49 protein-coding genes and 1 tRNA gene are annotated in these 57,671 nt (G+C 63.0%); 31 read left to right on the top strand and 19 right to left on the bottom strand.

Annotation, left to right across the window (positions count from 1 at the left end; genetic code table 11):
* Positions 1 to 196: 196 nt before the first annotated feature.
* Positions 197 to 1,564 carry a cytochrome P450 gene (locus DL1_RS05480; RefSeq protein ID WP_038064038.1) on the top strand — a complete coding sequence of 456 codons (1,368 nt, stop codon included), beginning with the start codon at positions 197 to 199 and terminating at the stop codon, positions 1,562 to 1,564.
* A gap of 305 nt (positions 1,565 to 1,869) precedes the next feature.
* On the opposite strand, the gene parC is transcribed toward DL1_RS05480, so the two are convergent.
* On the bottom strand, positions 1,870 to 4,110 hold the full coding sequence (parC, locus tag DL1_RS05485; protein ID WP_177195326.1) for a DNA topoisomerase IV subunit A: 2,241 nt from the start codon (positions 4,108 to 4,110) through the stop codon (positions 1,870 to 1,872).
* Positions 4,111 to 4,279: 169 nt separating this feature from the next.
* On the opposite strand from parC, the gene DL1_RS20770 reads away from it, so the two are divergent.
* The 4 genes from DL1_RS20770 (at position 4,280) to DL1_RS05505 (ending at position 6,655) form a co-directional block, all read left to right on the top strand.
* On the top strand, positions 4,280 to 4,855 hold the full coding sequence (locus tag DL1_RS20770; protein ID WP_051693341.1) for an SH3 domain-containing protein: 576 nt from the start codon (positions 4,280 to 4,282) through the stop codon (positions 4,853 to 4,855).
* A gap of 126 nt (positions 4,856 to 4,981) precedes the next feature.
* Complete coding sequence (locus DL1_RS05495; RefSeq protein ID WP_038063677.1) at positions 4,982 to 5,821, top strand: SDR family NAD(P)-dependent oxidoreductase; 840 nt, start codon at positions 4,982 to 4,984, stop codon at positions 5,819 to 5,821.
* Between the two features lie 58 nt (positions 5,822 to 5,879).
* Entirely contained in the window at positions 5,880 to 6,083 is a 204-nt protein-coding gene (locus DL1_RS05500; protein WP_038063678.1) for a twin transmembrane helix small protein, read from the top strand.
* A complete protein-coding gene (locus DL1_RS05505; RefSeq protein ID WP_038063680.1) occupies positions 6,083 to 6,655 on the top strand; it encodes a cob(I)yrinic acid a,c-diamide adenosyltransferase in 573 nt (190 codons plus the stop codon). The genes DL1_RS05500 and DL1_RS05505 overlap by 1 nt, the downstream gene beginning before the upstream one ends.
* Positions 6,656 to 6,866: 211 nt before the next feature.
* On the opposite strand, the gene DL1_RS05510 is transcribed toward DL1_RS05505, so the two are convergent.
* The 6 genes from DL1_RS05510 to DL1_RS05535 form a co-directional block, all read right to left on the bottom strand.
* Complete coding sequence (locus DL1_RS05510; protein ID WP_038063682.1) at positions 6,867 to 7,910, bottom strand: ABC transporter ATP-binding protein; 1,044 nt, start codon at positions 7,908 to 7,910, stop codon at positions 6,867 to 6,869.
* Between the two features lies 1 nt (position 7,911).
* Positions 7,912 to 9,183 (bottom strand): MGH1-like glycoside hydrolase domain-containing protein, encoded by a 1,272-nt coding sequence (locus DL1_RS05515; protein WP_248642585.1) that lies wholly within the window; start codon positions 9,181 to 9,183, stop codon positions 7,912 to 7,914.
* A 3-nt stretch (positions 9,184 to 9,186) separates the two neighbouring features.
* Positions 9,187 to 10,401 carry a carbohydrate ABC transporter permease gene (locus DL1_RS05520; RefSeq protein WP_038063684.1) on the bottom strand — a complete coding sequence of 405 codons (1,215 nt, stop codon included), beginning with the start codon at positions 10,399 to 10,401 and terminating at the stop codon, positions 9,187 to 9,189.
* Positions 10,398 to 11,633 carry a carbohydrate ABC transporter permease gene (locus tag DL1_RS05525; RefSeq protein WP_038063685.1) on the bottom strand — a complete coding sequence of 412 codons (1,236 nt, stop codon included), beginning with the start codon at positions 11,631 to 11,633 and terminating at the stop codon, positions 10,398 to 10,400. The genes DL1_RS05520 and DL1_RS05525 overlap by 4 nt, the downstream gene beginning before the upstream one ends.
* A gap of 76 nt (positions 11,634 to 11,709) precedes the next feature.
* On the bottom strand, positions 11,710 to 13,071 hold the full coding sequence (locus DL1_RS05530; protein ID WP_051693342.1) for an ABC transporter substrate-binding protein: 1,362 nt from the start codon (positions 13,069 to 13,071) through the stop codon (positions 11,710 to 11,712).
* A 30-nt stretch (positions 13,072 to 13,101) separates the two neighbouring features.
* A complete protein-coding gene (locus DL1_RS05535; protein ID WP_162178734.1) occupies positions 13,102 to 14,130 on the bottom strand; it encodes a LacI family DNA-binding transcriptional regulator in 1,029 nt (342 codons plus the stop codon).
* Between the two features lie 335 nt (positions 14,131 to 14,465).
* Between DL1_RS05535 and DL1_RS20775 the strand changes: the two genes are divergently transcribed.
* From DL1_RS20775 to DL1_RS05560, 4 genes are all read left to right on the top strand, one after another.
* Entirely contained in the window at positions 14,466 to 16,355 is a 1,890-nt protein-coding gene (locus DL1_RS20775; RefSeq protein ID WP_051693344.1) for an HWE histidine kinase domain-containing protein, read from the top strand.
* A 5-nt stretch (positions 16,356 to 16,360) separates the two neighbouring features.
* Positions 16,361 to 16,765 carry a response regulator gene (locus DL1_RS05550; protein ID WP_038063687.1) on the top strand — a complete coding sequence of 135 codons (405 nt, stop codon included), beginning with the start codon at positions 16,361 to 16,363 and terminating at the stop codon, positions 16,763 to 16,765.
* A 313-nt stretch (positions 16,766 to 17,078) separates the two neighbouring features.
* Positions 17,079 to 17,495: a universal stress protein gene (locus tag DL1_RS05555; RefSeq protein ID WP_038063689.1), complete on the top strand. Its 417-nt coding sequence runs from the start codon at positions 17,079 to 17,081 to the stop codon at positions 17,493 to 17,495.
* A gap of 56 nt (positions 17,496 to 17,551) precedes the next feature.
* Entirely contained in the window at positions 17,552 to 19,192 is a 1,641-nt protein-coding gene (locus DL1_RS05560) for a BCCT family transporter (protein WP_038063691.1), read from the top strand.
* 95 nt (positions 19,193 to 19,287) lie between these two features.
* On the opposite strand, the gene DL1_RS05565 is transcribed toward DL1_RS05560, so the two are convergent.
* Complete coding sequence (locus tag DL1_RS05565) at positions 19,288 to 19,812, bottom strand: hypothetical protein (protein ID WP_038063693.1); 525 nt, start codon at positions 19,810 to 19,812, stop codon at positions 19,288 to 19,290.
* Complete coding sequence (locus tag DL1_RS20780; protein ID WP_051693345.1) at positions 19,799 to 20,422, bottom strand: helix-turn-helix transcriptional regulator; 624 nt, start codon at positions 20,420 to 20,422, stop codon at positions 19,799 to 19,801. Before DL1_RS20780 ends, DL1_RS05565 begins: the two co-directional genes overlap by 14 nt.
* Positions 20,423 to 21,209: 787 nt before the next feature.
* Between DL1_RS20780 and DL1_RS05575 the strand changes: the two genes are divergently transcribed.
* From DL1_RS05575 to DL1_RS20785, 14 genes are all read left to right on the top strand, one after another.
* Complete coding sequence (locus DL1_RS05575; protein ID WP_038063695.1) at positions 21,210 to 22,751, top strand: hypothetical protein; 1,542 nt, start codon at positions 21,210 to 21,212, stop codon at positions 22,749 to 22,751.
* A gap of 182 nt (positions 22,752 to 22,933) precedes the next feature.
* The gene (locus DL1_RS05580; protein ID WP_038063697.1) at positions 22,934 to 25,102 is read left to right on the top strand and encodes a hypothetical protein; all 2,169 of its coding nucleotides are present in this window, start codon (positions 22,934 to 22,936) and stop codon (positions 25,100 to 25,102) included.
* 41 nt (positions 25,103 to 25,143) lie between these two features.
* Positions 25,144 to 27,231 (top strand): type I secretion system permease/ATPase, encoded by a 2,088-nt coding sequence (locus tag DL1_RS05585; protein ID WP_425441844.1) that lies wholly within the window; start codon positions 25,144 to 25,146, stop codon positions 27,229 to 27,231.
* Positions 27,228 to 28,568, top strand: a complete 1,341-nt coding sequence (locus DL1_RS05590) for an HlyD family type I secretion periplasmic adaptor subunit (protein ID WP_038063700.1) — start codon at positions 27,228 to 27,230, stop codon at positions 28,566 to 28,568. Before DL1_RS05585 ends, DL1_RS05590 begins: the two co-directional genes overlap by 4 nt.
* A gap of 80 nt (positions 28,569 to 28,648) precedes the next feature.
* A complete protein-coding gene (locus tag DL1_RS05595; RefSeq protein ID WP_038063702.1) occupies positions 28,649 to 30,085 on the top strand; it encodes a hypothetical protein in 1,437 nt (478 codons plus the stop codon).
* A gap of 129 nt (positions 30,086 to 30,214) precedes the next feature.
* Positions 30,215 to 30,502 carry a FeoA family protein gene (locus DL1_RS05600; protein ID WP_245739578.1) on the top strand — a complete coding sequence of 96 codons (288 nt, stop codon included), beginning with the start codon at positions 30,215 to 30,217 and terminating at the stop codon, positions 30,500 to 30,502.
* On the top strand, positions 30,499 to 32,406 hold the full coding sequence (gene feoB, locus DL1_RS05605) for a ferrous iron transporter B (RefSeq protein ID WP_051693346.1): 1,908 nt from the start codon (positions 30,499 to 30,501) through the stop codon (positions 32,404 to 32,406). Before DL1_RS05600 ends, feoB begins: the two co-directional genes overlap by 4 nt.
* 310 nt (positions 32,407 to 32,716) lie before the next feature.
* Positions 32,717 to 33,769 (top strand): phosphate ABC transporter substrate-binding protein PstS, encoded by a 1,053-nt coding sequence (gene pstS, locus DL1_RS05610; protein WP_051693347.1) that lies wholly within the window; start codon positions 32,717 to 32,719, stop codon positions 33,767 to 33,769.
* A gap of 73 nt (positions 33,770 to 33,842) precedes the next feature.
* A complete protein-coding gene (gene pstC, locus DL1_RS05615; RefSeq protein WP_038063704.1) occupies positions 33,843 to 34,805 on the top strand; it encodes a phosphate ABC transporter permease subunit PstC in 963 nt (320 codons plus the stop codon).
* Positions 34,806 to 34,808: 3 nt separating this feature from the next.
* Positions 34,809 to 35,651, top strand: a complete 843-nt coding sequence (gene pstA / locus DL1_RS05620; RefSeq protein WP_038063706.1) for a phosphate ABC transporter permease PstA — start codon at positions 34,809 to 34,811, stop codon at positions 35,649 to 35,651.
* A complete protein-coding gene (pstB, locus tag DL1_RS05625) occupies positions 35,651 to 36,460 on the top strand; it encodes a phosphate ABC transporter ATP-binding protein PstB (RefSeq protein ID WP_051693348.1) in 810 nt (269 codons plus the stop codon). Before pstA ends, pstB begins: the two co-directional genes overlap by 1 nt.
* Positions 36,461 to 36,597: 137 nt before the next feature.
* Positions 36,598 to 37,248 (top strand): HupE/UreJ family protein, encoded by a 651-nt coding sequence (locus tag DL1_RS05630; RefSeq protein ID WP_051693349.1) that lies wholly within the window; start codon positions 36,598 to 36,600, stop codon positions 37,246 to 37,248.
* 70 nt (positions 37,249 to 37,318) lie between these two features.
* Positions 37,319 to 38,041: a hypothetical protein gene (locus DL1_RS05635; RefSeq protein WP_162178735.1), complete on the top strand. Its 723-nt coding sequence runs from the start codon at positions 37,319 to 37,321 to the stop codon at positions 38,039 to 38,041.
* Positions 38,038 to 38,622, top strand: a complete 585-nt coding sequence (locus DL1_RS20785) for a DUF1007 family protein (protein ID WP_051693350.1) — start codon at positions 38,038 to 38,040, stop codon at positions 38,620 to 38,622. The genes DL1_RS05635 and DL1_RS20785 overlap by 4 nt, the downstream gene beginning before the upstream one ends.
* A gap of 62 nt (positions 38,623 to 38,684) precedes the next feature.
* On the opposite strand, the gene DL1_RS05645 is transcribed toward DL1_RS20785, so the two are convergent.
* Complete coding sequence (locus DL1_RS05645) at positions 38,685 to 39,818, bottom strand: CaiB/BaiF CoA transferase family protein (protein WP_038063711.1); 1,134 nt, start codon at positions 39,816 to 39,818, stop codon at positions 38,685 to 38,687.
* Positions 39,815 to 41,035: an acyl-CoA dehydrogenase gene (locus tag DL1_RS05650; RefSeq protein ID WP_038063713.1), complete on the bottom strand. Its 1,221-nt coding sequence runs from the start codon at positions 41,033 to 41,035 to the stop codon at positions 39,815 to 39,817. Before DL1_RS05650 ends, DL1_RS05645 begins: the two co-directional genes overlap by 4 nt.
* A gap of 133 nt (positions 41,036 to 41,168) precedes the next feature.
* Between DL1_RS05650 and DL1_RS05655 the strand changes: the two genes are divergently transcribed.
* Positions 41,169 to 42,062, top strand: coding sequence for a LysR substrate-binding domain-containing protein (locus DL1_RS05655; RefSeq protein WP_038063715.1), 894 nt, complete (start codon positions 41,169 to 41,171; stop codon positions 42,060 to 42,062).
* On the opposite strand, the gene DL1_RS05660 is transcribed toward DL1_RS05655, so the two are convergent.
* Genes DL1_RS05660 through puuE form a run of 3 tightly spaced genes read right to left on the bottom strand, consistent with a single transcriptional unit; the run spans position 42,059 to position 44,832 of the window.
* Positions 42,059 to 42,538, bottom strand: a complete 480-nt coding sequence (locus DL1_RS05660) for an ureidoglycolate lyase (protein WP_038063716.1) — start codon at positions 42,536 to 42,538, stop codon at positions 42,059 to 42,061. The genes DL1_RS05655 and DL1_RS05660 overlap by 4 nt on opposite strands.
* 44 nt (positions 42,539 to 42,582) lie before the next feature.
* On the bottom strand, positions 42,583 to 43,416 hold the full coding sequence (locus DL1_RS05665; protein ID WP_038063718.1) for a bifunctional allantoicase/(S)-ureidoglycine aminohydrolase: 834 nt from the start codon (positions 43,414 to 43,416) through the stop codon (positions 42,583 to 42,585).
* Complete coding sequence (gene puuE, locus DL1_RS05670; protein WP_038063720.1) at positions 43,417 to 44,832, bottom strand: allantoinase PuuE; 1,416 nt, start codon at positions 44,830 to 44,832, stop codon at positions 43,417 to 43,419.
* Between the two features lie 215 nt (positions 44,833 to 45,047).
* Between puuE and DL1_RS20790 the strand changes: the two genes are divergently transcribed.
* Positions 45,048 to 45,464, top strand: coding sequence for a hypothetical protein (locus tag DL1_RS20790; RefSeq protein ID WP_051693351.1), 417 nt, complete (start codon positions 45,048 to 45,050; stop codon positions 45,462 to 45,464).
* Between the two features lie 11 nt (positions 45,465 to 45,475).
* Here DL1_RS20790 and glpK read toward each other — a convergent pair whose 3' ends face one another.
* Both glpK and glpD read right to left on the bottom strand, forming a co-directional pair.
* Complete coding sequence (gene glpK, locus DL1_RS05680; protein WP_038063724.1) at positions 45,476 to 46,963, bottom strand: glycerol kinase GlpK; 1,488 nt, start codon at positions 46,961 to 46,963, stop codon at positions 45,476 to 45,478.
* A 23-nt stretch (positions 46,964 to 46,986) separates the two neighbouring features.
* Complete coding sequence (glpD, locus tag DL1_RS05685; protein ID WP_038063726.1) at positions 46,987 to 48,549, bottom strand: glycerol-3-phosphate dehydrogenase; 1,563 nt, start codon at positions 48,547 to 48,549, stop codon at positions 46,987 to 46,989.
* Between the two features lie 243 nt (positions 48,550 to 48,792).
* On the opposite strand from glpD, the gene DL1_RS05690 reads away from it, so the two are divergent.
* Positions 48,793 to 49,305 (top strand): winged helix DNA-binding protein, encoded by a 513-nt coding sequence (locus tag DL1_RS05690; RefSeq protein WP_038063728.1) that lies wholly within the window; start codon positions 48,793 to 48,795, stop codon positions 49,303 to 49,305.
* A gap of 15 nt (positions 49,306 to 49,320) precedes the next feature.
* On the opposite strand, the gene DL1_RS05695 is transcribed toward DL1_RS05690, so the two are convergent.
* From DL1_RS05695 to DL1_RS05705, 3 genes are all read right to left on the bottom strand, one after another.
* Positions 49,321 to 50,622 (bottom strand): TRAP transporter large permease, encoded by a 1,302-nt coding sequence (locus tag DL1_RS05695; RefSeq protein ID WP_038063730.1) that lies wholly within the window; start codon positions 50,620 to 50,622, stop codon positions 49,321 to 49,323.
* A gap of 5 nt (positions 50,623 to 50,627) precedes the next feature.
* Positions 50,628 to 51,152: a TRAP transporter small permease gene (locus tag DL1_RS05700; RefSeq protein WP_038063734.1), complete on the bottom strand. Its 525-nt coding sequence runs from the start codon at positions 51,150 to 51,152 to the stop codon at positions 50,628 to 50,630.
* Between the two features lie 82 nt (positions 51,153 to 51,234).
* Positions 51,235 to 52,200 (bottom strand): TRAP transporter substrate-binding protein, encoded by a 966-nt coding sequence (locus DL1_RS05705; protein ID WP_038063737.1) that lies wholly within the window; start codon positions 52,198 to 52,200, stop codon positions 51,235 to 51,237.
* A 136-nt stretch (positions 52,201 to 52,336) separates the two neighbouring features.
* Here DL1_RS05705 and DL1_RS05710 point away from each other — a divergent pair, with 136 nt between their 5' ends.
* The 5 genes from DL1_RS05710 (at position 52,337) to DL1_RS05730 (ending at position 57,276) form a co-directional block, all read left to right on the top strand.
* On the top strand, positions 52,337 to 53,107 hold the full coding sequence (locus DL1_RS05710) for a 5-oxoprolinase subunit B family protein (protein WP_051693352.1): 771 nt from the start codon (positions 52,337 to 52,339) through the stop codon (positions 53,105 to 53,107).
* The gene (locus DL1_RS05715; RefSeq protein ID WP_038063739.1) at positions 53,104 to 54,126 is read left to right on the top strand and encodes a 5-oxoprolinase subunit C family protein; all 1,023 of its coding nucleotides are present in this window, start codon (positions 53,104 to 53,106) and stop codon (positions 54,124 to 54,126) included. The genes DL1_RS05710 and DL1_RS05715 overlap by 4 nt, the downstream gene beginning before the upstream one ends.
* Before the next feature lie 3 nt (positions 54,127 to 54,129).
* Positions 54,130 to 54,882 carry a LamB/YcsF family protein gene (locus DL1_RS05720; protein WP_038063740.1) on the top strand — a complete coding sequence of 251 codons (753 nt, stop codon included), beginning with the start codon at positions 54,130 to 54,132 and terminating at the stop codon, positions 54,880 to 54,882.
* Between the two features lie 124 nt (positions 54,883 to 55,006).
* A tRNA-Met gene (locus DL1_RS05725) sits at positions 55,007 to 55,083 on the top strand.
* Between the two features lie 555 nt (positions 55,084 to 55,638).
* Complete coding sequence (locus tag DL1_RS05730) at positions 55,639 to 57,276, top strand: RNA-directed DNA polymerase (protein ID WP_143081647.1); 1,638 nt, start codon at positions 55,639 to 55,641, stop codon at positions 57,274 to 57,276.
* The last annotated feature ends 395 nt before the right edge of the window (positions 57,277 to 57,671 follow it).

Consider the following 57,671-nt stretch of genomic DNA (forward strand, 5'->3'; position numbering starts at 1 on the left):
GTTTGTTACGTTCAAACTTTGCCTTAGCCATCTCGCGGGGCGCCTCTGATTTAGGGGGCCGCTCATGCGGGCCCGAGTCAATATCGCGCGTTAGGTATTGCTCTGGCAAAAAAAAATCAAGCCCGGATCAGAGGAAATCCGCCCGTTTTCGCGGGTTTCATTTGGCAGATGCCTCGCGCGCACCTACCTTTTGAAGATGGATCAGCGCCTCACAGATATATCGCCCCGCCTGCCGGCACGCGCGCCCCTCGCGGGCAAGCCGCTCGGCATCGTCGCAAGCCTGCGCGCGGCACGGCGCAACCTGTTGGAAATCATCCCGGAACTGGCGACCCATGCGCCGATCATCTCGGGCAATACCGGGGCGCGCTGGCATATGGTGATGGATCCGGGCTGCCTGCGCCACATCCTCAAGGATCAAGTCGAGGCCTACCCCAAATCCGTCGTGACAAAGCTGATCCTCGGCCCCGCCGTGGGCGAGGGGATGTTTGTCGCCGAAGGCGCGGAATGGCGCTGGCAGCGCCGCGCCGCAGCCCCGGTCTTTGCCGCGCGCAATATGGAGGCCTTGGCCCCGGTCATGCAATCGGCAGCACAGGCAAGCTCGGCTCGGATCGCACAGGCCGCCGATACCGGGCGCGCCATCGACCTGCATCAGGAAATGGTCACCGCCACCTTCGAGGTGATCTCGGATGTGACCTTTTCGGGCGATGAAGGCTTTGACCGCGCCGCCATCCATGGCGCAATCGACGCCTATATCGCGCGCACAGCCAAGGTCTCGCTGCTGGATTTCTTCGCCCTGCCCGGCTGGGTGCCGCGCCCCCACCGGATCGCCTCGGCCCATGTGGTGCGCGATCTCAAACGCCACGCGGATGCCGCGATCGACGCGCGCGCGCACCCCAAAGACACGCCCGATCTTCTGGACCTGCTCAATGGCGCGACAGACCCCGAGACGGGCCGCACGCTCAGCCGCGCCGAGCTGCGCGACAATCTGCTGACCTTCATCGTCGCGGGCCATGAGACGACCGCCCTCACCCTTGCCTGGGCGCTCTATCTCTGCGCCTTCGACCCCGCCGTCCAAGACGCCGCACGCGCGCAGGCGCAAGCGGTGCTGGGGGAGCGGGAGGCGACGGTTCAAGACCTCGCGCAAATGCCGCTGATCGGGCAGATCGTGAATGAAAGCTTGCGGCTCTACCCACCGGCGGGCTTCCTGTCGCGCACGGCCCAAAAGCCCGACCGGCTGCTTGGACGCGAGATCCGGCGCGGCGACACGGTGATGCTGCCAATCTACGCGCTGCATCGACACCACGCCTTGTGGGACGCCCCCGATGCGTTCCGTCCCGAACGCTTTGCCACGCCCGTCCATGACCGCTTCGCCTTCCTGCCCTTTGGCGCAGGACCACGGATCTGCATCGGCGCGGGATTTGCGCTGCAAGAGGCAGGGATCATCCTCGCCACCCTGCTCGCCCGGTTTCGATTTGCCGCCGTACCGGGCCGCGAGCCGCGGCCTGAAATGACAATCACGACGCGCCCCACGGGCGGCATCTGGTTGACCGTATCCGCAGCCTGATTGCTTTGGAAAAAATGGGGCTCTGCCCCCTCGGCCTGCGGCCTCACCCCCGGGATATTTGGACGAACTCGAAGACATTCAGAGTCGGTTAAGAAAATTCTGGCAAGACAGAAGACGCGGTACAGGCGGGGACGCCGATGACCGCCGAAGTCGAAGACGCCCGGCCCGGGCCCCTCGCTCAAGGGCGGCTCCGGGTCGGGCTCTTCTTCGAATTCGGTCAAATATCCCGGGGGAGGAGGTCGAGCCCCGAAGGGCGCGACCGGAGGGGGCAGCGCCCCCTCTTCATACGCCTGCATCTTGACGGATCAGGTAAAGGTATTGTCACGCGGGAAGCCACGCGGCGCCATCCGGCCCGCAGAGGCACGCTTGCCGATCCACTCGCTCAGATCCAACTCCGTGCGCGTGCGCCCGGCCGGGTCTTTCCAGCTCAAACCATCGGCCAGTGTGAAGGTGGTGGCATCGCTCAGTCCTCCATCCTTGTATTTCTGCAACCGCACGCCCTTGCCGCGCGCCATCTCGGGCAGCTCGTTGAGCGGGAAGACCAGCAATTTGCGGTTTTGCCCGACACAGGCCACGTGATCGCCGCCGATCCTCGCACAGACCGCGGTGCGCGCCGCGCCGCGCAGATTGAGCAGCTGTTTGCCAGACCGGGTCTGGGCGATCATCTCTTCTCCGGGGCAGACAAATCCATCGCCGTCGCTGGAGGCAAGCAGATATTTCTCACCCGCCTTTGGCAGCAACAGATGGGTGACCTCGGCCTCATTGGGCAGATCGACCATCAGCCGCACCGGCTCGCCCATGCCGCGCCCGCCGGGCAGGTTCGCCCCCAGCACGGTATAGGCCCGGCCATTGGCGCCCATGATCACGATGCGGTCGGTGGTTTCGGCATGCATGGCGAACATCGGCCCGTCGCCATCCTTGAACTTCACCTCGGCATCAAGCGCATTATGGCCTTTCATCGCGCGCACCCAGCCCATCTTGGACAGGATCACGGTGATCGGCTCGCGCTCGATCATCGCCTCGATCGGCACCTCTTCGACCTCGCCTGCCTCGGCGAAACTGGTGCGGCGTTTGCCCAGCTCGGTGGCCTTGCCGAATTTCTTGGCGATCTCTTTCAGCTCGGAGCCAATCGCCTTCCATTGCCGCGACTCGGAGGCCAGCAGATCCTCAAGAGCTGAGCGTTCCTCATAAAGCGCATCGCGCTCGCGGCGCAACTCCATCTCTTCGAGCTTGCGCAAGGAGCGCAGGCGCATGTTCAAGATCGCCTCTGCCTGCGCGTCCGACAGCTCGAATTCCTTGATCAGCATCGCCTTGGGCTCATCCTCGTAGCGGATGATCTCGATCACCCGGTCGAGGTTCAGGAAGGCGATGATATAGCCCTCGAGCACTTCGAGACGCGCATCGATCTTGTCCATCCGGTGCTGCGAGCGGCGCAGCAGCACTTCGCGGCGGTGATCGAGGAAGGCGCGCAGCACCTCCTTGAGCGAGCAGACCTTGGGCACGCGCCCGTCGATCAGGACGTTCATATTCATGCTGAACCGCAGCTCAAGATCAGAATTCTTGAACAGCATGCCCATCAGCATCTCGGGATCGATCGTGCGGGATTTGGGCTCCAGCACGATCCGGATATCATCGGCGCTCTCGTCGCGCACATCGGCGAGCGCGGGCACTTTGCGGGTCTGGATCACCTCGGCCAGCCGCTCGATCAGCTTGGATTTCTGCACCTGATAGGGGATCTCGGTGACAACAATCTGCCACTGACCGCGCCCCAGATCCTCGCGCTCCCAGCGCGCCCGCAGCCGGAACGCGCCGCGCCCCGTGCGATAGGCCTCAAGGATGTTCTCTGCGGGCTCCACGATCACGCCGCCGGTCGGAAAATCCGGCCCCGGGATCAGCGCCACGAGATCCTCATCCGACAGGCCGGGCTTGGCGATCATCGCAAGGCAGGCCTGCACCAGCTCATCGAGGTTATGCGGCGGAATATTGGTCGCCATCCCCACCGCAATCCCGCTTGCGCCATTGGCCAGAAGGTTCGGAAAGGCCGCGGGCAGCACGATCGGCTCTTCAAGCGTGCCGTCATAATTGGGCCGGTAATCGACCGCATTCTCGGCCAACCCTTCAAGCAGCGCCTCGGAGGGCGAGGCCAGACGGGCCTCAGTATAGCGCGAGGCGGCCGGGTTATCGCCGTCGATATTGCCGAAATTCCCCTGCCCATTCACCAGCGGGTAGCGCATCGCGAAATCCTGCGCGAGACGCGCCATCGCATCATAGATCGCGGCATCGCCATGCGGGTGATAGTTGCCCATCACATCGCCCGAAATCTTGGCCGATTTCCGAAAGCCGCCGGTCGATGTCAACTTCAGCTCACGCATCGCAAACAAGATCCGCCGATGCACCGGCTTGAGGCCGTCTCGCGCATCGGGCAGCGCCCGGTGCATGATCGTCGAGAGCGCATAGGTCAGGTAGCGCTCGCCGATCGCGCGGCTCAGCGGCTCGGAGGTCATGGACGGGGGAAGAGGGGCCGGGAGGTCATCGTCACTGCTCATGGCCATCTGTGTAAAGACGCGCGGCCTCCCGGTCCAGATGCAAACCGCTTTGAGAAAGTTTTTGCGGAACAAAAACGGCATCAGCGGAATTCCGCTAGTGAACAACAAATATCGAATCGGGTAACCTAACCGTGACCGACGCTGCCAGCGGTCACCGGGGGGAGGGATTATGGCCAAGTTGCTTTTCACCACACTTGCGGGGATCTTTGTCGTCATGATCGTCTTTGGCCGGGACATGCCGGGCCAAAAGGGTGCCGGACAGGCGGTGGCCGAGACCACACAGGCCAGCGCCCGTCAGGCGATCGATCCGCAACCTGCCGCAGCGCGCATACCGGCTGCCAAGAAGGCTGAGACCGCGATCTTGCAACAGGCAAGCTTCGAGAGCCCGCAGAGCTATTCCGCCACTCCAGCGGTGGACAGCCAAACCGCGGCCACGGTCTCGAACACCACCGTGATCAGCTCGGTTTTCAAAACCAGCCGGATGCCCGGCCCGGCGCTCTCGCCCTCCCCCGAATATTCAGCCACCGCAGCCCCCAAAATCGATGGCGGCTCGCTTTGGGAAGTCTCGGCCAATGCACTCAACGTGCGCTCCGGCCCCGCGACGTCGCATCAAGCGGTCGACAGCCTGCATCGCGGCGAGCAGGTACTGCTGGTGGCCGAGCAAGGCGGCTGGGCGCATGTGAAAATCGAAGGCGACGGCATCGACGGCTGGGTCTCCAAGCGTTTTCTGAGCCCTGCGCGCTGACGCAACGGGGGGCAAGCCCCCCGGCGTCACTCCCCCCCCCCGCCCCCGATAACATTGCCTTTTCCCCCGCCTGCCCCTATCCCGGCGTGATGCGCCAAAGCGCGGCGAACGGACAAAGGCAGGCCCATGGCAAAGACGATCCTGATCACCGGATGCTCCTCAGGCATCGGCTATGACGCGGCCCATGGGCTCAAGGCGGCGGGCTGGAACGTGCTCGCCACCTGTCGCAGCCCCGACGATTGCGACCGGTTGCGCGGCGAGGGGCTGATCTCCTTTCCGCTCGATGTCACCGATCCCGCCTCGATCGAAGCCGGGTTTGCCGAGGCGCTCTCGCATGGAAATGGCAGGCTCGATGCGCTCTATAACAACGCAGCCTTCGCCTGCCCGGGGGCGGCCGAGGACATCCCGCCCGGCGCGCTGCGCGAGATCTTCGAAACCAACCTCTTCGGTCTGCATGACCTGACGACCCGCGCGATCAAGGTGATGCGCAAGCAGGGCGAAAATGGCGAGGGGCGCATCTTGCAATGCTCCTCTGTGCTGGGCCTTGTCGGCATGCAGTGGCGGGGCGCCTATGTGGCGACGAAATTCGCCCTCGAGGGGCTGAGCGATGTGCTGCGCATCGAGATGCGCGATACCGGCATCAAGATCATTCTGATCGAGCCCGGCCCGATCACCTCGAAAATCCGGGCCAACTCAATCCCACCCTTCGAAAAATGGGTCAATTGGCAACGCTCCGCCCGCCGCGCGCAATACGAAACCAGCCTGCTCAAGCGGCTTTATGAGCCCCGCGAAAGCCCCGACCGGTTCGAACTGCCCGCCTCGGCGGTCACCAAGGCGATCCTGAAGGCCCTCGAGGCGCCCAACCCCAAGCCACGCTACCCGGTCACCACGCCCACGCATCTGATGGGGATCGCCCGCCGCATCCTGCCCGGCCGCGCGCTCGACTGGATGATTTCCAAAGGCTGAAACCCCTTCGCATTTGCCCCCCGCGCGGCTATGTCTGGGACAAGAGGGAGAGTCACGCATGCGCAACGATCCATTGTTTTACGTCGTGGCCGCTGCCAGCCTGTCGGTGCTGGTGATCCTGATGATCGGGATCGCCGGGTTCGGGCGCGGCAGCGAGTTCAATCGCAAACATGCCAATAAACTGATGCGGCTCAGGATCGCGGCGCAAGCGGTCGCGATCGTGCTGATCCTCGTCTTCGTCTATCTACGCAAGGGGGCCTGATGGTCGTTCTCAATCGCATCTACACACGCACCGGCGATGCCGGGGAAACCGCCCTCTCCAATGGTGTGCGGGTCGCCAAGCACTCGCAGCGCGTCGCCTGCTACGGCACGGTCGACGAGTTGAACGCCGTGGTCGGTCTGGCCCGGCTGCATGCGGATGAAACGGTGCAAGCGGCCCTGTCGCTGATCCAGAACGACCTCTTCGACCTCGGCGCGGATCTCGCGCGCCCCGACATGGAGCGCGACGACGAAGCGGGCTACCCGGTGCTGCGCATGATCGAGAGCCAGACCACCCGGCTTGAGCGCGAAATCGATGCGATGAATGCCCGGCTCGAGCCGCTGCGCAGCTTTATCCTGCCCGGCGGCACGCCGCTGGCAGCCCAGCTTCACCATTGCCGCACCGTCGCCCGCCGCGCCGAGCGCGGCGCGGTGGAACTCTCGACACTCGAGGGGGTGAATGAATGGGCGGTGAAATACCTCAACCGCCTGTCGGACTGGTTCTTCGTCGCCGCCCGCATCGCCAATAATGACGGGCAGGACGACGTGCTCTGGGTCCCCGGCGCGAACCGCTGAGACCGGCGGATCTTGATTTGAGCTAAGGCACGAGGGGGCGCTGCCCCCTCGGCCTGCGGCCTCACCCCCGGGATATTTCGATCAAGAGGAAGCAGCCTCTTTCATCTTGGACAAAATACCTCCGGGGGCTGTCAAAGCCCGAAGGGGTTTGGCAGTGGGGGCAGAGCCCCCGCCTGTTTTGTCTCAGCGCTCAGGCGCGCGCATGTCAGCCTCACACCGCAAGCCCCTGCGCGTCGAAGAACACAGTCCGGCTGGCATCAAAGCTCAGCCCCGCGACATCGCCGGGCACGAGATCGGTATCGCCGGCCACCCGCACATTCACACCGCCCAGCGCGCCGCAATCAAACAGGATGAACGTGTCGGCGCCGAGGAACTCGACCACATCGACCCGGCCATCGCATTGCCCCTGCCCTTCGGGCAAAAGCGCAATATGTTCGGGGCGAATGCCAAGCTGCGTGGCTTGTGGGGCTGCGCAGGCTGCGCCGCGCCCGCCTTCCAACCGATACTGATCCGCCGAAACCGAGCACGGCATCACATTCATCTTCGGCGAGCCGATGAACTGCGCGACGAACAGGTTGGCGGGGCGCTCATATAGCTCGCGCGGCGTGCCGACCTGCGCGACATGGCCATATTCCAGTACCACGATCCGGTCGGCCAGCGTCATCGCCTCAACCTGATCATGGGTCACATAGATCATCGTGCGTTTGAGATCGCGATGCAGCCGCGCGATCTCCAGCCGCATCTCCACGCGCAGCGCGGCATCGAGATTGGAGAGCGGCTCATCGAAAAGAAAGGCCGTCGGGTCGCGCACGATCGAGCGCCCGATCGCAACCCGCTGGCGCTGCCCGCCCGACAGATCCTTCGGGCGGCGTTCGAGATAGCTCTCGAGCTTGAGGATGGCGGCCGCGTCGTCGACCTTGGCCTTCCACTCCGCCGCGGGTGCGCCTGCCATCTTCAGCGAAAAGCCCATATTTTCGGCCACCGACATATGCGGATAAAGCGCGTAGGACTGGAACACCATTGCAAGGCCACGCTTCGAGGGGGGCTGGTCGGTGACCTCTGCCCCGTCGATCTCGATCGCACCGCGCGAGGTATCCTCCAGCCCGCCGATCATCCGCAGGAGCGTGGATTTCCCGCAGCCCGACGGGCCCACGAACACGACGAACTCGCCATCGGCAATCGTCAGATCAATCCCCTTGATGACCTGCACATTGCCAAACCACTTCTCGACAGCTTTCAGCGCAATCGCACCCATCTCATCCCTCCTTGCCAGCCCAGGCGAGCCAAACGGCGGCGGTCCATGTAAAGGCCTTGCCGCCTGCCGCAGCGCCTGTCATCGGATCGAAATACTCAACGAAACCGTAGCGCGCGATCACCTCGCGGGTGCGTTTGCGCACCTCCTCGCCCAGCGCCACGCCGCGCTCGGACGCGCCCTCGCCGATCATCATGTTCATCATCCCCCAAGTCGGGCCGCGCCAGTAGCGCCGGGCATCAAAGCGCGGATCGAAGGGCGCAAGCGAGGGCACACCATAGGGGGCCGCATCGAGCACGCGGCTCAGGTGTTGCGCCATCTCCGGGGCGTCGAGCCCTGCAAACCAGCACAGGAAGGAGGCGTTCGTCAGCGCGTTCGACCAGATGCCATTGGCGCAGTTATAGCTGTCGTAAAAGCCCATGCCGGGGTTCCACAAGGCCTGCGCCCCCGCCTCCAGCTCGGCCAGTTGCTCGGCCATCCCTGCGGTGTCGAGCCCCTGCGCCTCGCCCGCCGCATAAAGATCGCGCAGCGCGCGCAGCAAGATGAAATGCATCGTCGGGTCAGCGACCCGGAACGGGTTGTCCTGCGCGAGGCGCGCATCGTCCCACTCCAAAGCCTTCCCGCGTTGCACCAGCCAGATATAGCGGTCGTAATCGTATTTCGTGGGCCGCATCGAGGCATCGACATGCTGGGTGTCACGGCGCTCGTAATAGCCCACGCCCTGCGGATCGATCGCATCCATCGCATTGTCCCAGTCGGGCGCATTGTCGCGGCCCGACTCCCAAGGGTGAACCACGAAGATCGCGCCCTTCTCGTCGCGCCGCCAACGCAAAAACCACTCCGCCCATTTGCGCATCTTCGGATAGAGCGCGGCAAAGCGCGCGGCCCCAAGCGCGGGATCCGCCGCCAGCAGCCGGGTCGCGAAACTCAGCGCAACGGGGGGCTGGGTGATGCCAGAGGACGGGATCGGGCCGGTGCAGCCCCAGACATCGGGGCCCGGGAAATAGCCCGGATCGGGTTTGTGAAACAGGATATGGGGCACCTGCCCGCTCTCCCACTGGCCGGAGAACAGCGTCTCAATCTCGCGCCATGCCCGCTCCAGATCAAACTGCGCAAATCCGAGGCTCGCGAACGCACTGTCCCAATTCCACTGATAGGGGTAGAGCCCTGCGGTCGGCACGGTATAGCCGCCGCGATCATTGCCCGTCAGGATCGCGCGGGCGGCTGCGTCGCGGTCGGAGAAATCGGCATCGGCAGCCAGTGTTTCGGTCATCATGTCTTATCCTTTCACCGCGCCAGCCGTCAGGCCGCGGGTCATGAAACGTTCAAGCCCGAGGAACAGCGCCATGATCGGCACTGTCGCAATCACCGCGCCCGCCATCAGATGCTGGCGCGGGATCTCAGAGGAGTTGAGCGAGGCGATGCCCCGCGTGAGGGTGAATTTGCTCGGATCGTCGAGCAGCATGAAGGCGAGCAGGAACTCGTTCCAGGCGATCATGAAGACGTAAAGCCCGACCGAGGCCAGCGCGGGCAAGGCCAGCGGCAGGGTGATCTTCCAGATCACCTTGAGCCGCGAGAGACCATCCATCAGCCCGGCCTCTTCGACCTCCACCGGCAAGCCCCGGAAATAGCCCTGCAGCATGTAAAGTGCGACCGGAATCGTCGTGACCGGGTAGATCATCACGATGCCAAAGACCGAATTGCGCAGCCCCACCATCGAATAGGCAATGTAGATCGGCAGCGCGAGCACGATCATCGGCACCATATAGATCAGCAAAATCCCGCGCGAGAACACCTTGCGCCCCGCAAAACGCAGCCGCGCCACCGCATAGGCGCCGGGCACCGAGAACAGCAGCGTCAGCAGCACGGTCAGCACCGAGACATAGAACGAGGTCCACAGGTAGCGCCCGAAATGGAACCGCGTCATCAGCTCGTAATAGCTGTCAAACAGATGCCAGCCCTTCGACAGATCAATCGAGAAATCGAGCGGATTGAGCATCAGCTCCTGTTGCGATTTCATCGAGGTCATCACCATGACGTAGAACGGGATGATCACGATCGCGGTGAAGAAGATATATCCAAACCCGGTGAGAAACCGGATCACCGCCGCCTCGAATTCATGCCGGGTCAGCGCACCGATTTGGATCTCGCGCAGGATCACGTTGAGCGGGAGGGCCACCGCCCCGGCCAGCACGATACTCAACACGATGCGCGCCTCAAGGCCGAAGGCCTGCCCGAATTGCAGCGCGCCAAGCCCCAGCACCATCAGCGCAAGCGCCACCACGACCGCCACCACATCGGTCAGCCAACGCGTGCCGCCCCAGGCGCGGGCCAGTCCCGTGGCGAGCCCCAGCAAAAGCGCGCCGAAAACCGCAGGTCGCGCCGCATGTCCGGTCGCAAATGAGATCGCAACCCCAAGGCTCACCGCCATCACCAGCGCCCAAAGCGCCCCGATGATCGGTCCCGCGAGATAGCCTTTATGCAGGAATTTCATAGCCCTTCCTCCCGGCTCATGGTGCGGAAGAAGAAGATCGAGAAGATCAGCAGACAGCCGAACACCACGACCGCCACCGCCGCCCCGGCTCCGATATTGGAGACCGCAAAGGCCTGCTCATAGACATTGACGGTCAGCGTGCGCGTGCCCGCATTGCCGCCGGTGAGCAGGAAGATGTCGTCGAATTTGTTGAAGGTCCAGATGAAGCGCAGCAGGAACAGCACCGACAGGATGCCCATCAGCTGCGGCATGCTCAGATGCCAAAATTTCTGGAATGGCGAGGCCCCGTCCATATCGGCAGCCTCATACATGTCTGTGTCAATCGACTGCATCCGCGCGAGGATGAACAGGAAGGACAGCGGGAAATAGCGCCAGATCTCAAACACCGTCACCATGATCAGCGCCAGTGGCTTGGCCCCGAAGAAATTGATCGCCCCGTCGCTCACGCCCATCTGCACCAACAGCGCATTGGCAGAACCCGAATAGGGATCGAACAGAGTAATCCACGTGAAGGCCACCGCGATCACCGGGGCGACATAGGGAAAGAGGTAAAGGCCCCGCAAAATCCCCTGACCGCGAAAATCCTTGTTCAGCAGCAGCGCCGCGAACAGCCCCACCAGCAGCGCGCCCAGCGTGCCGAACACCGTGTAGAACAGCGTCACCCCAAACACGCCCCAGAACTCACCGCCGCTGAACAGCTTGCGGAAGTTGTCGAGCGTGAAGGTGGAGTTGGTGAGCACATTGGAGACCTGCCCGCGCGAGACCAGCTTGGCATCCCGCACCGCCCGCTCAAGCGTGCGCCCCTCGCCGCTCACCTGCGCGTCGATGCGGAACCGCTCATTCGTGCGCGGCTTCAGATCGCCGAAATCGCAGCTCAGCCGCTGCCCCGTCAAGGCACAGCCCTGTGGCAGATCCCCGGTCAGCACCACGCCATCGGGCAGCGTCACCGCCAGCCCCGTATCGCGCATCTCCTGCTCGCGCGAGGGATTGATGACACGCAGCTCGACCTGCGGCGGATCGCTCCGGTCATTGAGGCTGATCCGCGTGCGCAGCTCGGCGGGGCGCAAATCGCCAAGGCTCACCGGCTTGACCGAGATCCAGAAGATCGCCAGCAGCGGCACGATCACCACAAGGGCCACGATCGCGATGGTCGGGAAAAGAAGGCCCCAGGCTAGGCGCGCCTCGCGACGGGCGAGCGCTCCGCTGCCTTTGGGCGGCGATATCTCGGTCATGGGAATCTCCAGTTCGCGCCCGAGAGCGGGCGGGATCGGACAGGGCGCACGCGCCCTGCCGCGACTTGGATCTAGATCAGTCGATCTGGCTCAACTCGTCATTCATCTTCTTGACGGCATCCTCGGCAGAAACATTGCCGTCGAGATAATCACGCACGACACGGTTGATGACCTGCGAATTGAGCATCTTGGAGGCGAGTGCGAGCTGTCCGTCATTGACGCCCCAGCGCTGCGCGGTGTCGAGCCCCTTGGTGAGCTCGTCGATCACCGCCGGATCATAGAGATCCTTCAGCGGCGCCTTGCGATCCACGCCCACCGGCAGGGTCGCCCAGAGCTTGGTGAACTTGTTCGGATCGGCATCCGTGCCGCGCCGCGTCGGGAATTTGCCCTCGGGCGCAATCGACAGCGTCTGCCCGTAGCCGTCATTCATCGAGTAATCGACGAATTGCTCGGCCGCATCCGTGTCGGCATCCGTGGTGATCGCGAAATAACGCAGATCGGCCCAGCTTGCGCCCTTGGGGTTCGACGGGCCCGCAAGGTTCGTCACAACGCCCGTATCTTTCGCAAGCGCCGTCGAGGTCGGATCGTCATTGATCATCGGCGGTGACGAGTTGCGCAGCCCTGCCAACTCATCAAGGATAAAGGGCGACCACATGATCATCGCAGCCTTGCCCGCGAAATAAAGCTCGCGCGATTGCTTCCAGTAATTGTCACCGGGCGGCGAGGCATCGGCGAGCTTCTTGTAGAATTCCAGAACCTGAACGGTCTTCTTCTCGTCGAGCGGTTTGAACCCGTCAGTCCCCACCGGCGAGACGCCATTGGCCAAGAATATCTGCTCAAGCACCTGACTCATGTAATTGTCGTCCACCTTGGTGGCGGCCACGAACCCATACATCTTCGGCGGATCGTTGAGCTTGTCGATCGCGGCCTCAATATTGGCGAAATTGGTCGGGGGCGCGAGGCCGTCCTTCTCGAACAGGTCTTTGCGATAGAGGATCATCTGGGTCCAGCCATCGACCGGCACGGCGGCATAATCGCCATCCGTCTCAACCATCTTGAGCGCGCCCGGCGCGAAAGTCTTGGGGTCGAGCTTGTCGACCACATCGGTCGCGGCCAGCGTGTCGACAATGCCCGCCTCGGTCCAGGGCAGCACGTTCTGGAGCGGGGTGTAGATCACATCGGGCAGATCGCCCGCCGCAAAGGCCGCCGTCGCGCGCTGGTTGAGATCGCTCTCAGTGACCGGGATCACCTCGACATCGATGCCGCTCTTGGCCTTGAAGTCATCGGCTAGCTGCTGCTGTTTGGCCAGCCGCTCGGGCTGCTCCTCGGTGGTCCAGAATTTGATGGTCTGAGCCTGTAGGCTCACAGCGCCCAGCATCAGCGCCATCGCGGCCGATCCCAGAAGCTTTGCGGGTGTCTGCATTTGATTAAGTTTCATTTATCTTCCTCCCAGTCGATTCAGAATTTCTTATTCACGCGTGCGCGGTGGCCCGTCCGAGCCCCCCGCCCGCAGCGGCGCCTCTACAAGTTCGGTCAATTCCGCAGGGTCGGTGCCGCGCAGCTGCGCGATCAGCAGCGCGGCAAGCCGCGCGCCCGCATGGTGACTGTCCACCGCAAACGTCGTGAGCGGCGGCGTCACCAAGCGGGCCTCGGGAATGCCGTCATAGCCGATCAGCGACAGGTCGCGCCCGATCTCCAGCCCCCGCTCGCGCGCCACGTCATAGGCCCCGAGCGCGGTGGCATCGGTTGCATAAAGGATCGCGCTTGGCGGATCGGGCAGATCGAGCAGGCGCCGCGCGGCCTCGGCCCCCTCCTCGCGCTCTGCCACCTCCATGATCTCAAGCACGGGGTCATGGGCAAGCCCGGCCTGCGCCAGCCCCTCGCGGTAGCCATCGCGGCGCAGCAGCGCGAAATTGAAACTCGCGGGCGGGCCGACAAAGGCGATCCTGCGATGGCCCATCGCCGCGAGACGTGTGATCGCCGCGCGCATTGCGCCTGCATTATCAATGTCATACCACGAATGCCCAGCATCGGGGCGCCCATGATCCGTCCGTCCAAACATCACGAAGGGCACATGTTTGGCGCTCAGGAAAGCCGCGCGCGGATCGTCGACCTGCGTGCGCGGCAGAATGAACCCGTCAACCTTGTGCTCTTGCAGCAGGCGCGTGACGGTCGCCTCCATCTCACTGCGTGAGGACGAGGAGGAAACGGTCAGCGTCCAGCCCTCCAGCGAGGCTTCCTGCGTGATACCGCCCAGAAAATCGGCCAGAAACGGCCCGTAACGGTCGGGGGCGTCCAGCTCCAGCACCAGCCCAAGCGCCCGCACCCGCCCGGTGCGCACCGCCTGTGCGTAGGGCATTGGCGCATATCCCATCTGCGCTGCCATCTTCGCAACCCGCGCCCGGGTCGTGGGCGCGATGTCGCTATAGCCGTTGAGCGCGCGCGACACGGTGCTTTTGGTCAGCCCGAGCGCCTGCGCGAGATCAGAGATCCGCACCCTGCGGGTCCGGCTCTTATCCCCGTGTGATTTTGTTCTGCGAATCTCCTCCATATGAGAAGCCTAGGTTTCCGAAACTGGTTTCGTAAAGGCGAAACTGGTTTCGAGATGAAAAAATCTGTTCACGACCCTGTGCGAGCCATCTCAGAAAAGCCGGAATATGTGGCGGATGCCCCCTCGCGAAATCGCATGAGCGCTCTTCATCACGAGGGCAGAATTATGATCGCATTTGTGCATAGATGCGCTAGATGAAGCGATAAGAGCCCGCGTCCTTCGTCTTACCGTGACGGAGATCCGGCGCGGGCCGTTCCGACCCAGAAGACAAGAGAGCGCACGTGTTACCCAAAGAAGGCCAAGACGTCTCCCCGCTCGACGACCCCGCCCGGCTGCGAGCCTTGCAGCAAACGGGATTGCTCGACACCCCCGCGCAAGAGGCCTTCGACCGCGCCACCCGGCTTGCAAGCCGGATCGTCGGCGCCCCGGTCTCGCTGATCACTCTCGTCGAACCCACGCGCCAATTCCTGCTGTCGCGCACCGGAGCGGCCGCAGAGGCGCTGGCCGTTCCGGAGACCCCGATCAGCGACTCGTTTTGCCGCCATGTCGTTGAGAATGACGCCGAGCTGATTGTCGAGGACGCGCGGACGGATCCGCGTGTTCAGGGCAACGGGGCGATCGAAGGGCTTGGGGTCATCGCCTATCTGGGCGTGCCGCTGCGCACCGAAGAGGGCGACGTGCTGGGCTCCTTCTGCGTGATCGGACATGAGCCGCGCAAATGGACCGAGATCGAGCTCGAAACGCTCAAGGATCTCGCACTTGGGGTGGAATCCGAGATTCGGCTGCGGCGGCGAACCAATATCGCCACGCAAGAGCGCGAAACCTTCCGCGCGATCCTCGATCAGATGCCCATGGGCATCTTGCTGAGCGAGATCGGCGACGACGCGACGCTCAACATGAACCGGGCCGCACGCGACATGATGGGGCCGCCCGCCCACGCGCCCGATGCCAATTCACGCCACGGGGTCACGATCTGCGATCCGCAGGGCGCAGCCTACCGCCCCGACGATCTGCCGATCAACCGGGCGGCGCGGGACGGCGAGACGGTCTCGTCAGAGGAGATCGTGGTTCACCATCCGCAGCGCGCGCCGCATAACCTGCTGGTCTCTGCGCGCCGGATCGAGACCGAGCCACCGCTCGCCGTGGCGACGCTTCTTGATGTCACGACCCATCGCGCCGCCGAGCGGGCCGCCGCGCTCAGCCATGCCCGGTTGGCGCATTTCCATGACATCACCCGCGATGGCATTCTGGAAATCGACGCCACCGACAGGGTGCGCTACGGCAATGCGGTGATCCGCGCCCGGCTGCGCGATGCCTATGGCGAGGACCGCGCCGAGGCCATGGAAGGCGTGAACCTTGCCCGCGAATGCCCCGAGTTTCTGGGGCCGGAGTTCGAGCCTGTGCTGGCGCAGGCCCGCGCCAGCGGACAGCCGCAGACCACGGATCTGACCGGGCATGACGGGCACACGCTGGAAGCCCGGCTGTTTCCCGATGAAGATGCGGTGCTCGTCTATCTGCGCAATGTCACAGAGGAGCGCGCCGTGGCGCAGGCCCGCGACACGCTGGCCCGCGAGCTCAATCACCGGGTCAAGAACCTGTTTGCGATGATGTCGGGGCTGATCGGGATGACCGCGCGCCACGCCAAGACACCCGCCGCGATGGCCTCGGGGCTTCGCGCGCGGATCAATGCGCTCGCCCGCGCTCATGATCTGGTGAGCCCGACCGCCACGCTTGAGAGTGCCTTTCGCGGCAAAATGGATTTCGCCACCCTGATCCACGCGATTCTGGAGCCCTATGTTGCCGCCGATGATCCGCGACTGAGCCTTGAGGGCCCTACGGTTCTGCTCAACCAGTCGGGCACGACCAATTTCGCGCTGGTCCTGCATGAGCTGGTCACCAATGCCGTGAAATATGGCGCGCTGGGGCATCCGGGCGCGCGTCTGGCGCTGCAGTGGGATGTCACAGAAGGGAAAGACGGGGCGGAGCTGCATTTCACTTGGAAAGAATCCGACTGCCCGCCGCGCGGAGATCAGCCCCGCGGCACCGGTTTTGGCAATAGCTTGATCGACTTAACCATACGCGCGCAGCTCCGGGGGAGCTATGGAACCGAATGGCCCTCTGACGGGTTTATCTCGCACATGACCGCGCCAATGGAGCTAATCAAAGGGTAAATCCCATGCGTATCGAGCCGAGCAGCCACTGGCTCGAGGGCCGCAAGGTCCTCGTGGCCGAAGACGAGATGTTAATCGCCTATGACATCGCCTACACGATAGAAGATTGCGGCGGCGAGGTAATAGGCCCCGTCGCAAACCTGTCGGATGCGCGTGCGTTGATGGCGAGGGATCACATCGACGCCGCCGTTCTGGACATGAACCTGCTGGACGGCAGTTGCGAGCCTTTGGTCTGCGAGCTGCGAAAGCGCAACATCCCCGTGGTGGTCAATACCGCCGAGCGGCTGCCGCTGGCCTTTCAGTCGGAGCTTCCCGAGGTGATCGTGTTTTCCAAACCGACAATGCCCGATTTACTGGTCGAGGCACTGAGCAACGGGTTGCATCTCGATATGCGCAACGCTGCCGAGTAAGCGATGCGCCCCCCCTCCCGCCCCGCCTGAGTTGCGGCACGGGCGGGCGAAAATGATTAGTTTTGGCTCAGGGCCCGGTCCGAAACGGTCGGGCCTTTGTGATGCACGGTTTCTACGGATCACGATCGGGAGCCCTTAAAATCAAGGCTCTGGCAGTTGCAAAGCCCCCACAAACTCCTGTGGAAAAGGTGCTTTGTCTGGCTGATTATGAACGTTTTCAGGTTTCTTTTGCCATCTCGGTTGGACGCGCGGGCGTCGTGCGCTAGTGTCAGAGAGGTAACTGAACTGTGAGACGATGGAGGGGCCTAGAAAAATGTTTAAGGAAATCATGATACCCGTCGATCTGCGCCATACCTCACGGCTCGCCAAGACGACCACGATCGCGGCGGATATGGCGCGCAAATACGGGGCGCGCATGACCTATGTCGGCGTGACCGGCCCCGAGCCTAGCGAGATCGCTCACACGCCTGAAGAATATCGCGAAAAGCTCGCGCAATTCGCAGCCTCCGAGTCCGCGATGCACGGGGTGGAGGGGCGCGCGCATGCGATCTTGGCCAATGATCCCTCAATCGATCTGGATCGCAAGCTGACAGAGGCTGCAACCGAGATCGGCGCGGATCTTGTGATCATGGCCACCCATGTGCCCAACGTCTCCGACTATATCTGGGCCTCGCATGGTGGCCATCTCGCGAACCACTCTAAGATTTCTGTTTTTCTGATCCGCGACTGATCGAACGTAGAAATTCGACACAAACCTCAAGACCAACGAATAAAGGAGGACGGCATATGGCCGAACCCGCAGAGGGACAGGGGATACCGACACCGGATGGTGCGACCCAGATCATCGATACCGATTACGAAATCGGTCAGGACAATCTGGAGGGCAAACTCGGCCCTCTGGGCTTTGACATTCACAACCCGGTCTTCATGGTGTCCGCATTGTCGGTCATGGCTTTCGTGTTCTACGCGCTGGCCCTGCCCGAACAGGCGGGCGCTTTGTTTGGCTGGCTGCGCCCGTGGCTGACATCGACCTTCGACTGGTTCTTCATGTCGGCGGCCAATATCTTCGTGCTCTTCTGCCTGTTCCTGATCGTAAGCCCTTGGGGCAAGGTCCGGCTGGGCGGCAAAGAGGCCACGCCCGATTTCACCTATATCGGCTGGTTCGCGATGCTGTTCGCAGCCGGTATGGGCATCGGCCTGATGTTCTTCGGGGTGCTGGAGCCGGTCTATCACATGGCGGTCGACAGCCCGCTGGGCACGCCCTCGCCTTTTGATGCGAATGGCAATCTGATCCCGGAAAATGTGGCGCGGGCCAAAGAGATGGGCCTTGCCGCGACGATCTACCACTGGGGCCTGCACCCTTGGGCGATCTATGCGGTGGTGGCGCTGGCACTGGCGCTGTTCTCCTATAACAAGGGTCTGCCGCTGACGATGCGTTCGGCCTTTTACCCGCTCTTTGGCGAGCGGATCTGGGGCTGGACCGGCCATGTCATCGACATCCTCGCCGTGTTCGCCACGCTCTTTGGTCTTGCGACCTCGCTGGGCTTCGGCGCGCAGCAGGCCAATGCTGGTCTCAGCCACGTCTTTGGTGTTCCCAACTCCATCACCGTGCAGGTGATCTTGATCACCGTGATTACCGGTGTGGCGCTGTTCTCGGTGCTGCGCGGGTTGGATGGCGGCGTGAAACTGCTCTCCGAGATCAATATGGGGATCGCGTCTCTGCTGCTGCTCTTCGTGCTGATCGCGGGTCCGACGCTGGCGATTGCCACCGATTTCGGCAAGGGTCTCGTGGCCTATGTGAAGGATGTCATCCCGCTCTCCAACCCCATCGGACGTACGGATGACGCCTATCGCGACGGCTGGACCGCGTTCTACTGGGCGTGGTGGATCTCTTGGTCGCCCTTCGTCGGCATGTTCATCGCGCGGGTCTCGCGTGGGCGCACCGTGCGCGAATTCATCACCTGCGTGCTGGTGATCCCCTCGCTCGTCTGCGTGCTCTGGATGGCCGTATTCGGTGGCGTCGCCATCGATCAGGTGCTCTCGAACCCAGCGACTTCTGCGGTCAAGGCGCAGGTGATCGACAACTACAACCCGCCGCTGTCGCTGTTTGCGATGCTCGAAGGGCTGCCGCTGTCCTCGATTACCTCGGTGATCGCCATCGTGCTGGTGATCGTCTTCTTCGTCACCTCGTCCGATAGTGGCTCGCTTGTGATCGACACGATCACGGCAGGCGGCAAGGTCGACGCCCCTGTGCCTCAGCGCGTGTTCTGGGCGACCTTTGAAGGGGCGGTGGCAATCGTTCTGCTGGTCGGCGGCGGGCTCAGCGCGTTGCAGGCGATGGTGATTTCCACCGGCCTGCCCTTCACGCTGGTCTTGCTGGTCATGTGCTGGGCGATCATCAAGGGCTTGCGATCAGAGCCCCGCTAAGCGCGGCTCCGACACCACAAAAGAGAAGCGGCGGATCCCCCAAGGATCCGCCGCTTTGCATTTTGTCGCCTGTTAAACCGATCCGAGCGCGCGCCTCAGGCGGGCAGGTCATACTCCGCCACGATAGCCCAAATTTCCGCATTGATCGCGTGCATCTCAAGAAGCGCCGCGTCCATCTCGGCCAACGTGGCGCTGTCGAGCACGCTCTCCTCGCCGATCCTCAGACTTGTCTTGCGATCCGCAATCCGCATCTGGATCGTGCGCACCGGCCCACCATGCGCATCAAACGCATAGAGGCAATGGTTGAAGTGATTGCGCAGGCCAGAGACTTTCTTCATCCGGCCCGTCACCTTGATCACCCGCGCCCGTGCCTGATCCGGCACCGGGCAGGCTTCACGCTTGGACAGACGCTCCACCAGATCGAGCCGCGCCCGTGTCGTGTTGAGCGTCAGGTGCAAGATCACCGCGGTTTCCTTGTCGGTCCCGGCAAGTCCCGCGATCAAGTGGATCAAAAGGCTCTCTGTATTGGTCCAGGCATAGTTGATACGCCCGATCTGCATCAGGAACGCGTCAAACTCCGGCGGTGGTGCGGCCCCGCGCGGTGGCTCAGTGTCCGCCATGTCGGTGGAACCAGATGGCCGCCTCCGTCCGGTTCGATACGCCAAGCTTACCGATGATCCGGTGGATATGCAGCTTGACGGTATGTTCCGACAGGTTGAGCTGACCCGCGATGATCTTGTTCGGCTGACCCGATGCGAGCATCCCCAGCACCTCGGCTTCGCGCGGCGTAAGTGCCGTGAGTGGCTGCGGATTGTCGATTGCATCCCCACCGGGCATAGTGCTGAACCCGTTGATCGCGGAGAGCATCGGACGACTGCGCGCGAGCGCAGGCGCGATGTAATGCCCCCCCGAGACAACCATACGCACGATCAAAAGCCATGTCGTGAGGTTGAGGTTCATCGGCAGCAGGCTGATCTGACGCGAAATGATATGTGCGCCGTATCGCTCCATCAGAGCCCTGCCAAAGCTCTCGTCCTCATAGGCGATGGCAAGGCGCGCACGGCCAAGCCCTCCCTCTGGGTCTTGAGACAATGCGATCAGCCCTTCTGCATTGGATTCATCACTGACCAAAGTGCAGAGCTGGCCCTTCCCTTCCAGCCTCCCCTCTGGTTCCAACTGCTGTTGCAGCGCATCTAGATCCGACAGGCGCAGACTGGATGTCGGCGCCATTTCGGCATCCACTGTGCGTAAGACGGTTTCGGAAAACTGCTGACCTGACCCCAAGAAACAGATTGCAGTGGCGTCACGACGATATTTTACACCCATTGGTGAGCCTATAAATTCACTCTTACGTAAACCATTCATGGTGGCCCCCTTTTCCAACCAAGAATTACCGACATCGTTCGGCTCCGGACCCTCCCCGAGCCCGATATAACGACCATAACACAATCGCGTGAGGCGTTCGTCGTCCTTTTGGTTTACATAGGCGTAACCGGCCCCCCCAAATACGGACTACACAGTCAAATTCTGTGCAAAATGCGAAGGAATCAGAGCCAGAATCGGGAAGTATTAACAATTCGTTGCCCTTTACCCAAGGGAAACACCAATATCTTGTGGTTCTACCAAGTTTCATGCCGCGATGCAGCAATATGTAGCACCTTGCTAAAAAGCTGCGGTATTCCGCATACCCCTGAGGCCAAAAATCGCGAAAAATGATGCGAATCAACCCGTTATAGGGGCACCCATCGGCGCTATACCGAATTGCTAGCTAGGTCGAAACCGCTCGCTGTCACAGGATGGTGAAGTCGCAGCTGGGGGCTGTGATCCTTTCACATACTGACCCGGGCCATCGAGGCGCGGAGCCTCGCGAACCATCTCAGGTTTGCGAACTGGGGGCGGCTTGCCACCGGGCAGAATGGAAGGTCTCGACTGCCAAAACCCTCAAAAATCCGGTTCGGTCGACCCGTTTGAAAAATGCGTGACGGCTGCCGAACCCCGACTGACAGGGAACAATGCCATGACGAAGAGAAACTCCTTCAATAACTGGGGTGATCCGAGCTCAAACCAGGATCAGGACCAGTCGCAAGACCAGCACGAGCATCAGGGCCAGCACCAAGCTGAAATGCAGGGTCAGGGCCAAGGTCAGATGCAGGGCCAGTATTCGTCCAACACCTCGGATTCCAACTCCGGCTCTGATGCCGGCGCAGGGGCTGGTGCTGGTGCATTGGCCGGGGCTGGTGCGCTTGCTGGCAGCGGTTCGGGCTCCGATGCGTCTTCGAGCTCCAACAGCAACAACCATAATGGCAATGCCAACGGGAACCATAACGGGAATGGGAACGCGAACGGCAACCATAATGGCAACAGCAACGGCAACGCCAATGGCAACCTCAACGGGAACGCCAACTCCAACGGCAACTTGAACGCCAACTCCAACTCCAACAGCACCGACACCACCACGACCACGATGACCAAGACCACGGTCGATGTGTCGGTCGATTTCAACATGGAAGGCTATGAGCCCTCCGATGACGATTTCGCCGATTTCGATCTGGCCAGCGGCGCCTCGATCGGTGACGTGCTGATGGGCAAAGGCGATATCAGCTACAACCCGGGCGACGACATGAACCTGTCGAACATCCTCAAGGATGCGCTCAACGGTGCGGGCAACGATGTCGGCATGGTCAACGCTCAGTCCAACACGCTCACGGACAATGACGAGCTGCACTCGGCCACTGTCTCCAATGACAGCACCTTCAAGGTTGACGCGGTGATCAAGGACAACTCGGCGACCTCGGATGAGGGCATCGAGGCGACCGGCGGCACTGGCGGCGACGGATCGGACGATCCTTCGGCCGATGGCGGCGCGGCTCTGGCCGGCGGCGGCATCTCGCTGGCATCGGGCGCAACCTCGTTCTCGGTGGCAGGCGCAGAAGGTGAAGGCGATGACGGCGGCGACGGCGGCGGCGGCTTCGGCATCGGGCTCGGCTCGGGCGTCGGCGCAGCCGGTGCGGGCGCGAATGACGGCGGCGCAGTTGCAGGGGCCAACGGCTCGGGCACTGACGACGGCGGCCATGGTGGCCATCACTTCAGCAAGCCGTGGAACAACGATGACGACGGCGGCTCGGGCGGTCATGCAGAAGCCTATGATGGCGGCGCAGTGGCTGGTGCGATGGGCATGGGAGCCGGTATGGGCTCTGGCATGGGCATGGGCGGTGCCGGCGGTGACGGTGGCGACGGATACGGTGCGTCCGGTTCGGTTGCCTCGGCAACGGGCGGCTACTCGGAAGCCTATGGTGGCCAAGCCATTGCCGGTGACGGCGGCATGGTCATGGGCGGCAGCGGCGGCGATGCCGGCGGCCTCGGAAGCTGGGGTTCGGGCAATGGTGACGACGGGATCGTGACCGGCCAGTCCTATGCAGATGCCAGCGGCGTGGTCGATACCACCGCGTTCAACCAGTCGATCGTGATGGGTGCCAACGTGCTTGGCAACACCGTCGACACGACCGTGGTCGGTGGCTCGCTCACCTCGACCTATATCGGCGACGACGACGCAAGCTGATCCAAACAACGCGGCGCGCCCGGTCTTCCGGGCGCGTTCGCACCCCGACCTCCGATCGTCACCTGTCCGCGACATTGGAAGCCAAGACCAAGAAAGGGCGGGAACAATTGCGGCAGGGGATGCCATGTCGGGTGTGAAAGCCCCGATGTTGAGCCCCCCAAACCAGCAAGAGGGACCAGAACATGCTCGATCGTCATTCAGAGATTATCGCCCATTTCATCGGTGCCTTTCAGCAGACGACTGAGCAACTCTCGGCGCGCCAGCAATATGACACGTTCCGCGCGATGCAGCTGGGTGAGACCCAGCAAGGGCCCCTGCTCAATGTCACCGTCCATATGTCTTCCGATTACGCGTTGGGTGGGTTTTCCCCGGAACTCTCGCTCAAGCTTGAGGGCTTGCCGCCACGAGAAGCGCCGCAGCTGATCCACGAGATCGCCCTCTCCACACCGCGTGGCATGGCTTTGCCCGTCACAACCCCGCTCCAGCCGCTGTATCTCGCACCGTTTCTCGGCGCGAGCGCCGGGGTGGCCAGCGGTCCGACGCAATATCAGGTGGTGCTCGACGCCCCCTCCTCATTTGCCACATATACGTTCCAATCCAATGTGCTGCACGATGGCGATGTCATCGACATGGTGCCCTTCGAGCTGCCCGAGGCCTTTGAGGGCGGCTTCTCGCAGGCTGCAATCACCGGAAAGCTCGACGCGTTGAGCGATCTGGCCGATAGGCTGAGCCTTGGCGGCGGCGGCATTTCCAACCTGAGCATCGCAGATCAGGTGCAGGTTGTGAGCGACGCCATCGAGGCGCTCGACGGCGCCTCCGGCGCAGACGGGGCCGATGTGGTACTCTATCGCAAAACCAGTTCTGGACCAGATCCACAGCCCGAGGGAAGCAAGAGCGCCGAGGCCACGCCCACCGAGGCCCCTGCCCCGGATGCGTTCTCAGGCGCAGTCGTGATGGATGGCGTGTTCACCGATGCGGTGCCCACGACGCTGGCCGATCGGCTGGAGGCCCGCAATCCGCCCCAAGACGAAGAGCCCGAGCTTCTGCCCGGGCAGGTCCGCGTCGAGGGCGAGAGCGTGGCCGAGAGCAGCGCGGCGGGCCGGGTCGAGACGCCCGCAACGCCCCACACCAATGTCCCCGAAATCACCCAGAGCCTCGAGACCGGCGACAACCTGCTGCTCAATCAGGCGCAGGTCTCGCATAACTGGCTCGATGCGCCGGTGATCGCGGCGGCGGGCAGCGCGCATTCGCTCAGCGTGATCTCGCAGACCAATGTGATCCGCGATCACGACATCGGCGCGGGCGGCAAAACGCTGCATGCCGGGCTGGACGATCCGGCCTCGGCGGGCCACAATATTGCGACCCAGACCACCAGCTCTAATCCGGTCGATTTCCTCGCCCCGCGTCTGGCGGAGGGCGACACGATGATCGGGCTGGTGCGGATCACAGGCGACCTGATGATCGACAACACCACGGTGCAGGTCAATCAGGTCCATGATTCCGATATCGTCAGCTACAGCTTTGGCTGGCATCAGACCGAGATCTCGACCGGCGGCAACACGGCGGTCAATCTTGAGACGCTGCTGCAGTTGGGCGGGCGTTTCGATGTCATTCTCGCGGGCGGCAATCTCATGCAGCTTACGATGATCGAGCAGATCAATGTCCTGCTCGATGACGATCTGTTCTTGGGCGGCGGGGGTGGCGCGCACTCGACTCATGACAATCTGGCCTGGAATGAGGCGCAGATCTCGCGGGTCGGGACCGATACCGCGACCGAGATGTCGGATCACTTCCAATCCGCGCTCAAAGCCCTTGGTGATCTCAGCAAACTGGGCGGCGGGCATGTCCCGAGCAGCGCGGAATTTGCAGCGGCGGCCAAGCTGCTGGGCGATCCGCTGATGAGCGGGCTCGACAGTCTGCGGGTGCTCTATGTCGAGGGCGATCTGATGATCCGCGACACGCTCACCCAGATCAACATCCTGTCGGACAGCGATGTCGTCTCTGTGGCCCTGCCCGGTGACGACGCGATGCCCACGGTCTCGACCGGGGGCAACACGCTGGTCAACGTGGCCGCGCTCACCGTGAACGGCGTTGACAGCGCGGTGATGGCGGGTGCGGGCAGCTATTCCGACGCCGTGCTCTATCAGGCCGGGATGCTCGATATGGAGGGCGACAGTTTCAAGATGGCGGGGGCCACCAGCGCACTCAAAGGCGATCTGGCCTCCGAAGCCGTGGTCTTCTTGACCGATGACGGCCCCTTCGGGCCGGACGCGTTCGACGAGGAGACACATTTCATACCCGATGCGGGGAATTCGGGAACGCTCGACGCTTTGCACAGCGTCCTCGCCTGAGGCGCGGGCACGGCTGAGAGACATTCGAAGGGGAGAGAGACGTGAGCGAGAACGGGGAACACGCCGGTCGGGGACCGGGACGCGCCGATTGCGCGATGAGCAAGCAGGACCACATGCCAGAGGCGCGCAACGGGGCAGAGCACAGCGAGGCCATACCCGGCGGATCAGAGCGGCTGGTGCTCAAATCCGAAATGCGCGCAGACCAAACAGAGACAGGCGGGGCTGACCCTGCCGCAAAGACCGAACCTGCGTTTCCTAAAACGACGCAGGCTAGGAAGGAGGGGGGTGCGGAAAGCCCAGAGGAAGTCGAGCACGTCCCCGCGAATGCGGCTTCCGGCTCCCCACCCGCACCACCCTCCGATCAAACTTTCCACCAGCGCGTCGCACCGCTTGATTACACCCGCACGCTGGGTCAGGTGAAGCGGCGGCTACGCACCAATCTGGTCTTCGTGGCGCTGATGACCTGCGCCACGAATGTGCTGATCCTCGCGGTACCGATCTACCTGTTCCAGATCTCGGACCGGGTGTTCACCTCGCGCTCGATCGATACGCTGGTGATGCTAACCATCGTCATTCTGGGCGCCATCGTGGTGCAGACGATCTGCGACGCGCTGCGCCGTCTGGTGCTGATGCGCTCGGCGGTGGATGTGGCGGCCCGGCTGGGCGCGCCGGTTCTGTCGGCGGCAGCGCAGGCGTCGCTGCATTCCAACGGGCGCGAGTATCAGGTTCTGGGTGATCTGGGCGCGCTGCGCAGCTTTCTCGTCTCGGGCACGCTTCTGTCCTTTCTCGACGTGCCCTTCGTGCCGTTCTTCGTCGTCGCGGTCTTCCTGATCCATCCGCATCTGGGGATGATCGTGATCGCGACCGCGACCCTGCTGGCACTGTTCGCATGGATCAACCAGAAGATCACCTCGGATGGGTTCCGGCGCGCCAATATTGCGCAGAGCAAAGCCAACCTTCATCTGGAATCGATGTCGCGCAACAGCCAGATCATCAACGCAATGGCGATGATCCCCGAGGCCGTCTCGATCTGGGGGCGCGACACCGCCGCCTCGCTCAAGGCGCAGATTCAGGCGCAGGACCGCAATGTCTATACCGCCTCGCTGTCGCGCATGTTCCGGCTGTTCACCCAGATCGGGATGCTGGGCTGGGGGGCGTGGCTCTCGCTCGATGGGCAGATCACCGGCGGCATGGTGATCGCGGCCTCGATCGTGGCGGGGCGTGCCTTGGCACCGATCGAAGGCGCGATCGAGGGCTGGAACAGCTTTCTCATGGCGCGCGGCGCCTATGACCGGGTCGCGAACCTGCTGGCCTCGGCCAAGAGCCGCAATGACAAGCTGCGCCTGCCCAAGCCACAAGGGCGGCTGGATGTGGAGCGCCTGCTCTATGTTCCGCAGGGCACCAAACATGTCGTGCTCAACGCACTGACCTTCTCGCTCTCGCCGGGCGATCAGCTTGCGATCATCGGCAATTCGGGCGCGGGCAAGACCACGCTGGGCAAGATGCTGGTGGGATCGGTCCTGCCGACGTCGGGGGCGATGCGGCTCGATCTGATGGATCTGCGCAACTGGGATCCGCGGCAACTGGGCGAGATCCTTGGCTATCTGCCGCAGGATGTTCAGCTGTTCCCGGGCACCATCAAGGCCAATATTGCGCGGATGCGCGAGAATGCGAGCGACGAGGCGATCCACCGCGCCGCCGAACTGGCCGATGTGCATGAGATGATCGCGACGCTGCCGCAGGGCTATGAGACCGTGGTCTCCTCGGATGGCGCGCCGCTCTCGGGCGGGCAAAAGCAGCGGATTGGTCTGGCGCGCGCGTTCTTTGGCGATCCGAAATTCGTCGTGCTCGATGAGCCCAACTCGAACCTCGACACCCAAGGCGATGCGGCACTTGTCCGCGCGCTCGGCCATGCCAAGCGCAGCGGCATCACCGTCGTTGTGGTCACTCAGAAACCCTCTCTGCTCAGCGCGGTCGACAAGATCATGCTGCTGGCAGATGGCAACATCGCCATGTTCGGCTGGCGCGATCAGGTGCTGGGCGAGCTGGAACGTCGCAAGCAGCGTCAACCGCCGCAAAAGGTACCCCAGCAACCGCGCGGTGCCGCCCTTCAAGGAGCCCCGGCATGAGCAATCGTCAGGATATATCCGATAGCCCGAGCTGGTTTGCAGATGTGCCCCGCTCGATCCGTGGCATGGTCATCATCGGGATGGCGGTCTTTCTCGCAGCATTCGGCGGCTTCGGGGTCTGGGCGTTTTCCGCCCCGCTGGCCGCGGCGATCATGGCGCCGGGCTCCTTCGTGGCGACCGGGCGTAACAAGATGATCCAGCACCTTGAGGGCGGGATCATCAAGGAGATCCACGTCTCCGAGGGCGATTTCGTTCAGGCGGGCCAACCCCTGATGCGTCTCGACGAGACCTCGGCGCTGGCCAATGAGCGCGCGCTGTTCCTGCGCCGCGCCCGGCTTGAAGCCATCGAGGCGCGCATACTGGCCGAATATGACGGCTGGCGGGCGCTGGAATTTCCCGACTGGCTGCGGGAGGCGCGGATTGATCCGGAAGTGGCCGCGATGCTCGATTCCCAGCAATTGTCCTTCAACGTCACCCAGGCTCGGGTGCAAAGCGAGCTGGATCTTCTGGCACGCAACATGGCCGCGATGGAGAGCCGTGCGCGCGGCTACAAGGCGCAGCTCGACTCCATTCGAAGCCAGCGCGAGATGCTGGCCGAAGATCACGCCAGTAAATCGAAGCTGTTTGAAAGCGGGCTGATCCGACGCACCGAGTTCAACGCGATCCGCCGGGCAATGGCCGATGCGGATGGTCAGATCGGGCGGCTTCAGGCCGAGGTCTCGGAAAGCGAAGAGATGCGCGCGAAATACGAGGCGCAAACCACGCAGACCATCGAAACCCATCGGCAAGCCGCGCTCGATGAGCTGGAAACCGTGCAGGCCGAACTGGATTCGGTGCGCGAGCAAGAGCGCAAGGCCAGCTCGATCCTCAAGCGCGTGGTGATCGAAAGCCCGGTATCGGGCACGGTCGTGGCGCTCAACTATTCAGGCGCGGGCGGCGTGGTCGAGGCAGGCAAAGTGATCGCGGAGATCCTGCCCTCCGAGGCACCGCTGATCATCGAGACGATGATTGCGCGCACCGATATCGACGCGGTCAAGATCGGCCAGACCGCCTCGGTACGCCTGACCGCGCTCAACCAGCGCACGACCCCGATCCTGCAGGGCGAGGTGTATTACATCTCAGCCGATGCGATCGTGGAGCGCTCCGCTGCGACCCCGCGCGAGGTCTATCTGGCCCGCATTCGCTTGCCGCAATCCGAGCTGCGTCGGGTGCCGGGTTTTGCGCCGATGCCGGGGATGCCGGTTCTGGTGATGATCGAGACCGCCTCGCGCACCTTCGCACAATATATCGCCAAGCCTGTGGCGGATTCGATGCAGCGGGCGTTCCGTGAACATTAAAGGCGCATCCGGGGTTTGACCCGGTTGGACACTCGGGGCCATATGGGCCGACCCCGAAAGTTCCATATCAGGTTTCCCCAATGCACCTTGCCCGCCGCCTACTGCCCGCTGCCCTCGTCTCCACCCTGCTGCCGATCTCCGCACATGCTTTCGAGATCAGCACCGGATATGACGGGCTGAACGACCCGCGCACCTCGATCAAGGGTTTGTCCCGGGTCTATTTCGGGCATGATATGGGCCATGGCATCAGCTTCGGCCAGTCGATCTACTCGGCCGCCAAGGGCGATGGCGGCGGCGCGTTCTTCTGGGGCGTCGAAGGGGTGAAGCGCTTTGCGCTGACAGATCGGCTCTCGGTCCACGGCTCGCTGTTTCTGGGCGGCGGCGGCGGGGCGGCTGTCGTCGTCGGCAACGGCTTCATGACCCGTGTCGGGCTGGGTCTGGGCTATGCGCTGAGCGACCGGCTCGATGCAGAACTTGGGGCGAGCTACATCGACATCGACGGTGCCGATATCGAAAACAGCGCGATCAATGCCGGGCTGACATGGCATATCGGAGCGCGCCCCGATCAGACCGCCCGGACCGGCTCTGCGCTCGCGATGCCGCTGCGCTCGGTGTCGATGCGCGCGACGTATATGGACATGGGCAACAGCCGCGACCGCACCGGCGCCAAACAGTCCAGTCTCAAACTGGCAGGCGTCGAGTCGAGCTTCCTGCTGGGCCAAAATAACGAGCTGGTGCTGGGCACCGATGGCGCGGCCTCGGGCGGCGAGGGCTACATGCAGATCATGGGCAGCCTGCGCCACCGGATCTCGCTCGGTCAGCGCGTCTCGGTCTATGGTCAGGGCGGGATCGGCTTTGGCGGCGGCGGGCTGGTCGATACCGGCGGCGGCACCTTGGTCAGCGCCGATCTCGGGATGAGCATCGCGCTGCTGCCTTGGGCCGATCTGGATCTAAGCGTCGGCAAGACGGTCGCACCGTCGGGCGACATGAACGGGACGATTGCCCGGGTCAACCTGACCCGCGTGTTCCGCCGCGCCATCGATGAACCCTCCGTCAGCAACCATCCGCAACGCTGGATCTACTCGCTGGGCATCTCGAGCCAGCAGCCCAACTCGGACTTCCGCAAAGCGGGCGCGCCGGGCAGCGGCCATCCGGTGATGCAGGAAAGCTCTGTCGATATGTTCCTGACCGACAATCTCTATGCGACCGGCAATGCGCAAACCGCGCTGGGTGGCGAAGTGGCGGGCTATGCGATCGGGATGATCGGTCTGGGCTGGCGCCAGCCAATCGCGGATCGCTGGGCGGTCTCGCTGGAAGGCCGCGTGGGCGCGGCAGGCGGCGGCGGTGTCGATGTCGCAGGCGGCGTGATTGGCTCGGTCGCAGCCGAGGTGGATTATGCGCTGACCGACCAGGTCTATGTTTCGATGGGGGTGGGCAAGATCAAGGCGCTCAAGGGCGGCGGCATGGCCCCGACGACCGTCACGGCGGGCCTGAAATTCCCCTTCACCACGCATTGAGAGCGGGGAGCGCGGCTTTCAGCTTATCGTGAATTATTTCAGAGTGGAATTGTCAGAGATCAAAGACTGCGCTAGTTCCTGAGTGGAAGTATCGGGAAATCGACTCGAACCCCGCTCGGAGACACGCAGATGATGGCAAGCCACGACACGATGAAAGCCGCCGCCACAGCCCAGCCGCTTGGCCTGTGCCGACGCGGTTTCCGAGGCACACTGGTGTCGGTCTCCCCGGTGGCGACCCAAGGCGGGTTCGATCCTGAAGAACTGGAGCGCCGCCTGCTGGAGTTGGGCTTCATCGAGGGCGCGACAGTGCAGATCCTGCATGAAGGCCCGTTCGGGCGCGACCCGATTGCCATCCGTGTCAATGATACAACGGTGGCCCTGCGCCGCCATGAGGCGATGGCGATCCTCGCGCAATGACGCAAGCCGCCTCCTCCGCGCTGCCGCTCTCCACGCGTACCGACCCCGAGACCCAGCCCATCGAAGCCGCCCTCGTGGGCGCACCCAATTGCGGCAAGACCGCGCTGTTCAACGCGTTGACCGGGGCCACGCAGAAGGTCGGCAACTATTCCGGCGTCACGGTCGAGCGCAAGATCGGTGTCGCCAGAACGCCCGAAGGACGGCAGTTCTCGGTTATCGACCTGCCCGGAACGCACAGCCTGCGCGCGCGCTCCCCGGACGAAGAGGTCACCCGCGATGTGCTGCTGGGCCGTCGCCCCGATGAGCGCATCCCCGATCTGATCTTGGCCGTCGCCGATGCCACCAACCTGCGCGGCGCGCTGCGGCTGGTGAATGAGCTGAAATCGGTGGGTCTGCCCATCGTGCTGGTGCTCAACATGATCGACATCGCCCGCCATCGCGGCTTGCAGATCGACCATCTGGCGCTGTCGCAATCGCTTGGCATCCCCGTGGTCACCGCAACGGCAGTGCGGCGCGGCGGGCTGGATGCGCTTTGGGAGGTGGTCGCGCCGATGCTCGAAGCGCCGCTGCCCGCGGCGCAGCCCGCCACATGGGTCGCGCCCAATTCGCATGACCTGCGGGTCGCGATGCGCGAGGCCGACCGGCTGGTCAAAGCCCATGTCATCCAACCCGCGATCCCCGACACGGTGACCGCCCGGATCGACCGGGTCGTGCTGCATCCCATCGCGGGGCCAGTGATCTTGCTGGTGCTGTTGTTCACGATGTTTCAGGCCGTGTTCACCTGGGCTACGCCCTTCATGGATGCGATTGATGCGGGCTTTACGTGGCTTGGCACGCTGGTCGCGCAGGTCATCCCGTCCGGGCTGATCCAGAGCTTTTTGACCAATGGCGTGATTGCTGGGATCGGGTCTGTCATCGTCTTTCTGCCGCAGATCCTGTTCACCTTCCTCTTCATCCTGCTGCTGGAAGATTTCGGCTATATGGCGCGCGCCGCCTTCCTGATGGACCGGATCATGGGGCGAGCGGGGCTCAACGGGCGCGCCTTCATCCCGCTGCTCTCAAGTTTCGCCTGCGCCATTCCGGGCATCATGGCCGCGCGGGTCATCGACAACCGGCGCGACCGGCTGACCACGATCCTCGTCGCCCCCTTGATGACCTGTTCGGCGCGCATCCCGGTCTATACGCTGATCATCGCCGCCTTTATCCCCAAGACCAAAGTGCTGGGCGGGCTGAGCCTGCAGGGGCTCGTGATGTTCGGGCTTTACGCGGTGGGCATTCTCAGCGTGCTGGTCGTGGCCTTTTGCGCGCGGTTCTTCTTTGCGCGCACCGAGCGCAGCGCGCCGCTGATGCTCGATCTGCCGGACTATAAGATGCCGCGGGCGCGCAACGTGGCCTTGGGGCTCTACCAGCGCGCGCGGGTCTTTCTACGCCGAGCGGGCACGGTGATCTTCTGGTCGATGGTGGCGATCTGGGTGCTCTCGACCTTTCCGCAGCCGCCCGAGGGCGCGACCGGCCCTGCGATCAACTATTCCTTCGCCGCGATGATCGGCAAATTCATCGCCCCCATCCTGCATCCGCTGGGCTTCAACTGGCAGATCGCGGTCGCGCTTGTGCCGGGGATGGCCGCGCGCGAGGTGGCGGTGGCGGGTCTCGCGACGGTCTACGCCGTCTCGGGCGATGGCGGGCTGATCCATACGCTGGCCGGGCAATGGAGCCTCGGCACGGCGCTGGCGCTGCTTGCGTGGTACATCTTCGCGCCGCAATGCATCTCAACGCTTGCAGTGATCCGGCGCGAGGCGGGATCGGGCAAATGGATGTGGATCGCGCTGATCTACATGTTCGTGCTCGCCTATGTCGCGGCCCTGATCACCTACCAGATCGCAGCCCTTCTGGGCGCCGGATAAACGACGATTCGGCGCCTGCCCGGCGCGCGACCGCCCATATTTCCCAGCAATTGCGCTGATATCTGCTCGCGTTTCATCACAGAGGCGTGCGCGCCCCGTGACGTGAGCGTCACCCGATACGTGCGCCAAGCCGCCCATGCCCCTGCACTGCAGTGATTTCAGCCCATCGCGCCCGATCACGCAGCCCGCGCAGGGCGCAGATCCTGTTACAGAACTGTCAAAAAGCCCCCCTAGGCAAAGGGCCGAGCCATGGCGCAAGAGTGTCATGGTCATGAACCGAACACCTGGGATCAACACAAGGATCGTCTCCATGATCACCCTTCGCATTCTCGCGCGCGGCGCAGCTATCGCCGGCGTGGCCCTTTCGTCCTCCGTTGCGGCCCATGCCGCCAACCTGTCGGGCGCTGGCGCGACGTTCCCCTACCCGATCTATTCCGACTGGGCGAAGGCCTATCAAGAGAAAACCGGCACCGGCCTCAACTATCAGGCCATTGGTTCGGGCGGCGGCATCAAGCAGATCGAAGCCCGCACCGTGACCTTCGGCGCATCGGACAAGCCGCTGGATGGCGCTGAGCTGAAGAAAAACACCCTCGTGCAGTTCCCCACCGTCATGGGCGGCATCGTGCCCGTCGTGCATATCGATGGCGTGAAACCGGGCGAGATGGTTCTCGACGGCCCGACCCTTGCCAAGATCTACGAAGGTAAGATCACCAAGTGGAACGACCCCGAGATCACCAAGCTGAACCCGGGCCTCAAACTGCCCGACGCGGCGATTGCTGTTGTCTACCGTTCGGACGGCTCGGGCACCACGTTCAACTTCACCACCTATCTGGCAGACGTCCTGCCCGAGTGGAACGACAATGTCGGCGTGTCGACCTCGGTTGAATGGCCCGCAGGCATCGGCGCCAAAGGCAATGCGGGCGTTGCCGCAAACGTGCAGCAGACCGGCAACTCGATTGGCTATGTCGAATATGCCTACGCGCTGCAAAACCACCTGACCTATACCGACATGATCAACAAGGCGGGCAAGAAAGTCGCCCCCGAGGCCTCGGCCTTTGCCGCCGCCGCCGAGAATGCCGATTGGTCCTCGCAGCCGGGCTTTGGCGTGATCCTTGCCAACCAGCCGGGCGACAAGACCTGGCCGATGACGGCAGCGACCTTCATCCTGATGCATTCGGATGCCAAAGACGGCGCCGCCTCGAAAGAAGCGCTGAAGTTCTTCGACTGGGCCTATGCCAACGGCGACGAGATGGCCGCCAAGCTCGACTACATCCCGATGCCCGACAAGGTCGTCGCGCAGATCAAGAAAGAATGGTCGCAAATTCAGGCCGACGGCAAACCCGTCTGGTCGATGAGCAACTGATCACTCTGACAGCCAATGGGGAGCGCGGAGCCATCCGCCCTCCCCTTTTCCAGTACTAGATTTGGAGCGTGCGATGACGGCAGCGTCAGATATCGACACCCGATCGAAAAACCCGGTGGCTCAGTCCGACCGGGTTTTCGGCGCTTTGACACTTGCCGCTGCGATCTTGGTGCTGCTGGTGCTTGTGGGCGTGTTCATCTCGCTCGTCATGGGCGCATGGCCCGCATTGCAGAAATTCGGCCCCGCCTTCTTGTGGACCAAATCGTGGAACCCGGTGACCAACAAGTTCGGGGCCATCGCTCCGCTCTATGGCACGGTCGTGACGTCCATCGTGGCGATGGTCATCGCGGTGCCGGTGGGGCTTGGCGTGGCGATCTTTCTCACCGATCTGTGCCCGCGCGTGCTACGCCGACCGCTGGGCATCGCCATCGAGCTGCTCGCGGGCATCCCCTCCATCATCTACGGCATCTGGGGCCTGTTCGTCTTTGCCCCCTTCATGCAAAGCACGATCCAGCCCGCGCTGATCGCGACGCTGGGCAAGCTCCCCGTCATCGGCGCGCTCTTTGCAGGCCCGCCCTATGGGATCGGGCTGTTCACCGCCGGGCTGATCCTTGCGATGATGATCCTGCCCTTCATCGCCTCGCTCTCGCGCGATATCTTCGGGACGGTGCCGCCGATGCTGCGCGAAGCCGCCTACGGGATGGGCATGACGCGCTGGGAGGTCAACCGCCATATCGTGATCCCGCATGTGCGCACGGCGCTGGTGGGGGGCATCATGCTCAGCCTCGGGCGGGCCTTGGGCGAGACGATGGCCGTGACTTTCGTGATCGGCAATGCGCATCGGATCTCGGGCTCGATCCTTGCCCCCGGCACCACGATTTCCGCCGCAATCGCCAATGAGTTCAACGAGGCAACGACGCCCATGTATGTCTCCTCGCTGATCGCGCTGGGGCTCGTTCTGTTCATCCTCACCTTTATCGTGCTGGCCTGTGCGCAATGGATGCTGCGCCGCATGAAAGCCAAGGCAGGAGTGTAACCCATGTCCGCAAGTATGACCCGCCGCAAGGCGGTGAACGCCGTGATGATGACGCTTTCGACCGGGGCCGCCGTGCTGGGCCTTGTCGTGCTGGCGCTGATCTTGATGCATCTTCTGGTGCGCGGCGCGGGCGCGCTCAACCTGGCGGTCTTTACCCAAGACACCCCCTCGCCCAATGCCGCAGGAGGCCTGCGCAACGCCATCGTGGGCTCGCTGATGATGAGCGCCATCGCGGTGGCCATCGGCACCCCCATCGGCATTCTGGCAGGCACCTACATGGCCGAATACGGGCGGTTCGCCAAACTCAGCAAGGTGATCCGCTTCGTCAACGACATCCTGCTCTCGGCGCCCTCGATCATCGTGGGCCTGTTTGTCTATCAACTTCTGGTCGTCAGCTTTGGGCATTTCTCCGGGCTGGCCGGATCGGTTGCGCTGGCGATCCTCGTGATCCCGATTGTCGTGCGCACGACCGAGGACATGCTGCTGCTGGTGCCCGATCAGTTGCGCGAGGCGGGGCTGGCTATGGGCTGGCCGCGCTGGATCGTGATCCGCCAGATCGCCTATAAGGCCGCCATGTCGGGCATCATGACGGGCGTGCTGCTGGCGGTCGCGCGGATCTCGGGCGAGACCGCACCGCTCCTCTTCACGGCCCTCTCAAATAACTTCTTCTCGCTGAATATGACGCAGCCGATGTCGTCGCTGCCCATTACCATCTTCCAATTCGCCCTCAGCCCCTATCAAAACTGGCAAGACCTAGCATGGGCGGGCGCGCTGTTGATCACCATCGCGGTGCTGGCCTTGTCGATCATCGCCCGCCTCGTCACTTCCAGGAAGGAAAAATCCTGATGGATACCGAAATTCGCGAACGCTCCCCGATCTCGTTTCAGGGCATCGATCCCAGCCCCAAGGCGCGCATCTCGATCCGCAACCTCGAGTTCTTCTACGGACAGACCCGCGCCCTGAAGGGGATCGATCTGGACCTGCCGGAAAATCAGGTCACCGCCTTTATCGGCCCCTCGGGCTGCGGCAAATCCACCCTGCTGCGCATCCTCAACCGGATGTATGACCTCTACCCCAACCAGCGCGCGACTGGCGAGGTGCTGTTGGACGGGCAGAACATCCTTGAGAAAGGCACCGATCTGAACCGGCTGCGCACCAAGGTCGGCATGGTGTTTCAGAAGCCCACCCCCTTCCCGATGACGATCCATGAAAACATCGCCTTCGGGCTGCGCCTGATGGGCGTTGCGAAATCCGAAATGGATGGCCGGGTCGAGGCCGCGCTGCGCGGAGCGGCCCTTTGGGATGAGGTGAAGGACAAGCTCACAGCCTCCGGGCAGTCGCTCTCGGGCGGCCAGCAGCAACGTCTGTGCATCGCGCGCACCATCGCGGTGGAGCCGGAGGTGATCTTGCTCGACGAGCCTGCCTCGGCGCTCGATCCGATCTCGACGGGCAAGATCGAAGAGACGATCCACCAGCTCAAAGAGCAGTTCACCATCGCGATCGTCACTCACAATATGCAACAGGCAAGCCGGGTCAGCGACCGCACGGCCTTCATGTATCTGGGCGAGCTGATCGAAGAGGGCGAGACCGCGCAGATCTTCACCCGCCCGCGCAATGAGCAGACTTCGGACTACATCACGGGGCGGTTCGGCTAAGACCTGCGCGTTGCGCAAAGCGCCTCCGGGGCGTAACCTCAACCGAAGTTGAGATGGGCGTGCAATTGGGCACTTGAGTTTCGCGACTGTGTCGGGATGATGCCGCGATACGTCAAAAGCCACATAAGAGGTCCGCAATGCCCCAACGATCCCGCCTCGCCGCCCTGATCGGACTGATCGCACTTTTGCTGCCGCAGATCGCAAGCGCGCATATCACGTCGACCGGCTCGGGCGGGTTCGCCGCCGGGTTCGAGCACCCGCTATCGGGTTATGACCATTTCCTCGCGATGTTCTCGGTCGGTCTTTGGGGCGCGCAAATGGGCGGGCGGCGCGTGTGGTCTCTGCCTGTCACATTCCCGATGATCATGGTGATCGGCGGCATCGTTGGCATTCTGGGCATCCCCTTCCCCGGTGTCGAGATCGGCATCGCGCTTTCGATCATCGTGCTGGGCCTTGCCATTGCGGCGAAATGGAAGCCTCAGGAATGGGTATCGCTCGCGATCATCGCGGTGTTCGGCTTCTACCACGGCTATGCCCATGGCGCAGAGCTGCCAATGGCCGCGGATCCCGCAGATTACGCCATTGGCTTCGTGCTTGCGACCGGCTTTATCCACGTGATTGGCGTGGGCGTCGGGCTGGTGCTCAACCCGATCTGGAACGGGCGGTTCTCACAGATTCTTGGCCTGCTGGCGGCTATTGTGGGCTTTGGGTTTCTTGCGCTTGCGCTGGGATACATGCATTCTCAACTCGAGTTCCTGAACTCTGGGCTACACATCTTTGGAACTTGATCTGAGCACATCAGACGCACGAACACGGACATGGCCTCGCCACCTTTGGGTTTTGGCGGGGCTTGCGATTTTGATCGCGCTGGCCCTGATCCCGGTCGAGACGCGGGGCGAGGCAGGCGCTTGGGTGATCCGCGAAGGGCTGACCCTGCGCCGGTTGTTCCCGCTCTTTGGCTTTGCCATTGCGCTGTCGCTGGTGCCGCGCTCTGCCGCGCGGCTCGCCTTCGTGCTGTGGCTCGCGGGGCTGGCGGTTGGCTATGTGTACCGGATCGAGCTGATGGCCGCGCTGCAACAGATCCCCGGAGCGATCACCCATCACTTCCTGACGATGCCGGTCTCGGCAATCGCCGCAGGTCTGGTTCTGGCACCGGGCCGCATGCTGCGCCCGGTGCTGATCGCGCCCGCAGGGCTGATCCTTGGCGTGATGTATGCGCTGGCCACGAAGCTCTCCGATCCAAGCTATGGCGGCGCACCATGGGTTTTCCTCAGCGGCTGTGCGCTGGGTGTTTGGCTGATCGTCGCGGTCACGCTGAGCCTGCGCGCGTGGAATGCGCCGTGGTTTGAGATCGCCGGGCGGATCATCGGCAGCTGGCTTCTGGCCATCGGCCTGCTCTATGGCGGGGTGTCGGTGATGGGCAATCGGCTCAAGCCGAAATCGGAACCCACGAAAAGCGCGATCTCGGAGAATGCGCCCGCCACCCAGTCGGAAGTGCCGGGCGCGGATGCTTTCCCCTCCTTTGGCGCCCCGCCTGCGCCGAGCGTGCCGGGGGAGAGCAAGCCGGAGTTCCAGCCATGATGCGCGCGCTCGCTCTGGCCGGGCTGTTGATCGGCTGGCCGCTTATCGCCTCGGCCCATCCCGAAGATGCAGTGCTGATCCGCCTGCTGGTGGGCATGGACAACGGCAAGGTCACCCATATCGGCGAGAGCTGGACCTTTGACCCTTCCGTCTCAAAATGGCTCTTGCAGAATTTCGACGCCAATAGCGACGACAAGTTCGAGCCGGACGAGCTGAAGAAAGTGCTGGAGGCGACGCGGGAAAACACGCCGGATTCCTTCTTCTACACGCGGATCTGGAAAGGCCAGACGCAGCTTCCCGATCCCAAGCTTTACGGCTTTCAGGCGACAGTAAAAGATGGCGTCGTGACCTTGGCCTTCGCGCTGGCGCTGGCCGTGCCCGAAGACCCCAACGCCCTGCGCATCGAAATGTATGATCCGCAAAACCTCACCGGGCTAGTGCCGGTCGAGGATAATCCGGTCGTGCTGCGCGGCACCCGCAAGGGCCAGACCTGCGTGCCCAATATCGCGGTGATGAAGCCAGATGCCCATGGCGGGCCGGACGACATCCCGATCGCGCTGACCTTGGCCTGCTCGGGCTGAGCGGGCAAAGGGGGCGCTGCCCCCTCTTCGGCTGTGCCGAATTCACCCCCGAGGTATTTGGGTCAAGATGAAGAAGGCGGGCGCGGGCTCAGTTTCGGGGCCGGGCGCGGATCCGCCAGCGGTGTGTCCGACAGCCGGATCGGCGTGCGGATGCCGGGGATGCCACCTGCTGAGGTGACCATGCCGCGCGCCTGCACCTGCGGATCGGCAAAGACCTGATCGACCGAGTTGATTGGACCCGCGGGCACGGTGGCGGCCTCGAGCGCGCCCAGAAGAGCGTCGCGCGACCAGCGCGCCAGCACCGCCGAGAGCATCGGGCGGAGGCGGTCGCGATGTGCCACCCGCGCCTCATTGGTGGCGAAATCCGGGTCATCGGCCAGATCGAGCCCAAGGAGCGCACAGAGCCGCGCGAACTGCCCGTCATTGCCGACCGCAAGGATCAGATCGCCATCGGCGGCGCTGAGCACCTCGTAGGGGGCGATATTGGGATGGGCATTGCCAAGCCGGGTCGGCGCCCGGCCCGTCGCGAGGAAATTCATCCCCTGATTGGCGAGCACCCCCACCGCGCAATCGAGAAGCGCCATATCGACCAGCTGGCCGCGCCCGGTCCGTGCGCGCGCCGCCAGCGCCGCCTGAATACCGATCACCGAATAGAGCCCGGTGAAGATATCGGCAAAGGCCACGCCCATCTTTTGCGGCTGGCCCAACGGGTCGCCCGTCAGATCCATCCACCCCGCCATGCCCTGAATCAGAAAGTCATAGCCCGCGCGGCTGGCATAGGGGCCGTCCTGTCCAAAGCCGGTGATCGAGCAATAGACGAGGCGCGGGTTGAGCGCGCTTAGGCTGGCATAGTCGAGACCGTATTTCGCCAATCCGCCGAGTTTGAAATTCTCGATCACCACATCGGCGTCTGCCACCAGATCGCGTACGATCTTCTGGCCCTCGGGCGTGGTGAAATCCGCCGAGACCGAGCGTTTGCCGCGATTGGTGGCGTGGAAATAGGCAGCCGAACGGTTCTCAGGGCCGTCGCCCTCGCGGGCGATGAAGGGTGGGCCCCAGCGGCGGGTATCATCGCCCAGCGGGGCCTCGACCTTAATCACCTCGGCGCCCAGATCGGCCAGCACCTGACCGGCCCAGGGGCCGGCCAAGATACGGGCCAACTCGACGACCTTGATCCCTTCGAGCGGCGCGCTCATGCGAAGGCCTGAAGGCCCGTCTGCGCACGGCCCAAGATCAACGCATGGACGTCATGGGTGCCCTCGTAGGTGTTGACCGTCTCAAGGTTGACCATGTGGCGGATCACCTGAAACTCGCCCGAGATCCCGTTGCCGCCATGCATGTCACGTGACATCCGCGCGATATCGAGCGCCTTGCCGCAATTGTTGCGCTTGATCAGCGAGATCATCTCGGGCGCGGCATTGGCGGCATCCAACAGGCGGCCCACCTGCAAACAGGCCTGCAGACCCAGCGTGATCTCGGTCTGCATATCGGCGAGCTTCTTTTGGAACAGCTGCGTGCCTGCGAGCGGCTTGTTGAACTGCTTGCGATCAAGGCCATATTGCCGCGCGGCATGCCAGCAGAACTCGGCCGCCCCCATCACGCCCCAAGCGATCCCGTAGCGGGCGCGGTTGAGGCAGCCGAACGGGCCTTTGAGCCCCTGCACATGGGGCAAAAGCGCGTCCTCACCGACCTCGACGCCTTGCATCACGATCTCGCCGGTGACGGAGGCGCGCAGGCTCAGCTTGTTCTCGATCTTGGGCGCAGAGAGGCCCTTCATGCCCTTTTCCAGCACGAAGCCGCGGATCTTGCCGTCATGGGCGTCGGATTTCGCCCAGATCACGAACACATCGGCGATCGGCGAATTTGTGATCCACATCTTGGCCCCGGTGATCCGGTAGCCGCCCTCGATCTTCTCGGCGCGGGTTTTCATGCCGCCGGGATCAGAGCCCGCATCGGGTTCGGTGAGACCGAAACATCCGATCCATTCGCCACTTGCGAGCTTGGGCAGGTATTTCTGCCGCTGCGTCTCAGAGCCATAGGCGTGGATCGGATACATCACGAGGCTCGATTGCACCGACATCATCGAGCGATAGCCGCTATCCACGCGCTCCACTTCGCGCGCGATCAGACCGTAGCTGACATAGCCCGCGCCCAAGCCCCCATATTCCTCGGGGATCGTGGCGCCCAGAAGCCCCATCGCGCCCATCTCGGCAAAGATTTCCGGGTCGGTCTCTTCACGGGCGAACGCGTCGATCACGCGGGGTTGCAGCTTGTCTTGCGCATAGGCGCGGGCCGCCTCGCGCAGCATCCGCTCATCCTCGGTCAGCTGATCATCAAGGCGCAGCGGGTCGTCCCAGGAAAATCCTCCAAGATCCGGTGCATCCTTGGCTTTGATCGCGGGTCGGTCGGTCATGGCGGTCCTCATTTTGGCAGATCTGTTGCCCGCGAGACTAGAGCCGGCACCGCGCCCGCTGCAAACAATATAAATTGTGAAGATGATGAGTTTTGCGCATAGTTGATCTTTCGAGACCGCGAGGGGGACGCGCATGCGCCACACCTATCTGCCCACGATTGCCGAGTTGCAGGCCTTTACCGCCTGCGCCCGCCACGGCACCACGACGCGCGCGGCGTTTGAGCTGAACCTGACGCAAAGCGCGATCTCGCGGGCGCTTGGCACATTGGAGGCGCGGCTGGGGGTTGCGCTGTTTCACCGGGTGCGCAAGCGTCTGGTGCTTTCGCCTGCAGGGCAAGGGTTTCTGGAGCGCGCGGAGCAGGCTCTGGCCACGCTGGATGCAGCTGCCGTGGGCGCGATGGCCTTTGGCGGCACGGAGGCGGTGCTGCGCATCGCGGCGCTCCCCTCCTTCACCCGAAGCTGGCTGATCGCGCGGCTGGCCCGCTTTGCCCAGATCGCCCCGCAGATCAGCCTTGATATCACAGCGCGGCTGCACCCGGTCGAATTTGAGCGCGACCCGTTCGATCTGGCAATCATGCGCACACAGCATGAACGGGCGGGCACGAGACTGGTGCCGCTTTTGCGTGAAAGCCTCGTCGCGGTTTGCGCGCCCGAGCGGTTGGCGGGGAACGAACCGCTGGCCCCGGAGGCGCTGCTGGGTCATCCGCTATTGCAGCAATCGACGCGTCCGACGCTCTGGCTGGATTGGTTTCGCGATACCGGGCTGGATGCGCGCGACATCTTGCGCGGCGCGCGGTTCGATCATTTCGACATGATCCTCGATGCCGCGATTGCCGGGATGGGGATCGGGCTGGTCCCCGAAATCATCGCCCGCGCATCGCTGACAGAGGGGCGGTTGGTGCGGGCCTGCGCGCGCACATTCGAGACCGGCGGGACCTATTCGCTGATCATCCCCGAGCGCACTGAGGACACGCCTTCGGTCGCGACCTTCCAGAGCTGGTTGCTGGCCGAGCTGCGCGCCGATTAACCGATCACGGTGAGCGGCGGGTCGAGGGGGAATTCCTCGAGATTGGCGCCCGGGCCGATCCGGTCGATCACCGCAAACAGACCGGGGGCTGCAAGCGGGGTCAGCACGCCGTGCCACGTGCCGCGATGGAAGTTGATCCCCTGCGCCCCATCACTCAGGAAAGCGAGCGGCGCACCGGGGCGCCCGCCGGCATCGGGGGCTGCGATGACGAGGAAGGGATCCGCGCTCATCGGCACGAAAGCCTGACTGCCCTCGGGGTGGCGTTCCAGAAGGGTGCAAATATAGGGCAGACTGCGCGGCACAGCCTTGAAGATCGAGATCCCTGCCCGACCGGCGCCGAAATCAAGCAGCGCGCGGTCGTGAAAGCGCTCGCACAGCCCCGCATTGATGAGCCTGTCTGCGGGCCCCCGCGCATCGAGCACATCGCCAAACGGAGCAAACGCATCGGCGGTGAGGGGCTGGGCTGTGATCTGCATCGGGTCGCTTTCTGATCGGGAACCTCAAGGGGGACGCTCTCCGCTTAGCCCGAGAGGGGCAGGCCAAGCTTGGGGTGGCGGTTGACGTCCTTGTAGAGCAAGTAGCGGAACGGGCGGCGGCCTGCGGCGTAGCAGGCCTGCGGGCAGAAACTGCGCAGCCACATGAAATCGCCCTCTTCAACCTCGATCCAGTCCTGATTGAGCAGGTAGACGCCGCGCCCCTGCAACACGTAGATGCCATGTTCCATCACATGGGTTTCGGCAAAGGGGATCGTGCCGCCGGGCATGAAGGTCACGATATTCACGTGCATGTCGTGGCGCAAATCCGTCGGATCGGCAAAGCGCGTGGTCGCCCAATAGCCCGCCGTGTCGGGCATCTCGACCGGGGCCTTTTCCTGATCGGAGGTCACGAAGCTCTCGGGCAGATCCAGCCCCGGCGCGCGTTCATAGCGTTTGCGCACCCAGACGAAGGTCGCGGGCGTGTCCTGATCGTTGGCGATCTGCCATACAGCCCCCGGGGCCACGAACGCATAGCCGCCGGACTCCATCTCATGGGCGATCCCCTCGATCACCAGTCGCAGGTGACCCGCCAGCACGAAGAGCACGCTTTCGCCTTCGGGATCGGGTTCGGGTGCCTCCGAGCCGCCCCCCGGGGCGATCTCGACGATCAACTCGGCGAAGGTCTCGGCAAAGCCGCTGAGAGGACGGGCCAGCACCCAAGCCCGGCTGCGTTCCCATCCGGGCAGCAGAGAGACCGTGATATCGGAAAGCACCCCGCGCGGGATCACCGCATAGGCGTTGTTGAACTGGGCGCGCTCGCGGGCGCGCTGGTTCTGGTCGGGCAGCCCACCGGTGGGGGCGAAATAGGTATAGTCCATTTACAGATCCATCGCATTGAGACGGTGCCACGCGATCCGCTCGACCTGCGCACAGGCCTCCGCAAATTCCGTTTCGCGGTCTTGGGTCAGGCGGCGACGGAAGGCGTGGAGAATTGACGCCTTGGTATTGTCTTTCACCGCGATAATGAAGGGGAAACCGAAGGTCTCGGTATATTTCGCGTTGAGCGTCTCGAAGGCGCTGCGTTCCTCATCGGTGAGCGCGTCGAGCCCGGCGCTGGCCTGCTCGGCGGTGCTCTCGGCGGTCAGGCGGCGCGCCTGTGCCAACTTGCCCGCGAGATCGGGATGCGCGGTGAGCACGCCGAGGCGCTCCTCGGGCGTGGCCGCGCGGAAGATCCGCGCGAGCGCCGAGGCCATGCCTTCAAGACTGTCATGGGCGGGGCCCAGCTCCAGCACGTGGGCGCGCTCGGCAATCCAGGGCGAGTGCTCATAGATCGCGCCGAACTGCTCGACAAAGCGTATGCGCGTCATCTGGCTCGGGCGCTCGCGGCGCTGATGGGGATGGGTGGCCGTCCAATGGGCCGCGATCTGGCCACGCGTGGCAAACCACACGCCCTCACGGGCGCGCGCATACTCAAGGAACCGCTTGAGACCTGCGGCCTTGCCCGGACGTCCGATCAGCCGGTTGTGCAGCCCGACCGAGAACATCTTGGGCGCACCCGCCAGCCCCTCGGCATAGAGCATGTCGAAGCTGTCCTTGAGATATTGGAAGAACTGCTCGCCCTCGATATAGCCCGGCGCTGTGGCAAAGCGCATGTCATTGGCTTCGAGCGTGTAGGGAATGACAAGCTGATCGCGCGCGCCGGCCTCGATCCAATAGGGCAGATCGTCATCATAGGTATCCGAGATCCAGTCGAAGCCGCCCTCCTCGGCGGTCAGGCGCACCGTGTTTTCGCTGCACCGGCCCGTGTACCAGCCGCGCGGGCGGGCACCCACGACCTCCGTATGCAGCCGGATCGCCTCGGCGATCTGGGCGCGTTCCTCATCCTCGGGCATATCCTTGTGCTCGACCCATTTCAGCCCGTGGCTGGCGATTTCCCAGCCCGCCTCTTTCATCGCGGCGACCTGCTCGGGCGCGCGGGCTAAAGCCGTGGCGACACCGTAGATCGTGAGCGGCAGTCCAAGCCCGGTGAACAGCCGATGCAGCCGCCAAAACCCCGCCCGCGCGCCGTAATCGTAGATCGATTCCATGTTCCAGTGGCGCTGACCGGGCCAGGGGGCCGCCCCCGCGATATCTGACAGAAACGCCTCGGAGCCCGCATCGCCATGCAGGATGTTGTTCTCGCCGCCCTCCTCGAAATTGAGCACCATCGAGATCGCCACGCGCGCGCCGCCCGGCCAGCGCGGATCGGGGGGCGTGCGGCCGTAGCCGCGCAGGTCGCGAGGGTAGCGGGTCATCGGGAGGCTCCGTGTCTTGCGGTCAGTTGCACGCAGAAGAAAGCAAATCGCGGCGAAGGGGAAGCCCCCCGGCCCCTATCCCCGCGCATCCAGCGGGACTGTGCCCGGCTCGCGTGCCACGCCTGACGCTGCGGAAACGTCTTGCGCGAAAGCTGGCGGCTTGGCAGAGTTTTGCATGGGGTCGGTTGCGGCCGCCCCCTGAAAGGGAGCTTATCATGCGCAAGTCGGCTATTCTCGCGGCGTTTCTCGCCCTGTGCCCTGCCCCGCTACTGGCGCAGGACTGGAACCAGCTGGCCATGTACAGCGCCTATATCAGCCCGGCAGATATGCATAATTCCAAGGGTGCGGCGCTCACGAGCCTTGGGGCGGCCTTGCAGCAGGACCGCGCGAATTTCCACCGCTTCGGGCGGCGCGATGCGCGCGACAAGGGCGATCCGCTCTTTGCCGACCGGGCCTTGCGCGCGCGCATTCCGCAGATGGTGCGCGCGGGCGGCGAGGATCGCGGCAGGTTCGCGCAGATGGTGCGACGCGGAGAGCCCTTTGGCGTGACGGTCTTCGTTTGCGGCAATGGCAATCTGCCCTCGACGATCTTTCTCGCCGGATGGGACGAGGATCATTCGGGCTGCTATTGAAGCCTGCGCCCTCAGGTCGCCGAGATCGTAGCCTTCACCGCGCGCTTCCATGCCGCATGCCGCGCCTCGCGCAGATCGGCATCCATCTGCGGCTCGAACGTCCGCTCAAGCGCCCAGCCCTTGGCGAAATCTTCAGGCCCCGGATAGAGCCCGGCCTTGTAGCCCGCAAGCCATGCCGCACCGAGCGCCGTGGTCTCAAGCACCTCGGGACGGTCCACCGGCGCGCCGAGGATATCGGCCAAGAACTGCATCGTCCAATCCGAGGCCGTCATGCCGCCATCGACGCGCAGGGTGGGCGGGGCGTCATCGGCCCAATCGGCCTGCATCGCCTCAAGCAGATCGCGGGTCTGGAAGCCCACGGATTGAAGCGCCGCGCGGGCGAATTCGGCGGGGCCAGAGCTGCGGGTCAGACCGAAAACGGCACCGCGCGATTCAGCCTCCCAATAGGGCGCGCCAAGCCCGGTGAAGGCCGGCACGATGATCACGTCCTGCCCGTCATCGGCCTGATCGGCGAGGCCTTGCGTCTCATCCGCAGCCTCGATGATCCCCAGCCCGTCGCGCAGCCATTGCACCACCGCGCCCGCCACGAAGATCGAGCCTTCGAGCGCATAGGTCACCTTGCCGTCGAGCTGATAGGCGATGGTCGTCAGCAGGCGGTTTTGCGAGCGCACCATTTCGTCGCCGGTATTGAGCAGCGCGAAACAGCCCGTGCCATAGGTCGATTTCAGCATGCCCGGCTTGAAACAGGCCTGCCCGACGGTCGCGGCCTGCTGATCGCCCGCAACGCCGAGGATCGGGATCTCAGCACCAAGATGCTCGGCCTGCGCGGTGCCAAACTCGGCGGCGCTGTCGAGTACCTTGGGCAGCATCTCCATCGGGATATCGAGCTTGTCGCAGATCGTGCTCGACCAGCGGCCTTTGGCGATATCATAAAGCATTGTGCGCGCGGCATTGGTCGCGTCGGTCACATGCGAGGCCCCGCCGGTGAGCTTCCAGATCAGCCAGCTATCGATGGTCCCAAACGCCAGTTTGCCTGCGGTGGCTTTCTCGCGGGCGCCCTCGACGGTCTCAAGCAGCCAACGCAGCTTCGTGCCCGAGAAATAAGGATCAATGATCAGGCCGGTGCGCGCGGTGATGGTTTCCTCGAAATCCGCCTCGCGCAGCTCGCGGCAATACTCAGCCGAACGCCGGTCCTGCCAGACGATCGCGTTATGGATCGGCTCCCCGGTTTCGCGGTCCCAGACCAGAGTGGTCTCGCGCTGGTTGGTGATGCCGATACCCGCAATATCGCCCGGCGTGATCCCGGCCTTGTCGATGGCGGCGCGCGCGGTGCTCAGCACGCTCTCCCAGATCTCCATAGCGTCATGCTCGACCCAGCCGGAGCGCGGGAAATGCTGGGTGAATTCCTGCTGTGCGCTCTCGACCGGCTTGAGATCGCTGCCAAATACGATCGCGCGCGACGAGGTCGTGCCCTGATCAATCGCCAAAATATACTGCATAAGTTCCTCCCTCGTCACACAGCTCAGCCTGCATGCGCCTCCAACCATTGCGCCACAGAGTGGACCTGATCCGCGCTCAATCGCAAGCCCAGCTTGGTGCGCCGCCAGATCACGTCCTCCACCTCGCGCGCCCATTCCTTCTGAACCTGCCAGCGCAGCTCTGCCTCACTCAAGGTCGCGCCGAAATCCTGACCCAGATCCTCCACGCTTTTCGCATCCCCAAGGATCTCCCACGCATCAAGCCCGTAATGGCGGATCAGCCGCTCCGCCCATTTCGCGCCCAGAAACGGGTAATCCTTAGCCAACGCCGCGATCTTGTCGCGCGCCTGCGCCGGGGTGAAATCGCCCCCCGGCAGATGGCTCTTGGCCGTCCAAGAGGCGCGCATGCCCGGCAGATGCGGGCGCAGCTTGGCCAGCGCATCCTCGGACAAGCGGCGATAGGTGGTGATCTTGCCGCCAAAGACATGCAGCGCTGCGGGCTGCCCTGCAGGCGCATCGAGCGAGAGCACATATTCGCGCGTCGCGGCCGTGGCGGATTTCGCGCCATCCTCATATAGCGGACGCACGCCGGAATAGGACCAGACGACATCCTCGGGCGTCACCGCGCGCTCGAAATATTTCGACGCGAAGGCGCAAAGGTAATCGCGCTCTTCCTCGGTGCATTCGGCCGCCAGAGGCGAGCCGTCATGCGCAGCCTCAGTGGTGCCGATCAGCGTGAAATCCTGCTCATAGGGAATGGCGAAGATGATCCGCCCGTCTTCACCTTGGAAGAAATAGCACTTGTCGTGATCATAGAGCTTGCGCGTCACGATATGGCTGCCGCGCACAAGCCGCACATGTTCGGAGCTTTTCGTGCCCATTTCCTCCTTGAGAACCTGCTCGACCCACGGTCCCCCGGCATTCACGACGGCGCGGGCGGTATGCTCTTCGCGCCCCTGCGGCCCCTCGGTCACGATGCGCCAGTAGGCACCGTCGCGATGGGCCGAGATGACTTTGGTGCGGACCCGGATATCGGCGCCGCGTGCCTGTGCGTCGCGCGCATTGAGCACGACCAGCCGCGCATCCTGCACCCAGCCATCGGAATATTCGAACGCATGGGCGAAGCGGTCCTTGAGCGGTGCGCCCTCGGGCCCTTGGGTCAGGTCGCGCCGCGCGGTGCCCGGCAGATCGCTTTTGCCGCCCAGATGGTCATAGAGAAACAGCCCCGCCCGGATCATCCAGCTCGGGCGGCGGCCCTTCATCCACGGCATCACGCGGCTCAGTGCCTTGGAGACCGGCGTGTCACCTTCAAAGCGCATATCCTTGCTATAGGGCAGCACGAAGCGCATCGGCCACGAGATATGCGGCATCATATGCAGCAAGATTTCGCGCTCGCGCAGCGCTTCGCGCACGAGGTGGATTTCGAGAAATTCCAGATAGCGCAGCCCGCCGTGAAACAGCTTGGTCGAGGAGGAGGAGGTCGCCTGCGCCAGATCGCCCATCTCCGCGAGCCGCACCCGCAGACCCCGGCCTGCCGCATCGCGCGCGATCCCGCAGCCGTTCACACCGCCGCCGATGACGAAAAGATCCACTGCGTCCGATGACATGCTGGCCTCCTGTTGCCGGTTACTCTGTCTAGAAAGGGTGTGAACGGGAATGGGTCAAGGCAAAATGTTCGTTTTTGTTCATTTGGGCGCGAAAATTTTGCGGTTCTTTGGTGGCGCGCGGCGCAAACCTTCGGTCGTGGGCTCTGGGGATGGCTCGACATGCCGGGGTATCGTCGATAAAATATCTTTAAAATATCAGTGATAAGCGGTTCAATTGGGCCGCAATGACGCAGGAGATCCCCGATGGTCGCAAGAAATCGCCGCATCGTCTCATCCCGGCACCTTGCCGATGGACCGGCATGGCAAGCGTCAGAATATGAATATGGAATGATCATCGCCTATAACAGCTTTGCGCGCTGGATGCAGCGCTGCATGGCGGCCTCGGGCGTGCCGGAAATGTCGGCGCTTGAGATCCTGGTGCTGCACAACACCAACCATCGCGACCGGGAAAAACGGCTGAGCGATATCTGCTTTTTGCTCAATATCGAGGACACGCATACCGTCAATTACGCGCTGCGCAAGCTGTTGAAGATGGAGCTTCTGACCTCGGAAAAGCGCGGCAAGGAAGTGTTTTACCGCACCTCCGAGGCAGGTCAGGCGCTATGCGACCGCTACCGTCAGGTGCGCGAGGAATGCCTGCTCGACCCGCTCGTGAAAGGCGGCATGGATGGCGAGGAGCTGCGCGAGATCGCCTCGGCCATGCGGGTGCTCTCAGGCTATTACGATCAGGCAAGCCGCGCGGCCTCGTCTCTCTGAGGCCGCGCGCAAAGGTCAACGGCTCATCAGGCTGGGCAGATATGTCACGATCTGCGGCACCATCGTGATCAACACCACGCCCAACAGCAGCAACCCGAAGAAGGGGAATGCTGCGCGGGCAATCTTCATGATGTTGAACCCCGTAAGCCCCTGAATGACGAAGAGGTTGAATCCCACTGGAGGGGTGATCTGGCTCATCTCGACCACGAGCACCAGATAAATCCCGAACCACATCGGATCGATCCCCGCCGCCTGCACCATCGGCAGAATGATCGACGTGGTGAGCACCACGACCGAGATCCCGTCCAGAAAGCAACCCAGCACGATGAAGAACACCGTGAGCACCGCAAGCAAGGCATAAGAGGACAGCCCGAACGTGCCGATCCATGCTGCCAGATTGCGCGGAATGCCCGTGAACCCCATCGCGACCGACAGCACCGCTGCGCCCATCAGGATGAAAGCGATCATGGCGCTGGTGCGCGTGGCCGACAGCGCGGCCTCCACGAAATCGCGCCATGAAAATGTCCCGCTCGCCACCGCAAGGATCAGCGAGAACACGACCCCCACGGCCGCCGCATCCGTGGGTGAGGCCACCCCCGTATAGATCGTGCCGATCACGCCGCCGATCAGGATTACGACGGGCAGCAGGCTGCGCGAGGCGATCAGCTTTTCGCGCAGGCTCGGCGCGCCCTCCTCAACCGGGATCATCTCCGGGTTCATCCAGGCGCGCAGCGCGACATAGCCGCCAAACAGCGCGACCAGCATCACCCCCGGCAGAATACCCGCGATGAAGAGACGTGCGATGGATTGCTCGGTCGCAACCCCGTAGACGATCAGGATCACCGAGGGCGGGATCAGAAAGCCCAGTGTGGCCGAACCCGCCAGCGTGCCCAAGATCAGGCTTTCGGGATAGCCGCGCTTGGTCAGTTCGGGCACTGACATCCGCCCGATCGTGGCCGCGGTTGCCGCCGACGAGCCAGACACCGCGGCAAAGATCGCGCAGCCCAGCACGTTCACATGCAGCAGGCGACCCGGCGCACGGCCGAGCCAAGGGGCGAGCCCCGAGAACATATCTTGGCTCAGTCGCGAGCGCAGCAAGATCTCCCCCATCAGGATGAACAGCGGCAATGCGGCCAGTGGCCAGCTATGGGAATTGCCCCAAAGCGTGGTGGCCATCACAAGCCCGGTGGGCGCGTTCGAGAAAAAGGTCAGCCCGGCAAGTGCGACGGCCAGCAGCGAGAGCGCCACCCACAGACCGCCCGCCAAAAGCGCCAGCAACAGCCCCAACAGCAGACCAAAGACGACAGGATCAGACATCGCGCTCACTCCGTGCTCTGATCGAGGATCACCGCACGGCGCGCCTGCAGGCTCTCGATCAGCGTATCGACGAAGGCAAGCGTCAGCAGCGCCAAACCCGCGACCATTGCGCATTGCGGAATCCAGATCGGGATCGCCACGATACCGGTCGACATATCCCCGTAATGCTGGCTCTCAAGCATCAGGGCCGCCGCGTACCACACTGCATATCCGCTAACGGCGGCGGCTATGGCGAGCGTGAGCAGCTCCAGCGCCCAGCGTGGCCGCTCTGGCAGGCGCGAGATCACGAGGTTCACCCGGATATGGGTGCCGTGGCGCAGCGTATGCGCAAGGCCCAGAAAGCTTGCCGTGGCCAGCAGATAGCCCGCGAAATCCGCGTAAGAGGGGATCGTGAAAGAAAGCTGCGGCCCGCCGATCCGCGCGAGGATATTGAGGCAGACCTGCCCCGTCACCAGCACGCAGATCGCAAGGATCGCGATGGCGGCAAGCCCGCCCGAATAAAGATAGATCTTGTCGAAAAACCGACGCATGGCGGATCGCTCCGATAAGGCTGAAGGAGGAAGACGTGATCAAGCGGCCCGCGCAAGGGTTCGGGCGGGCCGCGATCTTGGCCTAGTTGGCCTGATAGGCCTTGAGCACTTTGAGCGCCTCCGGGCTGGCCTGCGCCTCCCATGTCGTGAGCATCTCGGCACCGATTTTCTTCAGACCGGCTTCCAGCTCCGGGCTGGGCGCCACGATCTTCATGCCGTTTTCCTTCATCTCGGCGGTTTTCTCGGCGGCTTCCTTCTTCGACATCTCCCAGCCGCGCGTCTCAGCCTTGGCGGCCGCCTCCATGACCGCTTTTTGCTCATCCGCACTCAGCCGATCGAAGGCGCGCTTGTTGACCACGACGATGTTCTTGGGCAGCCATGCGTCGATCTGAGTATAGGTATCGACGAAATCCCAAGCCTTGGAATTGGCCCCTGTCGAGGGCGAGGTGATCATCGCCTGCACCTGTCCGGTGGTGAACGCCTGCGCGATATCCGAGGCCTCGACCTGCACGGGGGCTGCCTTGGCCAACATAGCGAATTGCTCAAGCGCCGGGTTGTAGGCCCGGAAGCGCAGCCCCGCGAGATCGTCGACCGTCTTGATCTCACCGTTGGTATAAAGCCCCTGCGCCGGCCACGGCACGGAGAAGAGCGGCATCAGCCCCTGCTTGGCCAGCAGCTCGGTAATGACTGGCTTTTGAGCGTCCCAAAGCTTTTGGGCCTGCGCGTAGCTGGTCGCGAGGAAAGGCTGGCTGTCCATCCCGAAGGTCAGATCCTCATTGGCGAGCGTCGAAAGGAAGAACTCCCCGATCGGCACCTGTCCCGAGCGCACAGCATTCTTGATCTCGGAATGCGGGAACAGCGATCCGGCGGAATGCACCGAGATCTCCAGCTTGCCATCCGTCGCGGTTGCGACGTCCTTGGCAAAATCGCGGATGTTCACGGTGTGAAAGGTCGTATCGCCATAGGGCGTCGGCATGTCCCAAGTCTGAGCCTGCACGGCCCCGGCAAGCCCAATCGCCGCCGCAAGGGTTATTGCGAAATGTCGCATCTTATCTCTCCTGTCGGTTCAGGGCGGGGTTGCTCCCCGCTCACAATCATAACGTTGACAAATTGTCTGTATTTTGTGATTAAAGTCAACGAGAAGTTTTTTCCGGCTGAAACTGCGCGGTGAGAGGGTCCAGATCATGAGCTTGCAAGACGCCCTGAGGCTTGGCTCCGTCGATCCAGATCATGTGCAAATCTTGCCCTTCGGGCTTGACGGGGTTCTGGTGCGGTTTGCTGTCACCGCAGAGCCTTGGGCGACGCAGGCCGCACAGGCGTTTCACGATTACGCCCGCTCGGCTGATCTGCCTTTTATCTGCGAACGCGCCCCCAGCCTCAGCTCGGTCCTGCTACGCTTCGACCCCGCCCAGATCACCCGCGAGGCCGCAGCGGCGCGGATCGAATCGCTGCTCGATGCGCATGATTGGCGCAAGGCTACACCGCGCGCCCCGGAGCGGCTCTGGACGATTCCGGTCGCCTTTGGCGGCGCGCATGGTCCCGATCTCGAAGCCGCAGCCGAGCTGGCCGGGATGCGCCCGGAGGCCGCGATTGCCGAGATCACCGGCTTGGAGCTGCGCGTGCTGGCCATTGGGTTTGCCCCGGGCCAACCCTATCTCGGACTGCTGCCCGAGGCGTGGAACCTGCCCCGGATGGAGCAGATCAATCCGCAGGTGCCCAAGGGCGCGATTGCGCTGGCGGTCCGGCAACTCGTGCTTTTTGCCAACCCCTCGCCCACCGGCTGGCGGCAGATCGGCCGCACGGCCTTTGCGCCCTTCCGCCCCGAGGCAGAACCCGCCGTGCCGCTGCGCGCGGGCGATGCGCTGCGCCTGAGCGCCGTGTCGGGCGACGAGATGACAGCGCTTCTAGACAGAGGCGATCCAGCGGGGGGCGCGCTGTGCGAGAGCGTCACATGAGGCCCGAGCTGATCATCCATAGCGCAGGTCCCGGCGTGAGCGTTCAGGATCTGGGCCGCCCCGGTCAGATCTCGATTGGCCTCTCGCGCGGCGGGGCGGCGGATCGGCGCGCGCTTTTTGAAGCCGCGGCTCTGCTCGGTCAGCCCGCCCCGCTCGCAGCCCTAGAGATGGCCGGGATGGGCGGCAGCTTCGAGGTCACGACCCCCACCCGCATCGCACTGACAGGCGCCCCGATGGAGGCCCGGCTCGACGGCGCGGCCCTCGCTTGGCATGCAAGCCATCTTCTGCAGCCGGGCCAGAGGCTCACGATTAGCGGGGTGCGCGCGGGCAGCTATGGCTATCTGAGCGTCGCGGGCGGGCTGCGCACCGAGCCTGTGATGGGCAGCCGCTCGACCCATCTGGTCGCGGGTCTGGGCGCGGCTCTTGAATCGGGCATGACCCTGCCGCTGGGCGAAGACCCGGCGCCCGACCGTCCCGCCCGCAGCCTGCCCGTCGCGGACCGATTCTCGGGCGGCACGCTGCGCTATATCCACGGCCCGCAAACCGGCTATTTCAGCGGAGAGACCGTCGCGCGCTTTGACTCAGCCAAGCTGATCCGCAGCGCGACCGGCAACCGACAGGGCGTGAAGCTGGAGACCGAGACCGGCCCCTTCCCGCCTGAGCTGTCGGGCGGGCTGGCCTCGGATTTCATTCAGGAAGGCGATATCCAGATGACCGGCGCCGGCCTGCCTTTCGTGCTGCTCTGCGAGTGCCAGACGATTGGCGGCTATCCCCGGATCGGCACGGTCCTGCCCTGCGACCTGCCCCGCATCGCACAGGCCCCGCCCGGCGCACTGCTTCGGTTTCAGGCCGTAGACCTTGCCGAGGCGGATCAGATCATGCGCAGCGACGCGCGCGAGATCGACGCACTTGCCGGTCAGACAACCCATTTGATCCGCGATCCGCGCTTGATGCATGATCTGCTGTCCTATCAGCTGATCAGCGGCGTCACCGCAGGGCGCGAGCTAGAGGAGGAATAAGCCATGAAAGTCGATCTGAACGCGGATATCGGGGAGAGCTTCGGCCCTTGGGTGATGGGCGATGACGCCGCCCTGATGGAGGTCATCACCTCGGCCAATATCGCCTGCGGCGCCCATGCGGGCGATCCCGATGTGATGGCAGCCTCGATGGCGCGCGCACAGAGCCACAATCTGGGGCTCGGCGCGCATCCGGGCTTTGCCGACCGGCAGGGCTTTGGCCGCAGGCGAATCCCGATGGCACCCTCAGAGATCGCCAATATGATCACCTACCAACTGGGGGCTGCGATCGCGATGGCCCGCGCGGCGGGTGGCACGCTGCGCCATGTGAAGCTGCACGGGGCGCTGTCGAACATGGCCGCCGAAGACCTCACGCTGGCGCGTCACTGCTATGAGGCCGTGCTCAAGGTCGACCCCGACCTCATCTTGGTCGCGCAATCGGCCACGGCGCTGGAAGAAGCGGCCCGGGCGTTGGACTGCAACTGGGCGGGCGAGATCTTCGCCGATCGTGCCTATAATGACGACGGCACCTTGGTCAGCCGCGCCGAGCTCGGCGCTGTGCTCCACGACCCCGGCGAGATCGCCACGCGGATCACCGAAATGTTGCGCGAAGGCGCGATCATCACCCGTTCCGGCAAGCGGATTGCCTGCCGGATCGACACGATCTGCGTGCATGGCGACACCCCCGGCGCCGTGAAAACCGTCCGCGCCCTTCGCGACGCTCTCACCGCCGAGGGCATTGCGCTAGAACGGTTTTGAACCGCAACCCGGGGGCATCAGATGCCAATAATCCAGTGTCCCCGAGGAATGTAAAAATTCTTTGAAATTTCTGCACCCGAGGCATTGCGCTTCCCAAGCGAGTGGCCTATCTAGCCCCCATTGGCGCGGGGTGGAGCAGCCCGGTAGCTCGTCAGGCTCATAACCTGAAGGTCGTAGGTTCAAATCCTACCCCCGCAACCAAAATTATTGAGTATATTCAGTGCACTAAGAGCCACCTTCGGGTGGCTCTTTGCGTTTAAATATGAGCCGTGGAAGCACTGTGGAAGCAACAGGAAGCCAAACCGGACGTTGCGATTTTACAACAATCGAATCGGCCATGCGTGATTGCGAACTCAGCAGTGCGATTTGTCAGAGTTGGTGCTGCGCTTCACGCGAAGAGTGCCGCCAAAAAAAACGCGGCAAGCTGCCGTTGGAGAGTTTGGCTAGGCGAGTCCGTTTCCGGCCCTAAGCTGACCTTCACGCCAGGCGTGGCGGAGGACCGATGCCCAGCCAGAGCCGCCGGCCGCAACCGCGTCATGCTCCTCCTGCAAAACATTGTCTCTGTGAAGCCGTGATACCGATGGGAAAGCGCACAGGGACGCGAATGTTGCCTTCGGCATGCTTGTTCTGTGGCAAAAATGAGAAAGAGCATCGGGATACTTCAAGCTGTGGGCTTGTGGTGACAAGATATGACTGAAATGCGGAAGCAAAGAGCAGCAGACGAAACTGTAACAAGTGCATGGCAAGGGGTGAGACGTGTCCGAGCTTTCAAAAACAGAACGTTTGCGAACTCTATTAGAAAGAGGTTTCTTCCCTGAAGAGCTTCCGCCTCCATTCAATACTAGGGATCTAGCGCATTTCAGAAGATACGTTTGGGATAATTGGCCTGGGCAGCCGCAGCAGGAGCCACCCAAGACGACCCCTGAGATATATAGCATTCAAAGATTAGGTTGGAAGCGCCGTAGTCTATCCATCGTCAATCCGATCTCGCAATTCTTTCTGTCGAAGAAGATCTCTGACCATTGGGTGCAGATCAAGAAGCATCTTAGCCTCGGCTCTGCGTCTCTGGACCACGCATATCTTCAGAGGAATGCGGGTCGAGCTGTGCCAAAGCCAGACTTTTCTAAGATCGAGTTTATGAAGCTCAAGGCCGGAGGCGATTTCGACCACATTCTGATAAGCGACATCTCGAGGTATTATGGTACTATCTATACTCACACGTTACCTTGGGCTCTTGATGGAAAATCCTGGTGCAAGGCCCATGTGAACTCCCCCCTTCTAAAGGCAACTCTTGGAAATGAGTTGGACAGACTTGTGCGGAAGGGGCAAGATAACCAGACTATCGGAATTCCAGTTGGCCCTGACACCTCACGCATCCTCTCTGAAATTATTGCAGTTGCTTTGGAGACACGCTTCTTCGAACTCGCACCAGATGCGAAGGGGTGCGCGCACCGCTTCGTCGACGATTGGTTTATCGGGCACAATACAGCCAAATCCGCCGAGGCTGCGATGCGAAGTCTTGCGCAAGCCTGTGCTGAATTTGAGCTCGAGCTTAACCTTGAGAAAACAGAAATAATCGACGCGAAGGATGAGATCATCGAGACGTGGCCGAGCGAGTTGCTTGCACTAGCAGTATCAAATCGCAGCGGAAGAGATCAGGTCAAACAACTGAACAGTTTCTTTTCTCAGGCATTCAGCCTAGCAAAAGCTCACCCTTCAAGTAACGTCATGGATTACGCTCTAAAGGTGGCGCGATCATTCCGGATTTCCAAGCGGTCCTACACCCTGTTCGAGAGCTTCGTTCTCCGAGCTGCTCGTGCCTATCCGATCACTCTACCCGTTGTAGTTCAGATCTTGGTTAATTACCGACAGGATGGCGCACCTATCAGCTCAGCTCGTTGTAAAAAGCTGATTGAAGATGAACTCGAAAAGTCGGTGGCACTACGTCACACTGCTGAGGTCGCATGGGTACTGTTCTTGGCAAAGGCGCTGAGGATCAACCTTTCGGCAGATACTCTCAAGCCAATTTGCGCGGTAGATAATTCGGTGTGGGCCCTATTGGTCTTGGATCTGGAAGAACAAGGTTTGATCGAAGGCAACTTGGACAAGGCGTACTGGAACTCTTTACTGCTCAAAGAAAATTTAACAGCGTCATGCTGGTTGTTAGCCTATGAAGCCCACCTCAAAGGTTGGTTGACGCCTCCAGACGTGAACTTTGTAGATAGCCATGACTGGTTCAAGGTTCTGAAAGCCAAGAAAATCAGCTTCTATGATACAAAGCGAAATGTCGAAACCTTCAAGAAGTCGAGGGAAAGGTCTGCACTTATCGCTCATCATCGTCGTCAAGCAGGGCTCAGTATGTTGACCTACTTCTTCAGTAAGACCTCCATATGATTGAGGTAGAGCGGCGGATTGCTATTTTGCGCCTCTACCATGCCGCGAAAATTAACTGGTGGGCTGCGTAGGTAAACATACGCCCATGATAGTTAGTGATATACATCATTGTATCCGCAGGATGCCCAAAGGACATAGTAGGTCGAGCGGCCGGTACCGGGGCGCCGCAGGGCGGCAACGCCAGCTGATGAACGACCGCATTCGGGACCGAAGCTTCGCGTTGGTCACCCCACTGGGAGTTTGGACTAGCGGCTGCGTTGCGCTTGGCCGCTGTACTGGTGTCCAGATCGAGCGTCAGCTTCCATGCGCTGAGCAGCCGTTCATGACCGGCGCAGCGAATGTCGGCTGCCCGCCAATCTCACCAAATGCCAATGACGCCAGCTATCGCCAGTGCC

The organism is Thioclava dalianensis, from assembly GCF_000715505.1.
Taxonomy (GTDB): Bacteria; Pseudomonadota; Alphaproteobacteria; order Rhodobacterales; family Rhodobacteraceae; genus Thioclava; species Thioclava dalianensis.

Bases quoted from the DNA above. Each gene is read 5' to 3' on its own strand.
- DL1_RS05590 (WP_038063700.1), top strand. From the start codon at position 27,228: ATGAGCAATCGTCAGGATATATCCGATAGCCCGAGCTGGTTTGCAGAT.
- feoB (WP_051693346.1), top strand. From the start codon at position 30,499: ATGACGCAAGCCGCCTCCTCCGCGCTGCCGCTCTCCACGCGTACCGAC.
- pstS (WP_051693347.1), top strand. From the start codon at position 32,717: ATGATCACCCTTCGCATTCTCGCGCGCGGCGCAGCTATCGCCGGCGTG.
- DL1_RS05600 (WP_245739578.1), top strand. From the start codon at position 30,215: ATGATGGCAAGCCACGACACGATGAAAGCCGCCGCCACAGCCCAGCCG.
- DL1_RS20785 (WP_051693350.1), top strand. From the start codon at position 38,038: ATGATGCGCGCGCTCGCTCTGGCCGGGCTGTTGATCGGCTGGCCGCTT.
- DL1_RS05580 (WP_038063697.1), top strand. From the start codon at position 22,934: ATGCTCGATCGTCATTCAGAGATTATCGCCCATTTCATCGGTGCCTTT.
- DL1_RS05555 (WP_038063689.1), top strand. From the start codon at position 17,079: ATGTTTAAGGAAATCATGATACCCGTCGATCTGCGCCATACCTCACGG.
- glpD (WP_038063726.1), bottom strand. From the start codon at position 48,549: ATGTCATCGGACGCAGTGGATCTTTTCGTCATCGGCGGCGGTGTGAAC.
- glpK (WP_038063724.1), bottom strand. From the start codon at position 46,963: ATGCAGTATATTTTGGCGATTGATCAGGGCACGACCTCGTCGCGCGCG.
- DL1_RS05710 (WP_051693352.1), top strand. From the start codon at position 52,337: ATGAGCTTGCAAGACGCCCTGAGGCTTGGCTCCGTCGATCCAGATCAT.
- DL1_RS05525 (WP_038063685.1), bottom strand. From the start codon at position 11,633: ATGACCGAGATATCGCCGCCCAAAGGCAGCGGAGCGCTCGCCCGTCGC.
- DL1_RS05645 (WP_038063711.1), bottom strand. From the start codon at position 39,818: ATGAGCGCGCCGCTCGAAGGGATCAAGGTCGTCGAGTTGGCCCGTATC.
- pstA (WP_038063706.1), top strand. From the start codon at position 34,809: ATGTCCGCAAGTATGACCCGCCGCAAGGCGGTGAACGCCGTGATGATG.
- DL1_RS05695 (WP_038063730.1), bottom strand. From the start codon at position 50,622: ATGTCTGATCCTGTCGTCTTTGGTCTGCTGTTGGGGCTGTTGCTGGCG.
- DL1_RS05515 (WP_248642585.1), bottom strand. From the start codon at position 9,183: ATGATGACCGAAACACTGGCTGCCGATGCCGATTTCTCCGACCGCGAC.
- DL1_RS05715 (WP_038063739.1), top strand. From the start codon at position 53,104: ATGAGGCCCGAGCTGATCATCCATAGCGCAGGTCCCGGCGTGAGCGTT.
- DL1_RS05575 (WP_038063695.1), top strand. From the start codon at position 21,210: ATGACGAAGAGAAACTCCTTCAATAACTGGGGTGATCCGAGCTCAAAC.
- pstC (WP_038063704.1), top strand. From the start codon at position 33,843: ATGACGGCAGCGTCAGATATCGACACCCGATCGAAAAACCCGGTGGCT.
- DL1_RS05530 (WP_051693342.1), bottom strand. From the start codon at position 13,071: ATGAAACTTAATCAAATGCAGACACCCGCAAAGCTTCTGGGATCGGCC.
- DL1_RS05560 (WP_038063691.1), top strand. From the start codon at position 17,552: ATGGCCGAACCCGCAGAGGGACAGGGGATACCGACACCGGATGGTGCG.
- DL1_RS05510 (WP_038063682.1), bottom strand. From the start codon at position 7,910: ATGGGTGCGATTGCGCTGAAAGCTGTCGAGAAGTGGTTTGGCAATGTG.
- DL1_RS05650 (WP_038063713.1), bottom strand. From the start codon at position 41,035: ATGACCGACCGACCCGCGATCAAAGCCAAGGATGCACCGGATCTTGGA.
- DL1_RS05690 (WP_038063728.1), top strand. From the start codon at position 48,793: ATGGTCGCAAGAAATCGCCGCATCGTCTCATCCCGGCACCTTGCCGAT.
- puuE (WP_038063720.1), bottom strand. From the start codon at position 44,832: ATGACCCGCTACCCTCGCGACCTGCGCGGCTACGGCCGCACGCCCCCC.
- pstB (WP_051693348.1), top strand. From the start codon at position 35,651: ATGGATACCGAAATTCGCGAACGCTCCCCGATCTCGTTTCAGGGCATC.
- parC (WP_177195326.1), bottom strand. From the start codon at position 4,110: ATGAGCAGTGACGATGACCTCCCGGCCCCTCTTCCCCCGTCCATGACC.
- DL1_RS20790 (WP_051693351.1), top strand. From the start codon at position 45,048: ATGCGCAAGTCGGCTATTCTCGCGGCGTTTCTCGCCCTGTGCCCTGCC.
- DL1_RS05495 (WP_038063677.1), top strand. From the start codon at position 4,982: ATGGCAAAGACGATCCTGATCACCGGATGCTCCTCAGGCATCGGCTAT.
- DL1_RS05705 (WP_038063737.1), bottom strand. From the start codon at position 52,200: ATGCGACATTTCGCAATAACCCTTGCGGCGGCGATTGGGCTTGCCGGG.
- DL1_RS05660 (WP_038063716.1), bottom strand. From the start codon at position 42,538: ATGCAGATCACAGCCCAGCCCCTCACCGCCGATGCGTTTGCTCCGTTT.
- DL1_RS05720 (WP_038063740.1), top strand. From the start codon at position 54,130: ATGAAAGTCGATCTGAACGCGGATATCGGGGAGAGCTTCGGCCCTTGG.
- DL1_RS05595 (WP_038063702.1), top strand. From the start codon at position 28,649: ATGCACCTTGCCCGCCGCCTACTGCCCGCTGCCCTCGTCTCCACCCTG.
- DL1_RS05700 (WP_038063734.1), bottom strand. From the start codon at position 51,152: ATGCGTCGGTTTTTCGACAAGATCTATCTTTATTCGGGCGGGCTTGCC.
- DL1_RS05665 (WP_038063718.1), bottom strand. From the start codon at position 43,416: ATGGACTATACCTATTTCGCCCCCACCGGTGGGCTGCCCGACCAGAAC.
- DL1_RS05630 (WP_051693349.1), top strand. From the start codon at position 36,598: ATGCCCCAACGATCCCGCCTCGCCGCCCTGATCGGACTGATCGCACTT.
- DL1_RS20780 (WP_051693345.1), bottom strand. From the start codon at position 20,422: ATGGCGCCGACATCCAGTCTGCGCCTGTCGGATCTAGATGCGCTGCAA.
- DL1_RS05565 (WP_038063693.1), bottom strand. From the start codon at position 19,812: ATGGCGGACACTGAGCCACCGCGCGGGGCCGCACCACCGCCGGAGTTT.
- DL1_RS05550 (WP_038063687.1), top strand. From the start codon at position 16,361: ATGCGTATCGAGCCGAGCAGCCACTGGCTCGAGGGCCGCAAGGTCCTC.
- DL1_RS05480 (WP_038064038.1), top strand. From the start codon at position 197: ATGGATCAGCGCCTCACAGATATATCGCCCCGCCTGCCGGCACGCGCG.
- DL1_RS20770 (WP_051693341.1), top strand. From the start codon at position 4,280: ATGGCCAAGTTGCTTTTCACCACACTTGCGGGGATCTTTGTCGTCATG.
- DL1_RS05500 (WP_038063678.1), top strand. From the start codon at position 5,880: ATGCGCAACGATCCATTGTTTTACGTCGTGGCCGCTGCCAGCCTGTCG.
- DL1_RS05520 (WP_038063684.1), bottom strand. From the start codon at position 10,401: ATGAAATTCCTGCATAAAGGCTATCTCGCGGGACCGATCATCGGGGCG.
- DL1_RS05505 (WP_038063680.1), top strand. From the start codon at position 6,083: ATGGTCGTTCTCAATCGCATCTACACACGCACCGGCGATGCCGGGGAA.
- DL1_RS05655 (WP_038063715.1), top strand. From the start codon at position 41,169: ATGCGCCACACCTATCTGCCCACGATTGCCGAGTTGCAGGCCTTTACC.